This window comes from Ureibacillus chungkukjangi, from assembly GCF_003217295.1.
GTDB classification, from domain to species: Bacteria; Bacillota; Bacilli; order Bacillales_A; family Planococcaceae; genus Ureibacillus; species Ureibacillus chungkukjangi.
In genome coordinates this window covers 1-49,976 of record NZ_QJTJ01000025.1, presented here as the reverse complement: position 1 = coordinate 49,976, position 49,976 = coordinate 1, and the positions used below count along the sequence as shown (strand labels likewise).

The window sequence follows — 49,976 nt, the reverse complement described above, 5'->3', positions numbered from 1 at the left end:
ATTTAAAAAAGCTGCCGCCTGCAAAATACAGACAGCAGCTTCAACAAGTTGCCTAGGCTCTTTTTCAAAATGTCCTTTACAAAGGGTACACTTTACTTTAATAGTGTGCTAGGTTCTTTTCATTTGTAATATTTTGCTAGATTAAAAGAGTTATTTAGCTACTATTAACAAAAGTTTTTGAAAATTTACAAAATATTAAAATACCTATGTAATTTTTTTCACAATAAGTTATTAATATAGAGAAGGTAATTGAGTAGTAAAATATTCCAATAAAAAGGGGCTAAATTATGTCGAAGAAACGAAATAATAAATACTTTATAGCTACTCTAGCAGGTACTATAGTTGCGAGTTCAGTAGTTTCTACACCAAATCTTACAGAAGCTGCCGGAAAAACTTTTCCGGATGTAAAAGTAGATGATTATTTTGCTGATGCAGTAGCTGATCTAGTTGATCGTGGGTTAGTAAAGGGATTTCCTGATGGAAATTTTAAACCATATAATAGTTTGACACGTGGACAAGCTGCAGTTATTTTAGCTGGGGCACTTAAACTAGAAACGAAGAATGTAAAAAATCCAAACTTTAAAGATGTTTCAACAGCTCATCCATATTATGGTGCAATCGCAGCGTTAGCAAATGCAGGATATATAAACGGTTTTGAAGACGGCACTTATGGTTCGGGCAAGCCTATCACCAGGAATCATATGGCGATAATCCTTACCAAAGCCTTTGAATTAAAAGCATCCTCAGAAGCAGTTACTCCATTTACTGATATTTATCCAGACTACAAGCAATACATCACAGCATTATTTGAAAACGGAATTACAGTTGGTAATACAAAAACGACATTTGGCGGTTCTACTAATGTAACGCGTGGTCAATTTGCACAATTCTTATTGCGTGCTGAGAATGCATCTAAAGCCGTTTCGTTTACAATTGAAGATCTATCAAATTCTAGCCTTCAAACTACTGAAGGGAAGTTAACTTTTGATGCAGCATTAAAATCAATTTTCAGTACAAAAAATGCCGATGCATTAAAAGGGGCTGAAATGACTGCAACAGTTCAAAATGGCAAAATTACTGGCATTACAGCATTAACATTAAATGCTGAAGGAAAAGCTGGTGCATCTGTTGTATTTGATGGTGGAAATGCAACAATAGCAGGTGATGTGACAGTTAATGGAGATTATATTGCAGTAAATAACCTTAAAGTAAAAGGCGATTTAATTTTAACAAATAAAGTATCAAAAGACTTTTCATCTAATGTTTTAGTTACAGATGGCCAGTTAATTATTAGTGATGCAGCATCTAGCCCTGTAGCGGCATTATTCTCCTTTGTTGCCAACACGAATGAAGGACCAAAAGTTAACTTAACAAATTCATCAGTTAAAGGTGTTCAAGTTGAACGAAATAATGTTCAGCTGACATCTGATAAAAAAATACCAGAAGTAAAGGTTTCAGCAAAAGTTTCAGTGGTAGAAGTAAATGCAGATGTAGAAAAAGTAACTATTAATGTGACAGTAAAGCTTGAAATAAATGGTACTGGCTCAATTGACCAAGTCCAGGTTGAAAAAGCAGTAGAACTGGCATTGAAACTAGCAGGTAAGGTAAAGGAATTTGTCATTGCTAACAAGGATACAAAGGTCGAGGTTGGCGTAAATGTACAAATTGATAGATTAGTAGTTCCGAAAAACTCTAAAGTTGAGGATGTTGTATCAAACTATTCCTCTATTAAAGATAAGATTAAGGACATAAAAGACGAGACAGGTGCAACGGTTACTCCTCAGCCTCCAAGCTCAGGTGGTTCAACAGGTGGCAATAATTCAGCTCAAATAAAGCAAGCATTAATTAATACTGCAAATCAAAAAATTGCAGCAATCCCAGCAGTAGATGCTATCACTGGAGAGAATAAAGCTACTGTCAAAGCAGCTATTGAAGCTGCTCAGCTCGCAATCTCAGCTGCCAAGAATGCAGGAGCACGAGATACTGATTTTGTTGGATTAGTAAAAGTTCAGGCTGCACTTGATAAAATCCAAGAAATTGACTCAAAATACGAGCTTTCAATAATGCACACGAATGATACACATGGTCGTACGGATGTGGCGCCAAAACGTGCAACTGCAGTTAAGCAAGTAAGAGCAGAAAAACCAAACTCACTGCTTATCGATGCTGGAGACGTATTTAGCGGAACACTTTACTTTAACGAATTTAAAGGTGAAGCAGACTTAAAGCTAATGAATTATATCGGCTATGATGTAATGACTTTTGGTAACCATGAATTCGACCTGGGTTCAAGTCCAGAAGGGCATCAGGCATTGGCTGATTTCGTTAAAAGAGCGGAGTTCTCATTTGTATCGTCAAATGTTGATTTCACACCGGATGAGAAATTTACTGGCTTATTTAGTGATTTAATCTCAAGTGAACCGGAAAACGGTAAAATCTATAACGGAATTGTGAAAGAAATTAACGGTGAAAAAGTTGGGATATTTGGTCTAACAACTGAGGAGACGAAAGGGATTTCCTCGCCAGGCAGTATTGCCTTTAAAAATTATATCGCGGAAGCAGAAAAAGCTGTTAAAGCCTTCGAAGATATGGATGTAGATAAAATTATCGCTGTAACTCATATTGGTTACGATGATAATGCATCCATTGATAATGATTTAATTTTAGCACAATCAGTACCTGGTATTGATGTAATTGTTGGGGGACATAGCCATACTCAACTTGATGATGCTGTAGTAATTGATAAAAATTTAGCTGGGGAAGAAAAGGATCCAACAGTTATTGTACAAGCATTTCAATATAGTGATTTCCTAGGGACTTTGGATGTAACATTCGATGAGAACGGAATTGTAAAAGAGTATGAAAATGAGCTGTTAGAGGTTTCTAAATTTGAAGAAGATGCAGAAGCTGTAGAAATTTTAAAGCCTTATAAAGAAAAAGTTCAAGAACTAAATGAGACTGAAATTGGCGTTACGCTTACAGAACCACTGACAAATCCTCGCGCCGAAGCCTCAAATCCTGAGGGACTAAGTGTACGTAAAAATGAAACAATATTAGGTAATTTAATCACTGATGGGATGCTTTCTAAAGCGAAAGAATACGATGAAAATGTTGTAATGGCATTTACAAATGGTGGTGGAATTCGTTCAAGCATTAATGCAGGTCCAATTACAATTGGTGAAGTAATTTCAGTACTACCATTTGGTAATACTCTTGCATTAATGGATGTGACGGGAGCAGAACTAAAAGCTGCCTTTGAGTTAAGCATAAGCCAATATCCAAACGAACTTGGTGGATTCTTACATGTAGCTGGTGCAAAAATTGAATTTGATTCGTCCAAACCAGCAAGAACTACGAAGGATGGCGTTGTAACTGAAGAAGGCAAACGTATCATCTCAATTTCTTATAAGACTGCAGATGGCTCATATACAGAAATTAAAGATGGTGAAACATACACAGTTGCAACAAATGCCTTTACTGCCAAAGGTGGCGATAATTATGACATGCTTGGTGAGGCATACAAAGAAGGTCGTGTAACGGACTTAGGCTTATCTGACTGGGAGAACTTCAGAGACCACTTAAAATCTCTAGAAACAATTCCAACAGAAATTGAAGGAAGAATTGTTGATGTAAAAGAAACTGAACCAGTTCCAGAGCAAGAATCAGATTTAATTATTTCTCAATATATTGAGGGCGGAAGTTACAATAAAGCATTAGAGTTATATAACAATTCAAATGAGACACTTGATTTAACACAATACTCTTTAGAACTATATTCTGATGGGAAAGCAGATAATCCGAAATCACTCACTTTAACGGGTACTCTAGAAGCTGGTAAAACACTAATTTTATATCATAATCAAGCTAGTGATGAAATTAAGACTTTAGCAGGTGTAGGTGGTATAGGAAATTCAACAGTTATTAATCATAATGGTAACGATCCATTTGTTCTTAAGAAAAATGGAGAAATTATAGATTCTATAGGTCAAATTGGTTCATCGGCAGACTTTGCAAAAGATGTTACCCTCGTACGTAAAGAATCTATAATATCTGGAGATAAAAATCCTAATGATGCATTTTCATTTGAAACAGAATGGATAAACTTAGGTAAAGATGTTTTTGATAACTTAGGTGCACATCCGTATATTCCTGAACAATTAGAAACAATTTCAATGGCGGATGCTCGTGCATTAGGAACTGGTGAAGTGCAAATTCAAGGTGTTGTTACAGGGAAGTTGAAAAATACAATTCATATCCAAGATGAAACGGGAGCAATCGCATTATATGGCTTGGCTGAAAATGTTAATGTTGGTGATGAAATTGTTGTTAAGGGTAAATTGACTGAATATAACGGTTTGTTACAATTACAAAGTCCAGCATTAGTTGAGAGTGTTGGAAGTAAAGAAGTTGCACCAATAGAGTACACTGGTGCTGATTTAAAAGAGGAAAATGAATCAAAGTTAGCCATTGTTAAAAATGTGAAAATAATAAAAGATAATGGCTCAGGTAATTTTGCTGCAGAAGACGAAGCGGGTACTTCGTTTATCGTACGTGATGAAAATACTGTGCTTGGTCTTGAAGCAGGGAAAACCTATAATCTAATCACTGGTATTATCCAAGAATACAATGGAGCGTTCCAAATTATTCCACGTGGTGTAGAAGATGTAGTTGAGGATGCTTCAAAAGTAAGAAGTGTTGTGGCTTCTACAACATCTACTTCTATCCCAACTGGCACTGAAGTTAAGTTAACTACTTTAACTGAAGGGGCGAAAATATACTACACTACTGATGGCTCAGAACCAACTGTAGATAAAGGGACTGAATATACTGCACCAATTGTAATTGAAGAAAAAACGACTTTGAAAGCAATAGCGGTGAAGGATGGCTTCTCTAATAGTGATACTTTTACTATCACATATGATGTATATGATGGTAATCTCTCTATCAGCGATATCCAGGGTCTCGGTCATACTTCACCGATGAATGGTATGGCAGTTGAAGGTATTGAAGGAATCATTACTTCAATGTATGAACTAAATGGGCAACAATACTTCCATATGCAAACACCGGATTCAGAGGTAGATAACGACCCTAATACTTCAGAAGGTATTGTTGTTTTTGCTGGAAGTGCAGCTACCAGCTATCCGTTTAAGGTTGGTAATTTAGTCAGCATCACAGGTGTAGTAGATGAGTATCGCATTGATGGTTATGCTGATGCTTATACAGATTTAACTGTTACTGAATTAAATGCAACAAAGGGTTCAATTAAAATTATAGAAGAAAATGCAGAATTACCAAAACCAATCATTATTACTTCTGATGACATTCCTGCAGAAATTGATACTAATGGTTTTGATACCTATACTCCAGCAACAGATGCAATTGATTATTGGGAAAGCTTAGAGGGGATGCGTGTACAGATTGGCGCGGATACAGCATCGAAACTACGTGTGGTTTCTCCAGAAGAGTATGGTGAAATTATTACTGTATTTGATGAAGTAAAAGCCACAACATTAAACGGTGGTTTATTACTTGGTGAGAATGACGCGAATGCTGAACGTATCCAATTTAAACTGTTTAATGGTGAAAAAGAAGTTAGCAATGGTGGCAATATTAATACGGGAGATTCTGTAGATGCCCCTGTAATTGGTTTTGTAAACTATGGATATTCAAACTTTAAGGTTTACGTAGATCAATCTTCATTTAAAACGACAGCAGGTAATATTCAAAAAGAAACGACTTCTATAGTAGAAGCTGATGGTAAATTAACAATTGCATCTTATAATTTAGAAAACTTTTCTGCGAATTCAAATGCAACTAAAGTTAGGAATATTGCTGAAGCATTTGTAAATGGATTAAATTCACCGGATATTATTGGAGTAACAGAAATGCAAGATAATGATGGGGCAACTGCATCAGGATCTTCTGCTGCAGACGAAAGCTATCAAAAACTAATTGATGCCATTATAGCAGCTGGCGGTCCAACTTATAAATATGTGAATATTGATCCTGAATACAATCAAGATGGTGGGGCTCCAGGAGGAAATATCCGAGTTGGATTCTTATACAATCCAGAGAGAGTTTCATTACCAGCTAATGCGGTTTCTGGTACGGCTAATCAGTCAACAGCTTATGAAGATGGACAATTAACATTAAATCCAGGACGAATTGATCCTACTAGTTCTGCATTTAATAGTAGCCGCAAGCCACTTGCAGCAGAGTTCACTTTTAATGGTGAACAGGTCATTGTAATTGTAAACCACTGGAATTCAAAGGGTGGAGATTCACCGTTATTTGGTACGCAACAACCGGCGGTATTAGGAAGTGAAGCCCAGCGTAAAGATATTGCACAAGTTGTGCGTGGCTTCGTAGAAACAATTCAAACAGCGAATCCAAATGCTAATATTGTTGCTGTTGGTGATTTCAATGACTTCCAATGGACACCTGCACTGCAAATCTTTGAAGGCGAAAATGAATCAATGTTTAATATGATTAATACTTTGAATGAAAATGATCGTTATTCTTATACGTACCAAGGTAATTCACAGGCACTTGACCACATTTTTGTATCAGATAATTTAAGAGCGAAGTCAATTCTTGATATTTTACACGTCAATGCTGACTTTACTGAAGAAGCTGGCCGTGCAAGTGACCATGATCCACTAATGGTACAAATCGACTTTACTAAATAAATAACATTTTCAGCTGAAAAGAAGAATTCCATTGGGATTCTTCTTTTTATGTATTATGAGTGGGCAACTAATATTATTATGGATTGTCTTGTAGACGTTATTTTATATAAATGGTACTTTTCCTACATACTATCTCCATTTCTCGAACACTTTCCAATTCCATGTTAAAATAATCTAAAACCACTCTAGAAAGGGGCAGTCTACATGGATATCCAATTAAATTTAAAAACCATTAAAGATATGTGTGGTGCCTTCTCCTTTAAAAGAGGGGACTCTTTTTATCGTGCGGGAAAAGTTAAAATAAGCAACCATTCCTCGGAGGTTTGCGAGGCTACAGTCAAAGGAACAGAGGACTTTCATGTCAAGGTTGAAAAAGCCAGAAATGGTGGATTTCAAGCCTCTTGTAGTTGTCCAACCCTACCGAATTTTAGGCACAGCTGTCAGCATATTGCAGCAGTACTAATCTCTCTTTATGAAATGAAGAAACAAGGGATTGCTCCTAGTAATTTACATATAGACCGCTCAAAAGAACATGAGCTAACAGATGATTTCATGACACTTTTTACTCAGGAAAAGAGTCGGAAAAGTGGACATCAGCGTCATTTTGAGAAGCGAGAAATGATAGAAGCGCGTTTTAATATAAAGCCATTATTAATTCATAAAGAAGAGTATTTATTTGGAATTGAACTAGATATTGCTTCAGTAAAGGTCCAAGATATCCGACAGTTTTTAAGGGATGTTCGTAATGGGAAGAATAGTTATATCTCACCATCAGTGAAATATAATCCAGACTTACAATGCTTTGCAACTGAAGTAGATGCACTGATTCATCAGTTAATTCATGTTGCCCATGATGAAAGCGTCTATTTAGAGACAAAATCAGATGTGAGCGGGTTCACAGTGAGTCAAGAAATTTTACTGATCCCTCCATCTGCATGGACCAAGCTAAAGCCAATACTATTAAACGTACCATTTGTAACATTGGAGCAGGAGGACTTTTCTTATACCAGCCTAAAATTTCAGGATGATCCTCCTCCGATAAGCTTTTATTTGGTGGAGGATCAGCAAAATTTTCAGCTCCATATGAAGGGGTTTAATAAATTAATAATTATTGATGCTTATAATGTCGTCCTCAGTGAGGGCAAAATCTATCAATTAGACGGACAGGACTGTGATCGATTAGTTCAGCTAAAGAAGATGGTGGTAGCCCCATCAGCCAACGTCATACCGATAAATAAAGATCAAATTGATTTTTTTATGAAAAAAGTGGTGCCAGGCTTGAAAAAAGTCGGAAATGTACAGCTATCTAGAGGCGTAACAGAACGTTTTATGAAAACTCCTCTTGTTGTTAAGGTTTACCTGGACCGTTTAAAAAATAGACTACTTGCAGGTCTAGAATTCCATTATGAAAACATGATCATTCAGCCATTAGAAAGCCGTGAAACCCCTATTGGTCCACTGATAGTTCGCGATCTTGCTAAAGAAGATGAAATCTTAGAGCTAATGGTGGACAGTGGATTTACGATTACTGAAGGCGGCTATTATATGCAAAATGAGGAGTTGGAGTATGAATTTCTTTATCACACTGTTCCAAAGCTTCAAAAGCTTGCACAAGTTTATGCAACTACTGCTGTACGGGTTCGTATTGTTCGAGAAAATGCCTTTCCGAAAATAAGAGTGAAGGTTCCAAAAGATAGAACGGATTGGTTAGAGTTTAAGTTCGAGATGGACGGTATAGCAGATAAGCACATTAAGGAAATGCTTAAAGCCCTAAAAATCAAACAGAAATATTACCGTCTACCGAGTGGCTCATTGCTGTCGCTAGAATCCAAGGAAATGGAAGAGGTGCGCCGTTTTTTATCGGCAGTTCCAGCTCAGGAGGATGGTTTTGAGTCTAGTTTAGATATGCCGATTATAGAGGGACTGAAATTTTTTGATTTAATAGATCAAAGTGAAGTTTTCTCGCCTGAACAATCCTTCCGACAATTCGTTGATCAATTATTGCAGCCAGAAAGCTTGGATTTTGATGTCCCAGAAAGTTTAAATGCGATACTAAGGGATTATCAAAAGCAAGGATTTAAATGGATGAAGGCACTTGCAAGCTACGGTTTTGGAGGGATTCTAGCAGATGATATGGGGCTTGGAAAGACGGTGCAAAGCATTACGTTCATTGTCTCTGAGCTTGCTAATATCCGCGAACAAAAGCTTCCGGTACTTATCGTTTGTCCTTCGTCTTTAACCTATAACTGGCTCCATGAAATCGGTACATTTGCGCCAGAGCTTGAGGCCATAATTATAGATGGAAAAAAGACGGAGAGAGAAAAGCTATTGCAGGAAGTGGATGTGGTGGATGTCATCATTACATCCTATCCATTGCTGCGAAAAGATAGTAATTGGTATGAAAAGCAAGCGTTCCATACTGTGTTTTTTGATGAGGCTCAAAGCTTTAAAAATCCATATACTCAAACAGCTCGAACAGTGAAAAAAATAAAGGCCAAAAATAGATTTGGTTTAACAGGAACGCCAATTGAAAATTCACTTGAAGAGCTATGGTCACTCTATCATGTTGTATTCCCACAGCTTTTCCAGGGGCTTGAGGAATACAGTCATCTAGCAAGAAAATCGATTGCTCGCAGGGTACGACCATTCCTGCTTCGACGTGTTAAATCGGATGTATTACCAGAGCTACCAGAAAAGTATGAACAGCTTGATATCTCCGAGCTGCTTCCTGAGCAGAAAAAACTCTATACGGCTCTTTTAGCTAAGCTAAGAAATGATGCATTAAAGCATCTCGATAAAGAGACCTTCCAGAAGAATCGAATTCGAATCTTAGCTGGACTTACAAGACTGCGCCAAATTTGCTGTCATCCAGCTTTGTTTGTTGAAGGCTATAAGGGAGGATCTGCCAAGTTTGAACAGCTCCTACAAATTCTTGAGGAGTCTAGAGCATCTGGTAGAAGGGTTTTGATTTTTTCCCAATTTACTAAAATGCTAGAGCTTATTGGGAGAGAGCTCACGATTCGTGGGGAAACGTATTTCTATCTGGATGGACAAACCCCCTCTGAAGAACGAGTGGATTTATGTAATCGATTTAATGATGGGGAAGAAAATCTCTTTTTAATTTCCTTAAAAGCTGGTGGTACTGGTTTGAACCTCACTGGTGCAGATACCGTAATTTTGTATGATCTATGGTGGAATCCAGCTGTAGAAGATCAAGCAGCAGATCGTGCTTATCGAATGGGGCAGAAAAATGATGTTCAGGTTATTAAGATGGTAGCAAAAGGGACCATTGAAGAGAAGATGAATGTGCTCCAAGGAAAAAAGAGAGATCTTATTTCTGAGGTTGTTGAGACAGATGCGAAAGTCTCACCAACTCTAACAGAAGAGGATATAAGAGACATATTGATGATTTAAAAAGGTTCTACTATTTCAGAAATGAGATAGTAGAACCTTTTTTTATTGATAGTTTACACTTTATCCTGCCATATTGTTGTTTGGTTTCTTCCATTAGCTTTTGATTGGTACAAAGCTTTGTCAGCAAATAAAAACAAATCATCTAACGAATTGGTATGGGATGGAAACTCTGAAATTCCAATAGAGATAGTAATTGGTTTTCCCACTGGACTTATTGTATTAGAAGTTTAGTACGAAGCTCTTCCACAAGGTAATATGCCTCAGAGGTACTAGTATCTGGAAGAATTAGTAAAAACTCCTCTCCACCATAACGGAAAAATCTATCCTTCATTATATATATGGATTGTATGATTTTAACAAAAAACTTTAAAACCTCATCTCCTAATTGATGTCCATACGTATCGTTGATCTCTTTAAAATGATCAAGATCTATTAGAACTAAAGAAAACAATTGTCCATTATTTGCTAAATTCGTAATCACTTTATTTAGTTTCTTTCGATTAGGCAAACCGGTCAGAGTATCCGCCATAGACTGTTCTAATAGTAGACTATTATTGTTTTCAACCGCATGTATAGCGATAATTAGACTCTTAGTTAAAAGATCTGCTTCCCGATTCCAATGTGATTCGAAAGTGGGAGGCCGGATTTGCTTATCGTTACCAAATTGATTCACAACGTCTGCTAATTCAATAAATGGTTTAGCCAACTTTCTAGCAAAACCAAGCGAGATTATTAGTAATAGAGAAAAGGGAAAAAGAATTATTATAAGTAAATTTTGAATATGTTTTTTTAAAAGTGCATCGACATATGAAGCCGGTGTTTGTTGTATTACACCCCAATCAATCTCTGGTATATAACTATATGCAGCAAACATGGGTATGCCTTCTGAATTTTTCACGAACTGCATACCGCTTTGTCCCTGTAAAAGCTTCAAAATAATAGGGTTTTCTATTACACTTTCCCCAATACGTTTTATATCGGGATGAAATAGTAGCTTTCCTTCTGGTCCAACTACATAGTAAAAAGAACCGCTATTATCGATTATTGTATCATTGCCTAAAATTTCATTAAGAACATTTTGTTCTTGTAAATAAACAGAACCTCCAATTATGCCTCTGTAATTACCTTCATTATCATAAAATGGTTCACTCATTAAAACAATCATTCGACCAGTAGGTGCTTTAAATGGTGATGTTAGCATCGGTTTTCTTGCATTTACTACATCTTTTGTAACTTCTGATGAATAATCGCCTTTTACACCCTTTATCATAGGTGTAACATTACGAACAAGACCAGTTTCGTCTATCCATAATAAGGAATTGAAGTATTGGCTGGTATTCCTCACCAGCTCTAGATTCTTTTGGATTTCATCATCTGTCATCGATGGATCTAAAAATTCGCTAGTTTCTTGTAAACTCATTCGCATTAGTTTGAATAAGGAGTTTACCGAACTACTTAATTTTTCTGCCTTTGAGAAATTAAGGGATAAATATGAATCAGATAATGATTTCTTCTCAGATTGATAAGATGCGAATAATAATATAAAAGTAGTAAAAAGTACTGATAAACTAATTAGAGTCATTAATAATGTTGTAAGTTTAATTTTTTGTTTCGATTGAATTATTTTCATAAAATACCAATCCTATAGAAATTTATTAATCTTGGAAAACATACTAAGTTTATCATATAAAATTTAATTGTATTCGATTATATTAAAAAGATACTGCCCTTTATTTTCCTCTATTGGATTATTAAACTATCGTGTTGATTATCTATATAATATTGGGAAATATTTAATCTAGTATTTTTATATTAAATAACTTATATTTAGATTAAATGATGCGAACGGTGATTAAGTTCCTCATTTGTAAAAGGCAAATCTATTGAAAGATAGATACGCAAAGTCACAGATCTACGGGAAACTATGATGGCTGGACTACCAAATGAAGAATACGAATCATATAGGGTGATTCTAATTTCTTCCAAAAAATGGAGGGACTTTAATGTCTAATTTTAAATTGAAAAATATTTTCACTACAGGTGTTGTAGCGGCTACTTTAGTAATAGGATCTACACAGGCTTTTGCCGATGAGGAAGCTGTCGAGGAAGTACAAGAGGTTGTCCAACAGGAAGCAACAGAAGAGGTAACACCTGTTTCAACTGAAGAAGTAAATGAAGAAGTAGAAACAGATGCAACAGCTAATGAAGGGGAAACTTCTGAAACAGAAACGACAGGTGAAGAACCGGTAGAAGAAGAGACAGTTGTAGAGGAACCGTCTTTACTGCCAGGGGATTTCCTTTATTTCTTAAAAGAGTTTACTGAAAGCATTAAGCTAGCAATAACTTTTGATGAAGAAAAGGAAGCAGATATATTATTAGCTTTAACAGAGGAGCGTATTGCTGAAGCAAAGGCTTTATTTGAGGCTGGAGAAGAGGATTTAGCAAAGGAAGCTTTAGAAAAAGCCTTGGAACAACAGGAATCAGCGCTTGATTTATTAGAGGATGCAGAGACATCGGTTGAAGATTCTTCTTTAGAAGAGGGAGTAACTGAAGAGACACTTCAAGAAGAAACAACAGAGGAAACTGCTGGTAATGAAGAAGTCACAACAGAAGAAGACTCAGATCGTGTAGCTTTGATAGCAAAGTTTTCAGCGAATATTGTAGCACTACAAGCAGTACTTGAAAAAGTAAGCAACCCAAAAGCAAAAGAAGCCATTGCTAAAAATATCGAAAAAGCCCAAGAAAAGCTAGAAAAGAAGGTAACGAAAAAGCTAACTCAACAAGAGAAAAAGCAGCAAAAGGCACAAGTGGAGACAGCAGAAAACCCAACAAATACTGAAGCTGTAAATACTACAGAAGATGCTTCTAGCGAAAATCCTGAAGCAGAAGAATCAGTTAAAGCTAAAACATCAAAAGCACCAGCAGCTGTTGAGGCTAAATCTGTTGAGAAGGAAGAGAAATCTTCTTTATCAACTGTGAAAACAACAGAAGTAAAACAAGCTCAAACTCCAGTAGCTAAACCGGTTGAAAAAATGAATAAGAGTGAAGAGAAAAAGACAGAAACAGTCGAAAAGCAACAAGTGAAGTTAGAAGGAAAGCAAGCACAGGCGGAGCAAAAGCAAGCTGAAGCACAGGAACACCGTGTGGAAAAGCAACAGCAGCAGACTGAAAAACAAGCAGTAAAACAAGAGCAAAAAAATGAGGCTAATAAAGCGCAAAACGGTCAAAATAAATCGCAAGAAAAAGAAAACAAAGGCAAAGGGAACGACAAATAAGTTTCTTTGAACTTAATAGATTTCTACAGAAAGCTGAACCACTTCTCCAGATTTTTTGGAAGAAGTGGTTTTTATTTATAAGTTATAGGGAAATAGCATAAAAGTGAAAGCTAGTAATCTAATTGTAATGTACATTTAATTACGATTTCTAAAAGCATTTTTGTATAATAAAAGGATATGAATAAATTGGAAAAATAGAGATAGATAAAAGATATATTTGTATTACTAAGAGAGATTAAATGCTTTGAACCAAAAAAAACTGGAATAGGGGAAATAAAAGTGACAATTCTTCTAGTCGATGATAATAAAGTGAATTTATTTGTTATTGAAAAGATTCTAAATAATGTGGGCTATAATGACTGTGTTTCATTAACCTCTGCTCATGAGCTTTTTGACTATCTACAATTTGATGCACCTGCTTCATCTACTAAGCATGTAGATTTAATATTGCTCGATATTATGATGCCTGAAATCGATGGAATTGAAGCATGTAAAATGCTTAAAGCAAATGAGCGCTATAAGGATATTCCGATTATTTTTGTCACAGCATTAGACGATAAAAATAAATTAGCACAAGCCCTGGATTTAGGTGGTATCGATTATATAACTAAGCCTATTGATAAGGTTGAGCTACTTGCGCGTATTCGAGTGGCTTTGCGCTTGAAGGCAGAGTTAGACTGGCATACTCAGCATGAAAAGAAAATCCAATATGAACTAGACCTTGCAACAAATGTACAGAGGAGTCTACTAAGCCCACCTCTGAAAGAGAGTAAATTACAGGTGGAGGTATCCTATCTACCATCATTTAATTTAGCAGGTGACATGTACTATTGGTACAAGATTAATGATCATCGCTACGCTGTTATTCTTTTAGATATGATGGGGCATGGGATTTCAGCATCACTGCTATGCATGTTTATATCCTCTGTATTAAGAGAAGCTATCAAACAGATAGTTGACCCAGCAGAGGTAGTAAAAGAGCTTAATCGTTATATGGCACAATTACATAATGAAAAGGAATCCATTCCATATTACTTTACGGCAATCTATTTAGTTATAGATACTGAAGCTAAGTCTATTGAGTATGTTAACGCTGGACATCCTCATGGGTATGTCAATATTGATGACAATCGAATTATCCCACTAGATCAAGGAAGCTGCGCCATTGGTTTTTTTGATGATATAAAAGTGGAAAAACAAATCCTTCATTATGAAAAAGAGGCTCAGATTGTCTTATTTACTGATGGCTTACTAGAGGCGATAAATCCTGATGAGTTTGAAGCTGAGGATCGAGTTAAAAAGCTTACACAGCAAAAGTGGAGCGGATCTCAAATGCTATTAGACGAACTTTTGCCAAAGGAAAAACAAACTAACCAACCAGATGATATGTGTCTTGTTCTATTAAATATTCAATCTTAATAAAAAACGGATACCCCTTTAAAATGGAGTATCCGTTTTTTTAATATACTATTTTATTTTTTGGTAAATGCGTTCGGTGCCATTTACTTCTTTGTAATTAGACATGATATCTATAAAACGTAGGGTTTCCTTGTCGCCCAAACCAAGGAATCCATCAGCCATCAAGCTTTCATAAAATAAACTGTGAACTTGATTTTGCAGTAGCTGTGTAAAGTAGATAAGCACATTACGGCAAATGATAATATGAAATTCATTAAATGATTGATCGGTTACTAAATTATGCTGGGCAAAGCTGATATTCTTTAATAATGAATTATGAAAGTAAGCATTTTGTCTATCTGTTTTATAGTACTTGGAAAAAGATTCTTTCCCTCCTGCAAGCTGATAATTTTTTGTATAGGCCTGCATTTTGTGGATAGGAAAGACCCCGTTTTTTGCTTTTTCTAAGACATCCTCATTCATATCAGTTGCGTAAATCGTCGTTTTCTCCATTAACCCTTCTTCTTCCATTAAAATGGCCATGGAAAATACCTCTTCACCAGATGCACAGCCTGCATGCCATATACGAATTTCTGGATAGTCACGCAGCTTCGGAATCACTTCATTTCTAAAGGCTTTAAAGAAGGATGGATTCCGAAACATTTCCGTAACGTTTATCGAAAAATCATTTAAAATTTGTTCCAAATAGCTTGGGTCGTGGATAATTTTATTTGTTAGCTCAGTAACCGTAGAAAGGTTACTAACCCTCATTCGATTATGGATTCTGCGTGTAATGGAAGAACGATTGTATAATCGAAAATCATATCCGGATAACCTAAAGAGTGCTTTAAGCAATAAATCGACTTCAAGGTCTGTAAATTCAGTGTTTAGATTACTATGTGATTCAAAATCAGATAGATTACTCATCGTTCTTCATGCTCCCTTGTGAAACTAACCATACACGTAAAACTGAGAATAATTGTTCTAAGTTAATTGGCTTACTGATATAATCCGATGCGCCGGCCTCGATACATTTATCGCGGTCAGTCTTCATGGCTTTCGCAGTAATCGCTATAATTGGAAGCTCCGTTAGCTGTAAGTCCTGGCGAATACGGGTCATTGTTTCATAGCCGTCCATTATTGGCATCATAATATCCATTAATACTAAGTCGATATCATTATTGGATTTCATAATCTCCAAGCATTCTACGCCGTGTTTAGCTACTAAAATATTAATACCATTGTGTTCAAGAGCCGTTTTAAGCGCGTAAATATTACGGTTATCGTCATCCACAATTAGGACGTTTTTCCCTTCAAAAATATCAGTTTCCGTAACGAGTGAAGGGAAGTGTGGGATTGCTGCAGGCTCAAGGACTTCCTCTGGTTTTATGAGTTCACCCTCAATGGCGATATCTTCAATTACTTCTGCAGCAGCAACCTCGTCATGTGTCATTTTAGAGAGGTCTTTGTTAATCTCTTCTAAACACTCATTACTTAAACCATCTTGTAAGCTTGGTAGAACTAAAGTGAAGGTACTTCCTTTGCCTTCCTCACTTTGCAGGTCAATCCAGCCACCAAGAAGTTTTGAAAATTCCTTACTGATGGATAAGCCAAGCCCTGTACCACCATATTTACGAACAGTTGCACCATCTGCCTGCTGGAAGGATTCGAAAATAAGCTGATGCTTTTCTTTCGAGATCCCAATTCCAGTATCGACGATGGCTATTTCAAGCCATTCAGGACTTAATTGTTTCATATCGGTTGAAATCTGTTGTTCATTTAGCTTATTTATCGCTAATGTAACAGATCCTTGCTCTGTAAATTTAAATGCATTAGATAGTAGATTTTTCAATATTTGATTGAATCGTTTTTCATCTGTATGGAAAATATCATCCACATCTTCTGATTTGATAATATTAAACTCAAGATCTTTTTGTTTCGCAACAGGGGAGAAGGTTTGCTCCAATAAGTGTGGAAGCTCATCCATATTGACTTCTCCAAATAATATATCTAATTTACCAGCTTCAACCTTTGATAAATCTAAAATATCATTTATCAACGACAATAAATCTTGACCAGATGAGTTAATGACTTTAGCAAATTCTGCCTGTTCTTCTGTTAAGTTGTTATTTCCATTTTCACCAAGCATCTCAGAAAGAATAAGAATACTGTTCAGCGGTGTGCGTAATTCATGGGACATATTCGCAAGGAATTCTGATTTATAATTAGAGCTTAAAATAAGCTGTCCTGCAGTAGCTTCAAGCTCCTTCTTAGCTATTTCAAGTTCCTTCGATTTTGCTTCTGCATCTTTTGTTCTTTCTTCAAGCTGTTCGTTAATAATAGTTAACTCTTCTGTTTGCATTTGCAATTCTTCAGATTGAGATTGTAATTCTTCTGACTGTGTTTGCAATTCTTCTGATTGAGCTTGAAGTTCTTCTGTCATTGCTCTAGATTCGTTTAATAGACGAACAATTTCCATTCGATCAATAATACTATTAACAGTTAAGCCAAATGATTCTAGGATATTTTCAACCAGTTCAATTTCTAATGATTCAAAATCCTCTAAAGAAGCAAGTTCAATGACTGCAATGGTTTTATCCTCGAATTTAACTGGAACAATTAAGATGCTTTTCGGAGGTATTTCACCGATGCCCGTATTGATAAGGCGGTAATCCTTTGGCAGGCTATTCGAATGGAATACTTGCTGACGTACTGCAACCTGACCTATTAATCCCTCACCGAGCTTAAAGGATTCTCTTCCGATATCTTCACCTGTACCAGAAAATGATGCTGTTTTTATATATTCTGTGGAGTCCAGGTTTTTATTTGCTACATAAAAAGCTCCATAAAGTGCTCCGGTGATGTTCGTTATTTCTGATAAAAAGATTTCCGATAGTTTATTTATTGAAGAAACCCCTTGGTACTTGGTCAATAGAGCTGCGAGGTTCGTTTGTAACCATTCTCGATTTTCCATGTTATCAAGTAATTCGTTTGTAGCAATGGCTAGGTCTTTAATTTCATCATTTGTGGTTACTTGTATACGTTCTCCATAATCGCCCTTAGAATCAGTAATCCTATGTATTGAATCTTTTACATTTTGTACTGTCTTGATGATAGAGTTTGAAACAGTTGTCGCAATAGTAATCGCTGCTAGCGTAACAATGATAAGAAAGACAGTTAGTGCAATGCTAATTCTCGAATTTCGAGAATCTAATTCAGATGTAAGTGCAGTAATAGACTCGTTTTCAGCAATTCTAAATTCTTCAAATTGCTGTTCCATTAACTCGAGATCAGAGCTTCCTTCATCTTCAGTAAAATGCTGAGTAAGCTCTTCTGTTTGTCCATTACGCTTCATATCGATAACTGGATCTCCGGCAGTACTAATCCAGTGATTAATAGTCGCCTTGATAAGTGAAAGCTTTTCTAGCTGCTCAGGACTATTGTTTAATAAGGAATATAATGTTGTATAATCCTTCTCCCAATTTTCTCCTGCTTCATAATAGCTTTCGAGATAGCTATCATCACCTGTGATAATATATCCACGTTTTCCAGCCTGCATTTCTAATATATTTCTTTCAATGTTATTAGAAAGCTTTAATACCTGGGAGTCATACTGTATAACCTGGTTGCGTTCATTCTGTAATGAGCGCATCTGGGTATTCAAAAATAACGCAGACACTATTAAGGCAAGAACGATAATTACATATCCAAAGGTAATTTTCGAACGTATGCCTAAGTTTAATTTACTTTTCATTCCGTTTCCTACCTTTTCCAATGATTTCTTTAAGTTTATTATAAATACTGCATAAATTAAATAGATTACGTTTAAAAACTAGTATTTTATTATACATTTAGAACCAAAATACTAGCATCCCTGACTATTACCCGTATTTTTTAACTATAAACCTTTATTTTAAAACTTTTTTAATTTTTTTAAGGGCAAAATATATGGGAGCTCTAATTTACATATGATTGGCGAGTTTGGAGAGATAGTATTATAGTTTAACTAAATGAATAATAACTTGGGTAGGAGAAGGATTAATGAAAATTAGACCACAAAGATTATCAGTAGGTGATACAGTCGGAGTTGTAGCATTAAGTGGACCACTTGCGATGGAGTATTTACCTGAAAAAATAGCCTTACTAGAAGGACTCGGGTTGAGAGTTAAAATAGGTGAGTCTGTTGGACTTACAGGCAAATATTTAGCAGGTAAGGATGAGGAACGTTTAAATGACCTACATAAAATGATTCAAGACCCTGAAGTAAAGGGTATCTTCTGCTTAAAAGGGGGATATGGGGCAGCTCGGATTGCCGACCGAATTGACTACCAATCATTAACTGAAAATCCAAAAATCTTTTGGGGCTTTTCAGATGTTACCTATCTCCATACAGCTTTTCAGGAGTACTCCAATATCGTAACCTTTCATGGTCCAATGCTTTCATCTGGAGGCGCTAATGAATTTTCAGAGCTTTCGAAGAGAATGTTCCAGCAGTTATTTTCACCGTTTGAAATTCAATACGATGAAAATCTAACGCCATTACAAACACTAGTTCAAGGAAATGCGCGTGGGGAGTTAACTGGAGGAAATCTAAATCGTTTGGTGAGTACGTTAGGCACGAAATTTGAAATTGATACAAAAGGGAAAATCGTATTACTCGAGGATATCGGTGAGTCGATTGAAAATATTGATAGCATGCTAAATCAGCTTCGTCTTGCACGTAAACTAGAGGAAGCAGCTGGATTTGTTATTGGAAACTTTACTGCAATCCCTGACGGAATATTAGAGGATGTGTGGTCGCTTCTGGAGGAATATCTAAAACCACTTGCAAAACCTACAGTAGCAGGCTTTATGATAGGGCACTGTGAACCAAATATCGGAATCCCGCTAGGTGTTGAGGTAATTTTAGATGCTGATTTAAAAATGCTGAGAATTCTCCCTGGAGTTGAATAATTAATGTAGAAAAAGAAAAACCACGATTAAACGCTAAATTAGCCGTAATCGTGGTTTTCTAACGTAAGTACCGTCAATATAAGATTACACTGAGTTTTTGAGCCTTCACTATAGTTGGTTATTAGTTAACGGTCACAAAGTAACAGGTAACAGGTAATCGGTATGCAGACTATTTGAAAGTTGTTGACAGTACATACGCCTCGGGTTGGAGTCTCACCGCACCGAGTTAGATATAAGCAGAATCATCAAATTCAATTTCAACCTGATAGTTCTTAGCGTTGATGAGATTCGATAATCGGTGTGCTTCTTTTTCTATTTCTATTGAACGTTTTCGGTATTCTTCAGGGTCATACAATGCCACATTATAGAAAATAACTGATTCACTTGCAGTATAGAATTGTTCTTTTTCCGAGTGGCTAAGCTGCTTATATAGACCGGCTTCAGCTCGTAATTGGGAAGCAAGTTCAATCGCCTCTACAATAGGAAGCTCTTCGCCCTTAAAAGAAACCAGATTATCTACATTAGCTCGATATATAAGCTTATCTAGTAAACGAGAATCCTTGCGAACCTGTGCGAGCTCGGCTTCTACTTCTAGGATTGGTCGACCAGACGATTTTGGTTGTTGTCCCTTTTCGACAACGGCATGTGAAACCTGATGTATTTCATGTATCAGCTCTTGGATTTTTTTCGTTAAAATACTTTTTAGCTTAACGCCTTCTGCTAACGGTATCTTTTTCATAGCAATCACCCCTCTATTGATATATGTAGATTATTGTTATCTAGTAAGTAGCTCTTGAAGTCACCGCCATTTACTTGTGTGAACATTTTTCCAGCAGTGGCCAATAGTTGCTGGCACTCTGATTCATCTATGGATGGTCTTAGATAGAAAATTTGAATGGCTTCAGTAGTTTCTTCTGTAACCGCTGTTCTTTTTGAATCAACAAAAGGGCTACCAAAGGCTCCTACTTGATCTTTACTATATAGGATTTTATTTAATGAATTATAGCGACCGTTTAATCCCTCATATCCTGTTTCTTCATGACCTAAAGATATTTCAATATCGCCAACTAGCTTTTCCATATCATAGATACCAATCGGAATTTCATATAGAAGGGAGAAAAAGTTATTAAGATCAACTGCAGAGTGGAATGGCGTTAAATAGTTCTGTTTTGAAATTCGGCGCATTAAGCTCTCGGCAGAGTGTCGATAACGGTTCGGATCAGCTCCAAATGACTTCCAGACAGCACGCCATTCAGCAATTCCTTCTCGTTGTGTAACTGGATTTTCTTGCAGCTCCAAATACAGGTTTTCCTGGTAAAGCTGTGTGCGGCCTTTTATCATTTGAGGAGATTCTGACACGACAATTTTGGTATAATGGATAATGCCGATTTTAAATTGGTCGTTTGTTTGAAAAAGTGCTTTGTCTAATGAGATGTTCAAGCAAATCACCTACAATTTTTTAATTTCACCGTAATTAGCGGATATTATATATTTTACCAAATAAAGGAGATGAATGCGAAAATGAAAATCGACCAATTGCAAAAAGATTTAATAGATTACGCAAAGTCTATTGGTGTAGACAAAATCGGTTTTACGCATGCCTCTCCCTTTCATGAAATGAAAAATCGATTGAAGCGTCAGCAGCAGTTGGGCTATCAATCGGGTTTTGAAGAATCCGATATCGAAAAAAGAACAGAGCCCAAGCTTTTGTTAGAAAGTGCAGAAAGCATTATTGCCATTGCTCTTGCGTATCCCTCTAAAATGCAGGATGCTCCTACAGGTAAAAAGGGAGCACGTCGTGGTATTTTTGCAAGGGCTTCATGGGGAGTGGATTACCATGTTGCTGTAAGGGAGCGTTTGAACCTAATTGAAGAGTGGCTGAAAGAGCGTATTCCTAATGTTCAAACGAAATCGATGGTTGATACGGGGGAGCTTGTGGATCGAGCAGTTGCTGAACGTGCTGGCATTGGCTGGAGCGGCAAGAATTGCTCTATTATCACCCCGGAGTTCGGATCGTACGTATACTTAGGAGAAATGATTACCAATATTCCTTTTAAACCTGATATACCAATTGAGGATGAATGTGGCGATTGCCGACTTTGCCTAGATGTCTGTCCTACAGGTGCTTTGGTCGAAGGTGGTCAGCTAAATTCACAGCGTTGCGTAGCCTTCCTAACGCAAACGAAGGATTTTTTACCTGACGAGTTTCGGAAAGAGCTAGGAAATCGGATATATGGCTGCGATACATGCCAAACAGTTTGCCCGAAAAATAAAGGGAAAAGCAACTGGATTCATGAGGAATTCAAGCCGGACCCAGAGTTAGTAAAGCCCTTATTACAACCAATACTTCAAATGTCAAATAAAGAATTCAAATCTCGCTTTGGCTACATGTCAGGCTCCTGGAGAGGAAAGAAGCCAATTCAGCGTAACGCAATTATTGCCCTAGCACACTTTAAAGAAGAATCAGCGGTGCCGGATTTAATCGCCATTATGAATAAAGATGAGCGCCCAGTCATGCGAGGCACAGCCGCATGGGCAATCGGGAAAATTGGTGGTGCTGATGCAGAAGAAGCACTAAAGAAGGCGCTTGTTGTAGAGCAGGATGAGGAAGTTCTTAGTGAGATTGAGAAGGGGCTAAAGTTATTGGCTACTTGAGGGGAGTAATAATGCTTTCGCTGGAAATGGAAAGAAGCAACGTGGGTGCCGGATTACTTGTGTAATCAGAAACGGTTTTATGTGATCATAACCGGAGCTAAGTGATCACAACCAGTCAAGTGCTTATAAACGATTTTAAGTGATCAGAATAGGTTCCATGTGATCAAAAAGAAGTTTAAGTGACCACAAACCAAGCTTATCCGCGCACAAATTCGTTTAAATGATCATAAAAGTGCAGTAGAAATTTAGTTATAAAGGGAAGTGTCATGATTTGCCATTGCATATCGTCTTATATCAACCAGAAATCCCAGCCAATACGGGAAATATTGCCCGTACTTGTGCAGGAACAAATACATCCTTACATTTAATCCGCCCACTTGGCTTTTCAACGGATGACAAAATGCTGAAACGTGCCGGATTAGATTATTGGCATTCAGTCAATATTGTTTATCACAATAGTTTAGAAGACTTTATGGAGTATTCGAAAAGTGGTGAGGTATTCCTAATTGAAACTTACAGTGATGAACCATATTCGAACCACGACTTTAGCGATAAAGAAAAAGATATTTATTTCATGTTTGGGAAAGAGACAACAGGTCTGCCGAAGGATTTTGCCTATGAACGTCGCGATAAATGCTTGAGAATCCCGCAAAGTGATCATGTGCGCTCGTTAAATTTATCAAACACAGCAGCCATCATCATTTACGAAGCATTACGTCAGCAAAGTTTCCCAGGATTAAAATAGAGAAAAGCTCCATTAGTGTAATTCGGTTACACAATGGAGCTTTATTTTATATTCCGTTTGTATTCATCAGGACAATACGCCATCCATCGGGGTCTTCTATGGTAACCCCTTTTTCTTCCCAATATCCATTTTCAGGAGCGACCTCTGGATACCCCATATTCATTAGCCGCTTTGCAATTGCATCAATTGAATTTTGATTCGGCATATAAAATACAAGTAGATTATCTTTGCTCGGTGCAGGACAAGGGCTACCATCATCATGCTGTGTAAATTCCAGATGGTAACTTGAATCAGGCATACCTATTAATAAACCCCTATATCCTCGATGCCCAGTAAAGGAACCGATTTTCTCTAATCCAACTCCATCACAATAAAACTTTTCCAGCTCTTCAATTTGGTCTGTGGGCCTTGCAACACGTACCTGTACTACTGGCAATTCTGTTGGCCAATGAGTGCTCATAAAAACTCCCCCTTTTTTTCTATTTTAATTGGTACAAGGAAGAGAATATATTCGCCATTTGGCTGAATTGGAATAGCCTGTCACTGCATGAATAGGGGAAAGCGTTTGTTTAGGGGAAGAGAGTGTGCATGGCTCAGTGTCCGAAAGCCGAAGAAACGCTGGTTTAAGGGACAGAGAGTGCGGCTCGTTGTTCGAAAGCAGAAGATTCTCTTGTTTAGGGGAAGAGAGAGTGCAGATCATTGCTCGAAAACCGAAGAAACGCTGGTTTAGGGGAAGGGAGGAAGCAGATCATTGCCCGAAAGCCGAGGAAACACTGGTTTAGGGGAACAGAGAGAGCAGCTCATTGCTCGAAATCCGAAGAAACGCTGGTTTAGGGGAACAGAGAGAGCAGCTCATTGCTCGAAAGCCGAGGAAACGCTGGTTTAAGGGAACAGAGGAAGCAGCTCATTGCTCGAAATCCGAAGAAACGCTGGTTTAGGGGAACAGAGAGTGCGGCTCATTGCCCGAAAGCCGAGGAAACGCTGGTTTAAGGGAACAGAGGAAGCAGCTCATTGCCCGAAAGCCGAGGAAACGCTGGTTTAGGGGAACATAGAGAGTAGCTCAGTTCCCGAAAGCCAAGGAAACGCTGGTTTAAGGGAAACAGAGAGAGCAGCTCATTACCCGAAAGCCAAAGATTCCCGTGTTTAGGGGAAGAGAGAGCAACACACATTTCCCAAAAACAACAAAGCGCCACTACAAATAAAAAAAGGTAACCCAATCTAAAGACTTAACAATGAAAGTCTTTAATGAGTCACCTTTATGAATCAAGTTTCATCCAAAGTAAAAACAATACGTATCCCAGATGGATCAAGGGTTGAGAAGGCTTGAGCCCCGCCAAACTTTGACGCTCCTTCAAACGCTTCAACTCTAGCACCCAATGACTTCAAGTTTTCCTTGATTTTATCTGCTTCAGCTTCGTTACTGAGCACAATTGTGAATGATTTAAGTCCGACACTGTTTTCGGGAGCTGGAGAGCCGTTTAAGCTTTCCCATGTATTTAAACCGATGTGATGATGATATTTGCCAGTAGATAGGAATAATGCTTGGTTTCCGTAACGGGTTACAATATCGTAGCCTAAAGCCTGTGTGTAAAATTTTTCGCTATCGGTTAAGTTGGCTGCTGATAAATGGATGTGACCCATAACTGTACCTGCTGGCAGGCCATTCCATTTACCGTCTGCGTCACTTAGAACGGATTGAACATTAACCTGTTCAGTTGTCATGTAAACCATACCATCCTCATGCCATAACCAATCCTGCTCAGGTCTATCAGAATATACTTCAATACCATTGCCATCTGGATCGTTTAAGTAAAAGGCTTCACTTACATGATGATCACCAGCGCCAACACGCTCATTTTTCTGAATGATTTGCTGAATGAAGTTACCAAGATCCTTACGAGTAGGGAGTAATAGAGCAAAGTGATAAAGTCCTGTCACGCCACGGCGCAATGGAAGGGCAGCTGGTACTTCCTCTAAGGATAGTATGCTTGTCGTGCCGTCAAAGGTTAAAACAGCAGACATCTTTGTTTGCTCTAAAACATTAAATCCTATGATGTTTTTATAATAATCAAGTGAACGTTCTAGGTTTGATACCTTTAACTGAATATGAGAAACATACATATTAGGCTTTTTATGAAAATGAGTGGGCATAAATCATGTCTCCTTTAAATTACTTTATGTGACTTAGTGCTTGTAAATTTATCATGCCAATAGCTTATCCGAAATGAAAAACGATATAAAAAGAAGCCTGGATAACTCGAGTTACCCAGGCTTCTTAGATTGAGATTACTTGTTTGATGTGTAATCGCCTTCATAACCAGCTGTAAAGATAGCGATTAAGAATGCTACTGTGACACCAAGAATTAATACTAAACCCATGGAAGTATCCTCCTTGTGTATATAAAATCTCTCTATTTAGTATAGCTCAAATAAAAAAACTTTACTACTTTAATTTCTCATAATGAATAAGGTTCAATTCAATTTAATTGGGAACAATATAGAAAGGAGGCTGATAATTGTGGGACAAGAAAACGATAAATCAATTTTAAGTGGAACAATGGCAAATAATATGGAAGACTTAATTTTTCTTGGAAAACAGATGGAACGGATGCGTGATGGAGCACAATTAGAGGAAGATGAACGTTTCCCAGACCCTATACAATTTGATGAGCTCGACAACGATAATGATGAAAAAGAGAGTCTTACGCGAAAAAATTAAAAGTATTTAGGGGTGTCCCCAATAGGAGATACCCCTTTTTGTTAAGCGTTCACTTGATAATCTTTTAACTCATCTCTTAGCTTAGCTTTTAAGAATTTACCAACAGATGTTTTTGGAATTTCGCTCAAGAAAACAATATCATCTGGTAGCCACCATTTTGCGAATTGTCCATCGAGATAATTGATTAATTCTTCTTTAGTCACTTCTTTTCCTTCCTTCAAAACAACGCAGGCTAATGGGCGTTCTAGCCATTTTTCGTGAGGAATGGCAATAACAGCTGCTTCGAAAATTGCTTCATGTGTCATTAAAGCATTTTCTAATTCAACTGATGAAATCCATTCACCACCACTTTTGATAAGATCCTTCGTACGATCTGTAATTTTAATGTATCCTTCTGGAGTTACAACGGCAATATCACCAGTGTAAAGCCATCCGTCCTTAAATGCGTCAGCGGAACGTTCGTCTTTATAGTATTCATTTGCTATCCAAGGGCCGCGTATACGAAGCTCGCCCATTGTTTGCCCATCCCACGGCACTACACCACTCTCATTCACTATCTCAGTATCAAGTAAAGGTACCGTTAACCCCTGAGAAGCTCGAATATCTAATTTTTCCTCTGCCGTCCAGTCGTCCATAGCAGATGTGTAATTTGATAGTGAAACAATCGGAGAAGTTTCAGTCATTCCGTAGCCTACGATATATGGAACTTTAAATTGCTCTTCAAACGTTTTGATTAATCCTTTTGGTGAAGCAGAGCCTCCACAAACTACAGCTCGTAACGATGAAATATCTCGAGGATTTTTCTGTTGTTCGTGTGCTGTACCTAACCAAATCGTTGGGACACCTGCAGTTAAGGTCACCTTTTCTTGCTCGACTAAGTCAAGAATCAAGGCTGGTGTGAAGGCTGGACCTGGCAATACCTGAGTTGAACCATAAGCAACACCTGCAAATGGTAATCCCCAAGCATTCGCATGGAACATTGGAACAATTGGTAATAGCACATCCTGTTCACGAACGCCCATACTGTCAGCAAGCCCAAGTGCTAGAGTGTGGAGAACGATTCCTCTGTGAGAATAAACTACCCCCTTTGGCATCCCCGTAGTGGCACTTGTATAACACATTCCTGCGGGAGTATTTTCATCTAAATCCTTAGGGAAATCAAATGTATCTTCACTTTCAGCAAGTAATTTTTCATAGGAATGAATGTTAGGGAAGCTTGATGGTGGAATATCCATATTATCCTGCATTACGACAATATGCTTCACCGTTTTAAGATAAGGAATTGCTTTTTCAAATAAAGGGAGTAGATCACCATCGATTAATAAAATTTCATCCTCAGCATGATTAATCACATAAATAATGTGCTCAGGTGATAAACGGATATTAATCATATGCAAAATGGCGCCAGCACAAGGTACTGCAAAATAAGCTTCCAGATGGCGATGGTGATTCCATGCGAAAGAGCCGACCTTTGTTCCTTTTTTCATACCTAGCTTTGTTAAAGTGCTTGCAAGTTTTCGTGTGCGCTTCACATATTCCTTATAAGTAATGCGATGAGTGGTATCTGTACTAGTTCTTGAAATGATTAATTTCTCGGGATAATATTTTTCCACCCGTTCTAAAAAGCTTGTTAACAATAACGGTGTATCCATCATAAATATCAGCCTCCCTAAATTTACATAACAAACGGACGTAAGAATAAGAAAATAGTCCTTTATTATTTATATTTAAATAAATTAATAGTTAGAACGAGAAAATATACAAAAATACTAGAAAAATATAACGTTTATGAGAGTCAAGAATAGATAGTTTCTAGAAACGAATAATAATAGTGGCAAATATTAATGCGATTGTTTTAGTATGTTTGTAATTCATCATATAATGGTGATAGAAAAGATAGGAGTGAGTTAAAGTGACAGTAGTGATTCCATCAAAAACATTGGCTAATGGAGTAAATATGCCATATTTAGGCTTAGGCGTTTACAAAATGACGGACAAAGAAGAAGCAATTCAAGCAATGAGTAAAGCCCTTGTAATGGGATATCGTGCAATTGATACAGCTGCGCTTTATTACAATGAGGAAGAGGTTGGGGAAGCGATTAGCTCTTCTGGCATCCCGCGCGAGGATATTTTTGTTACAACGAAAGTATGGAATACCGATCAGGGCTATGATCAAACATTACGTGCCTTTGAAACATCACTGAAAAAACTAGGTCTTGAATATATAGATTTGTATTTAACGCATTGGCCAGTAGAAGGTAAATTTGTGGAGACTTATCGTGCAATTGAACGCCTGTACGAGGAAAAGTTAATTCGCGTGCCAGGTGTATCGAATCACCATATACATCATCTTCAAATGCTATTTGCAGAAGCTAATACAAAGCCAATGGTAAATCAAGTAGAATTACACCCGTATTTATCTCAGGAGCATTTAAGAGCTTTTTGTACTGAAAATAATATAGCGGTTACTGCTTGGTCGCCATTAGGTCGCGGTGGTATTCTTCAGGATGAAACTATTATGAAAATTGCGCGAGATGTAGGGAAGTCCACAGCACAGGTAATCCTGCGTTGGCATTATCAGCAGGATATCATTTCCATTCCAAAATCAGTAACACCGAGCCGTATCGAAGAAAATGCACAGGTTTTTGATTTTGAATTGTCTACTGAGCAAATGGCAGAGTTAGATAAATTGAACAGAAATCAACGTTTCGGCCAAAACCCAGACAGCTTTAAGTTTGATTTTTAATTCTAGAAAAATGGGCAGCCTGTTATTGAGCAGTGGTTGCTCTTTTGGAATGAGAAGAATGGAAGAACCGACTAAATAATATAGGAAAAGCGTGGAGCTGCATTTTGGAAAGCTGGAGGTAGCCATGCTAATTTCTATATTTAGATAAACGAACAAATCCTTAAGCGGAAAATTTTCGGTTAATGCATATAGTGAAGGCTTAATTAGCAGATATAAGCGAAGAAATTTCGGTTAACGGTCTTAAATTAGACAAAATACAAGGATTTGAGCAATATAGAAGGAAAATTTTCTTTTATTTAATGAAAAAAATTGCATATTTTTTGATTTAAGCGGAAATTTTTCCTTTATTTCAACACACTTTAACCCAACCAGTATAGGAGATCCTGAAACATAAATTCAACGATAAAAAATAGAGTGTAAAATCACAGTGATTTTACACTCTATTTCTTAATTTATTGATCCTTCACAACTATCCGCTTATTCAAGAACGGATGGTCAAATTCTAATTGGATGGCGTGTAATTCATAATCGCCAGAGGCCGTTTGTCGCGCGTCATACATCGTGTCCCCAACAATTGGATGGCCGATATGTGCCAAGTGAACACGAATCTGATGAGTACGCCCCGTTTCAAGCACTAAATTAACTAGACATGTACCCTTAAAGCGTTTTACCACTTCAAAATGGGTAATTGCTTGCTGACCAGTTGGTGAAACGACACGACGAGTTGCATGGTGACGGTCTTTTCCGATTGCTTCATTAATCGTCCCACTATCCTGACGAATGTTTCCTTGTACTTCCGCCTCGTAGGTTCTCACAATCGATTTTTCTTCAATCATACGGTCGAAAATAGATTTTGCAATTTGATGCTTGGCTACTAATAATAAACCTTTCGTTCCAAGGTCAAGTCGGTGAACATGCTCAGCATAATGGCCACCATTTTCTTGGATATGGGCAATTACGTGATTCATGCATGTATCTACATCCCACTCGTCATTTGGATGGGTTGCCATTCCTTTTGGCTTGGACACAATGAGGCAGTGCTCATCCTCGTATTGAATTGTCAGCTCACACTCATCTGTTGGTCTGTAATTTGAAGAGGGAACTTCAAATTTAAATTCCAGAATAGTTCCTGTTTTCAGAGGATCCTTCCATAATACAGGAGTTCCGTCGGATAACGTCACCGCTTTTGCCATACGTAGCTCATGCACAATTTTTTTCCCAAGGCGCCATTTCTCACGCAGTAATTCTTCTACAGTTAAACCATCTTGTACGATTTCATATTGGAACATATTTTTACCTCCAAAATAAGAATAATCGTGTCCAAAAATGAACACGATTATTCATCACTTCTCTTAAATTTTATCTTGCATTATGATTTAGTTTGCTCTAAAAAATCATAAATTACATCTGGATTTTTAGAATAGTCGCCAATAATACGATTTACTTCCTTACCATCTTTGAAGTAAATTAAAGTTGGTGTCGACTCAATGTTGTATTGGTTCCAGCCTTGATCATATTCTAAAAGATTATATTGATCAATGTGTACGTCAACTTCATCGGCGATTGGCATAAGAGCAGGAGTCATTGCCTGACAGTGAATACACGTTGGGCTGAACATATAAGCAACTACAGGTTCACCTGAGTCAATTTTTTCTTCTAGCTCTTCAGGTAAAATGATATTTTGATAATTTTCATTATCAAGTAAATCAATTGTTGCTTGATCTAAGCTATCGGTATCATAAGGATTGTCCTTTAACTTATCTTGATTTGCTAAGTTTGTTAGAATAATGATAGCTGCAAAAAGTACTACGACAACTGCGCCTAGAATTCCCAATTTTTTCATTGTTTTTCTCCCTTCATAACTTTTATCATATAGAAGCTAGTAATAGCGATTAAGATAAACGCAACGCCAGCTAAGAATGGTATGGTAATAAAGCCGAACATATTAATGTATTGTCCTGTACATGGAACTCGTCCACATGCGGGAGCTGATTCTGATAAGAAGTCGAGCTTTTGAATACCATAATGATAAAGAGAGATGGCACCACCAATGCATGAGAAGACTGCAGTTGTGACCGCAATCCGTGCATTTTTTTGTATGTAAGCTACGGTTGTCATAAGCAAAATTGGATACATAAGAATTCGTTGATACCAGCATAACTCACAAGGCTCGTAGCTGCGTATTTCAGAAAAATATAAGGAGCCGAGTGTTGCTACTAATGACGTTAGCCATATAAATAGCAAACTATTTTCTAGTTTTTTATTCATTTAGCATCTCCTGAAAATCATGTTCTATTGAAGATAAGTAAGTTTAAAGCCTTATTATCCACATAAGTACAACTAAGCCAAATCCTAAAAAGCAATTAGCCAAGTTTACTAACAGTTTTGATTATAATTTGTTCGCAAATAGAAGTAAATTATTTTGAATTAAAAATAAATACACATAGGAGTGAATTTGACAATAATATGAATCTGCTTTCATGGTTATTAAAAAATACTAGAGTAGCGTAGCATATATTTCAGGTCCATCTCTAGGTGTTTACGCATTAATTCGGAGGCTGATTCACCATTTTTTGAGGCGATTGCTTGATAGATTTCTTCATGCTCCTCATATAATAAGGGTCTTTTGTTTTTTATAAGTAAACGGCGATATAAATAGAAAACCGTATTCAATTTTTGAATTTCCTCTAGCATCACAGGATTATTACATTCTGCAAGTATTAGATCGTGGAATTTCTTGTTTGCGCTTACAATTTCATCGATACTACCATTTTTGGATTCCTTCAAGATTTGCTTTAATTGGCTTAATTTTTCTTTTGTCATGTTTTCGGCCGCTTTTTTGGCCGCGTGACTTTCGATTAATGTGATTAACTCTGATGAGTAGATTAAGTCTTCCTTTGTGGGTTTATAAACACGTTTGTTTTTGATTAAACCTTCTTGTTCGAGATGTCGAATTGCTTCTCTTATAGGTGTTCTACTAACCCCGATTTTTTCAGCTAACCGTTCCTCCACAAGCTTTATACCACCTATTAACTCACCGCTTAATATCAAATTTCGAATTGACTCATAGGCTAAACGATAGGCATTTGTGGTACTTGGATTTACTACCTGCATTCTAACTCCCCCTTGTTACACATAATACGTCTCTATTATACACCGAAAGTCACACAATATTAGTAAAATTCATAAATTTTAATAATGAAATTAGAGTGAGATTTATCAATTATTCTAAGGGGAAAATAGCAGCTTTTTCTCTATGTTGGACAAGTTATTTATCCAACCCAAAAAAATTCATCCAAAAGTATGAGGGCCATACAAATGCGGTAGGGTGTTATTCAATGATATGATTAGTTAATAAAAAACCTATGAAGGCTTGTTCGAAAAATAGATTACAAATGCGCACAGGGTGATATTGTGAGGTGTACAAAGCTTGTCTGTAAATGATCATTCCAATATAACGATTCTAAAAGAAATTGCAGAGTTACTAAATGAAGAAACTGATTTGATTCCGATGTTAAAGGGTGCTTTAAGCAAGTTTTTAAGAGGAACAAATTTTGAAACCGGCTGGATTTTCTTTATCAATGAAAAAGGGAAGAATGAGTTAATTGCTCATGAAAATTTACCCGAGGCACTAGAGTTTAATAATTGTCATCATTTACAAAAGGGTGGCTGCTGGTGTGTTTCTCGATATCGAAAAAATGAACTGAAAAAGGCTTCCAATATCATTGAGTGTCAACGAATCGAAGCGGCTATCGAATCAAAAACAGGGGATAATGCCGACATTACGCATCATGCGACAGTACCACTGCAATCAGGTGATGAGCGGTTTGGTATTTTAAATGTTGCTTCTCCTAAAACAAATAAGTTTTCAGAAGAGGAATTAGAGCTACTAGAATCTGTAGCCTTTCAAATGGGTTCAGCCATTAAACGTATCAATTTAACGAAGCAGGAGCAGGAAATTGCTTTAGTCCGAGAAAGAAATCGGTTGGCACGAGATCTACATGACTCTGTAAATCAATTACTGTTCTCCGTAACGCTAACAGCACGAGCAGGAATTGAAATGAGTGAAGCCACAGAAATCAAGGATACATTCAAAGAAATTCAACAGCTAACACAGTCAGCCTTAACTGAAATGAGGGCACTTATTTGGCAATTGCGTCCAAAGGGCTTAGAAAGTGGGCTACTAGAGGCGATCAAAGCTTACGCAGAAATGTTAAATATAAATTTGACAGTCAATGTCTCAGGGGTCATCCAATTTCCATCACGGGTGGAAGAAACATTATTTCGTATTACACAGGAAGCCTTAAATAATATACGTAAGCATGCAGGGGTACAAGAGGCAATCATTTATATTACCGTAACGCCAACGGATATATTGCTCGTCATTAAGGATGAGGGAAGAGGATTTGTGATTGATCCAGAAAAGAGTCTTCCTTCTATCGGTTTACAATCCATACAGGACCGTTCAGCAGCACTTGGAGGCTCCGCCGATTGGGTGAGCCAAATTGGGAAGGGAACGGAGCTATTAATCCGTTTACCATATTAGGGGGGATATAATGATTCGAGTTTTAATAGCAGATGACCATCATGTTGTACGACGTGGTTTACTATTTTTCTTAAAGACACAAAAGGATATTGAAGTAATTGGCGAAGCAAAAAATGGGGTAGAGGCTGTTGAGCTTGTTGAATCTCTGCAACCTGATATCGTATTAATGGATCTTGTCATGCCTGAAATGGATGGTATACAGGCAACAAAAAAGATCAAAGCCAAATGGCCACAGGTTCATATCCTAATGCTAACAAGCTTTTCCGATAAAGATCATGTTTTGCCTGCGATTCAAGCAGGAGCTGCTGGCTATCAATTAAAGGATATTGAACCAGATGAATTAGTGAACTCTATCCGGCAAATTATCCTGGGTGAGAATATTATTCATCCAGCTGCAACGACGCAATTGGAAGAAACTCTTCGTGAGGAAGAAAATTTACCTCATGTTAAAAATACGTTGACTCCAAGGGAACGAGACGTTTTAGCCGAGCTAACAAAAGGGAAAAGTAATCGCGAAATTGCCTCGTCTTTATTTGTTACAGAAAAAACAGTAAAGACGCATATTTCCAACATTTTTACAAAGCTAGATGTTCAAGACCGTACGCAAGCAGCGCTTTACGCCGTCAAGCATGGACTGACAGAGGGTAGCGAAATTCAATAGGTGACGTTATTTAAATGGCTTGATCTCTCTTTTAGGAGGAGATTGAGCTTTTTTTTGTTTTTTATAAAGTGGCTAGATTATCATTGAAAGTGGCTAGATTCCCCAAACCCTCAACCTCAACCTGATCCCCAACAAAAAAACAGCCTACAATACTGTAAGCTGCACACTTTAATATTAACTTAGAAATGATAATCCTCATCGGTGGCTGTTGGCAGCTCATGTGGCTCGATATGGACAAATACCATACAATAGGGATTAAACTTTTTCACTGTTGACTCAATTTTTTCAGTAATTTCATGGCTTTGCCGGACATCTAAATGGGGGTTTACAGTTACAGTAACATCTATAAAGCTGACATTTCCATGAGACCTACCTTTAACGTCGACTAGATCTATCACACCAGCAACATTATTTATTAATACTGATAATGTTTCGGCTTCCTCTATGTTGAAGCTGTCTGATAATGTTTGAACAGCCTCCCAGAAGATTTCAATAGCTGTTTTTATGATAATGATGGCCACGACTACTGCTGTTATTGTATCGATAATCGAAAATCCAATGATTGCCCCGAATATCCCGATGGCTGTACCGATACTTACCAGTGCATCGGATCGATTATCGTAGGCTGCTGCTTTTACTGCGGAGCTATTGATTCTTTTTGAAAGGGCCAAATTGTAACGATAAACACCATACATGACTATTGCACTCCCTAATGCTACATAGGCAGTTAAAGAGGAGGGTGTTTCCCGAATAGGGTTCCATAAATTCATGAGTGAACTAAGGAGAACCTGTAAACCTACCATCATCATGATAAAAGATGCAATTAAGGAAGCGATTGTTTCTGCACGTAGATGTCCATATGGGTGATTGGAATCCGGTGGTCGTTGAGAAATTCGTAAACCAATTAGGACGGCAATCGAAGCAATAATGTCTGTTGTATTATTTAGTCCGTCTGCTTTTAATGCGTCTGAGTGTCCAAAATATCCGATTGTTAGTTTTATGGAGCTCAGGATTAAATAGGTACCAATAGATAGCCAAGCACCTTTTTCCCCAGCTCGTAAATTTGTATATAGCTCCACAATGTTTCCTCCTGGCAAAACTTTAGAACAAGACAAAACAGAGCCGTCTCTTTTGAAATGAGACGGCTCCGTTTTTTGCAACCCAAGCTTTAGTTAGTTACAAAAATCAGTTCTCAATGCTTTCATAAAAAGTAATGTCCCAAAAGTTGAATGATTAAACTTTTGAGACATACTCATTATTTTGGCATTAATTATTCTTCTGATTCTTCTACTTGATCAGATTCTTCTGACTCAGGTAGTTTTGTTATTTCAATGTAAAGAATATGATGGCCGTCTGATTCTTTAATTTTGAATTCATAGCCTTCGAAATCGAAGCTATCGCCTTCGACAGCATCGAATCGTTTCGTTAAGAACCAACCACCAATGGTATCAACATCTTCATCATCAATCGTAATACCTAACATATCATTTACTTCGTCAACTAACAATTTAGCATCTAAGATGTAATGGTTATCACTAATTTCTTGTATTTCTGGTATTTCATCCTCGTCAAATTCATCTTGAATATCACCAACAATTTCTTCGATAATGTCTTCAATTGTAACTAGACCAGATGTTCCACCATATTCATCCATTAGGATCGCCATATGAATTCGTTCACTTTGTATTTTCAGTAATAAATCACTAATTGGAACTGTCTCAAACACACGGATGACTGGCTGCATATAATCAACTACAGGCTTGTTACCGTTTGCAGGATTTTTTATATAGGCAGTAAGTAAATGCTTAAGATTTACTAAGCCGATGACGTGGTCCTTGTCTCCATCAGTGATAGGGTAACGAGTATATTGTTCTACCCCCATTACTTCAAATACTTCTTTTACTGTTAAGTCTTTTTCAAGACTAACAATTTCAGTTCGAGGTACCATAATTTCCTTCGCTGTACGGTCAGAGAATTCGAAAATACTATTTACATATTCGTATTCAGAATGATTAATCTCTCCGCCTTTATAACTATCTGTTAGGATAATACGAAGTTCTTCTTCAGAATGAGCTACATCAGATTCAGATGCCAATTTAAGGCCAAATAGACCTGTTAATGCACGTGCAGAGCCATTTAGAGTACGGATAAATGGATACATTACCTTGTAAAATACCATTATTGGTCCTGCTAGGTTCAAGGTAAGCTCTTCTGATTTTACAATGGCAAACGTTTTTGGTGTTAACTCTCCTACGACAACGTGTAAATACGTAACAAACATAAACGCAATAATGAATGAAAGCAGTGAAGATAGCGTTGCGTCTAAATTCATCAGTTCAAATAAAGGATGTAAAATCAGCTCAAATGTAGGTTCACCTAACCAACCTAAACCTAGGGCTGTAATGGTAATACCTAACTGGCAGGCAGATAGATACTCATCTAAATTTGATACAACCTTTTTAGCTTTCATTGCTTTTTTGTTGCCCTCTGCAACTAATTGATCGATACGAGTAGTTCTTACTTTTACGATTGCAAACTCAGTTGCAACAAAAAATGCCGTAGCAGCAATTAACAAGAAAAATGCTGCCAACTTAATGGTTAACTCTACTATGTCTACGTCCAAATACTATCTTTGTTCCTCGCCCGAATGAGGGGTGCGAACAAAGAGTACACCTCCTATAATAAAAAATGATTGAATAATACAATGATAAAATATTTATGAGGAAAATACAAATAGTGACTACAAATTTGTCTTAAAGAATATTTTAATATTTTATGACATTTTTGCTTTACTAAAATCATAGAATAGACACGTTGATTGTAAAGCTATGTTAAAATATTTCTATTTTCTAAAAATTGTTGACTTTCAAAAAATGGATATGCTACGATTTATATGTAAATTATAAATATTAGAAAAGGAGGTTAGGATTATGAAAATTAAAAACATTTTGCCGCCAGCAATTAAATACGATAATCCAAGCCTACCTCAAGCTTTCTTATATTTATAAAGGACGCGCATAAAAGTAATGAGGGGATACAGGTATTGGATACTTGTATCCTTTTTCTATGAGCACCTATCTCACAGGAGGATAGGTGTATTTTTTTTGTGCGCGGCTAGAAAATTATGGAAAAGGAGAGAGTATTATGAAAAGTCGTTTCACTAGAAAGTTGTTAAAAAGAGAGTGTACAGATAGTGGATAGTGAAGTTGAATAGTAAATTAGGAGAAGGTGCTTAAATGTTTGAAGTAATGTTTAAATTAAAGTGGTTTTTTAAAGCTTATTGGAAAAGGTATTTGATCGCAGTTGTTTTATTAACAGTTGCTAATGTTATAGAAGTAGTACCGCCATGGATTATAGGGGTAGCGATTGATGATATTGCCCTTGGTACAATGACATCTGATTCTTTAAGTAATTATTTGCTATGGCTTGGGCTGATAATTGTATTCGGTTATATGATTAATTTTACATGGCAATATCAGTTGTTTGGTGGCGCATTATCGTTAGAAAGAATTTTAAGAAAGAAACTAATGTATCAATTTTTAAGGATGACACCGACCTTTTATGAGAAGAATCGTACGGGAGATTTAATGGCTCGTGCCACCAATGATTTAAATGCTGTTTCATTAACAGCAGGGTTCGGAATTATGACGTTATTCGATTCTACGATTTATATGGGTGCCATTATTTTAGCGATGGGATTCTTAATATCATGGAAGCTGACTATTTTCTCTATGCTTCCGATTCCGATTATGGCCGTACTTATGCAGTATTTTGGAAAAATCGTACATGAACGTTATATGAAGGCACAGGATTCTTTTGGTGATTTAAATGATAATGTACTGGAATCCGTTGCAGGTGTTCGAGTAATTCGTGCTTATGTACAAGAAAAGAAGGATGAAAAACGCTTTGCTGATATGAGTGAGGAAGTTTATCAGAAAAATATCCATGTTGCCAAAATCAATGCATTATTTGGTCCAATTACAAAAGTAGGTACCGGGGTTAGTTATGTTGTAGCTCTTGGGTATGGATCTTTCTTAGTATCAAATGGTGAAATGACAGTTGGGCAGCTAGTTACATTTAATGTTTATTTAGGCTTAGCGGTTTGGCCAATGATAGCAATTGGTGAATTGATAAATGTCATGCAGCAAGGGAATGCGTCGCTTGACCGTGTTCAAGCGACTTTAGATTATGAGCAGGATGTAAAAAATCCAAAAGAGCCTGGTAATGTTCAATATCCAACATCTCTTGGGTTTGATGATTTTACATTCCAATATCCTTTGTCTCAAATGAAAAACCTGCAGAATATTTCCTTGCATGTAAAACGAGGCCAAACACTTGGAATCGTAGGGAAGACCGGTGCTGGTAAAACAACCTTTGTAAAGCAATTACTAAAGGAATACCCACTAGCTGAAGGTCAATTTACTGTTGGAGATGTCGATATTGCAAAGCTAACAAAAGAACAGCTGCTTGAATGGATTGGCTATGTTCCTCAAGATCATGTGCTATTCTCAAGGACCATTCGAGAAAACATCTTATTCGGAAAAGAAGATGCGACAAGTGAAGAAATTGATGAGGCAGTTCGGCTTGCGTATTTTGAAAATGATTTAAAGAATCTACCATTGGGGCTGGAAACTTTAGTTGGAGAAAAGGGGATTTCTCTTTCTGGAGGGCAGAAGCAACGTGTGTCGATTGCTCGTGCCATGATTAAGAATCCAGAAATCCTTATTTTAGATGATTCATTATCTGCGGTAGATGCTAAAACTGAAGCGAAAATTATAGAGAATATCGGTCATGTGAGAAAAGGAAAAACTACTATTATTACGACCCATCGTTTGTCTGCTGTCCAGCATGCAGATCAAATTATCGTATTAGATGAGGGACAAATAATGGAAGAAGGAACCCATGAGGAGCTCCTTCAAAAACAAGGCTGGTACAAGGAACAGTATGATCGCCAACAGCTAGAGGAGGTGCCTAGCGAATGAGTACTAGTAAACGTTTATTCAACTATGCAATGTATTTCAAAAAGCCAATCTTTATAGGATTAGCATTATTAACACTTGCAGTTTTGACGGATTTAGCTGGACCGTTCATTGCGAAGCATATTATTGATAATTATATGACGCCAGGGTCAATTGACTTGCAGCCGATAGTAAATCTACTAATTGTGTTTTTCGTGTTATCAATTGCAACGGCAATACTACGTTATTTTATGTTTATCTATTTACAAATCGGAGCGAACCGCATTATTCAAAAGCTTCGTAAAGATGTCTTTGGTCATATCCAAACAATGTCCATCGATTACTTTGATAATTTACCTGCTGGGAAAATTGTTGCTCGTGTAACAAATGACACCGAAGCAATTCATAATTTATATGTTCAGGTGCTATCTCAATTTGTGACGAGCTTCATCTCGATTCTGGGAGTTTATGTAGCGCTCTTTATCTTGAATGTTAAGATGGCACTTGTCGCCTTAATCGTTGTGCCAGTGATTTATATCTGGATGGTAGCTTATCGAAAATATGCTTCTCAGTATAATCATGTTGTGCGTACGAAAATTGCAGATATTAACGCAATGATCAACGAATCGATTCAAGGAATGACAATTATTCAAGCGTTCAAGCGTGAGAAGCAAATGAAAGATGAGTTTGCTGAGATGAATAATGAGCATTATGAATATCAAAGAAAGCTATTATTCTTAGATTCTGCAACATCATTCAACCTAGTGCATGTTTTAAGATTATTGTTCTTTGTCGTGTTTATTTACTATTTTGGTACACAGTCAATGACAACAACAGAAGTAATTACAGCAGGGACTCTTTACGCCTTCGTGGATTATATAACGCGATTATTTGGTCCGATTGTAAATATCGTCAATCAATTTTCACAATTGGAACGTTCTTTAGTAGCGGGTTCTCGTGTGTTTGAGCTACTTGATCGCAAAGGAGAGCCTGTGAGTGAGGAATCCATTCCGCGCTATGAAGGAAATGTAGAGTTCGAAAATGTATCCTTTGCCTATAAGGACGATGAATATGTATTGAAGAATATCAACTTCTCAGCCAAAAAAGGTGAAACGATTGCCCTTGTTGGTCATACCGGTTCAGGGAAAAGCTCGATAATGAACCTATTGTTCCGCTTTTATGATCCTCAAAAGGGAAAAATCATCATTGATGGCAAAAATATTTTATCGATTTCGCGACAATCCTTCCGAGAGCATATGGGAATCGTTCTACAGGATCCGTATTTATTTACAGGGACGATTGAAACAAATGTGAGTTTAAAAGACCCGCGTATTTCAAGAGAAACTGTTGAAAAAGCTCTTGAAGCAGTTGGGGGAGACCGTGTACTAAAGAATCTTGAAAAGGGATTAGATGAGCCTGTAATTGAGAAGGGAAGTACACTTTCCTCTGGTCAGCGTCAGTTAATATCATTTGCACGGGCATTGGCTTTTGACCCAGCAATTTTAATATTGGATGAAGCAACTTCCAATATTGATACTGAGACTGAGGAAATTATCCAGCATGCAATGGAAGTGTTAAAAAAAGGAAGAACGACCTTTATTATCGCTCACCGTTTATCTACTATTAAGAATGCCGATCAAATTCTTGTATTAGACAAAGGGAAAATTGTTGAGCGCGGTACACATGAAGAATTAGTTGCTTTAGGTGGAAGGTACGAAACAATGTATCGTCTGCAAGCGGGAGCATTGAGTTAAATAAATCTTAGAAAAAGGGAGTTGGTCCAGATTACTTGGGCCAGCTTTTTTCTGTCATGAAGATGTTAGAAATTTTTAAATATATCGAAATTACTATTGCCTATCTATAACGCAACCCGTATATTTAGGGTGACGAAATAAAGTGCGGGAAGTGGTGATTGTGCCATGTATAAAAGACTCAGAGATTGGCTCTCTAATATTATGTCCTTTAATAGGAACATAAAATTATTTATGCTTGGCAATATACTCATTCAAATTGGGATGGGTGTATTTGGTGTAATGTACAATCTTTACATACGTGAGTTAGGTTATTCAGAGGCAGTTAATGGTAGTGTCATTTCAATCACTTCATTAGCTACTGCTTTGATGTTAGTGCCTGCAGGGATTATAAGTGATCGTATCGGGCGGAAATCCATTTTACTAGTCGGTACATTTGTTTCTGCCATTATGCTCTTTGGGAGGAGTATTGTTTCGGTTGAACAGCCGATTTTGATATTTGCCTTTTTGACAGGGATTGTATGGGCATTTGTTCAGGTTTCTGGTGTTCCATTTTTAGCGGAGAATTCAAAACCAACTGAAAGAATGAATTTGTTCAGCATCCATTTTGCAATCGTCACGGTTGCAAATGTAATCGGGAACTTACTTGGCGGGCTTGTATCTGATGGATTTCAGCATATTTTCAATATCGGAGCAGTTGAGAGTATCAGAAGCTCCTTGCTTTTAGGAGCGGTAATTTTCGCCTTCGGTTTGCTGCCTCTATTATCCCTTAGTACTACTAAGTCAGAAAACGAATCACAGGGTAGATTACTAAAGTCTCCTAAAGAGATGGAGGACTCGGAGGATAGTAGCTTTAAAAAGAACTTTGGCATGATTGTCTTATTCGGAATTGCCAACTTACTAATCGGTACCGGGTCAGGGCTAGTTATCCCATATTTGAACCTATATTTTGCGAATCGCTTTGATGCGTCAAATTCCTATGTCGGGTTAATTATTGCTTTAGGATCAGCCATGACAGCAGTTGCAATGCTGATTGGTCCCTTGCTTGTAAAAAGGGTAGGAAAGGTTCGTGCATTAGTTATTTTTCAATTACTATCGATTCCGTTCCTGTTTTTAACGGCTTTTACAAATTCGTTGCTTATTGCTTCAATTGGGTTTTTAATGCGACAGGCGCTGATGAATGCAGGGAACCCAATTCAAAGTGCCATCGCAATGGATGTGGTTCACAACAAATATAAGGGCCTTGCCAATTCAGTTAGTCAAATGGTGTTCAATATTGGATGGGCAACGATGGGGCTTCCAGCTGCATGGCTTGTTACAACCTATGGGAACTATTGGGGTTACGCATACACGTTCTCAATAACAGGCTGTATCTATTTAGTAGCTTCAACTTATTTCTATTTAGTATTTAGTAGGAAGTATAAGGTGAAGGAAGAATCATAACGGGTATAGAAAAAAGCGAGTTCACTAAGTCGAACTCGCTTTTTTGTATTTAGGAAAGTATAGTTTTTATCATCAATCATAGACATGGAAAAGCATAAGCTCGTGAATCATTTTTTCGACGGTAGCCAGGTCGTTGTCTAAAGGCTTTTCTCCAATCCAAACGATTTTCCCATCTTTTTTATATTCAGCTTTATATAATTGCTGTTTATAGTAAAACGAAATTGCCCACCCCGGCAGTAAATTATTTTCGAACAAAGGCTTAAAGTTAAAATGCTGAATCATACATATCCCCTTCCTGAAACTTTCAACATAAGTTAATCGTACTAAAAGTTAGGAGGAATGGCTAACATTTCTTTATAGGACCTGACTCTGATATAATAGGTACGAGTTTGAAAGAAATGAGAGGATTTAAATGGAAAATGCAGTGATTACCATAATCTTTATGGCAATTGTCGGTGCAATTATTGGTGGCTTTACAAACTTTTTAGCCATTAAAATGCTATTCCGACCTTACAATGCAATCTATCTTAAAAAGTGGCGTTTGCCATTCACTCCTGGCCTCATTCCAAAAAGACGTCAGGAATTATCAAAGCAAATTGGTATAACAGTAAGGAATTATTTACTCACTCCTGAGGTGTTTCGTAAAAAGCTTTTTAATGAGGATATTAAATCCACAGTTTTGGAATTTGCCGGAAAGAAAATTGAAGGTACGCTCTTTACAGATGAAAAGACAATTTATGATTGGCTCAAACAGGGCGGATTTGAGCAATTACCTGACACAATTGAGCAAAGAGTAGATGTGATTATTGAAAAGCAATTCCATTCAATGAGAAATACTTTATCAACAAAATCAATCGATGCTTTACTGCCAAGTAATGTTCATGAGGTAATTGATAGAAAAATCCCTGAGGTTGTGACTTATATTTTAGAAAAAGGGGAAGAGTATTTCCTTTCTCCAAAAGGCGAAGCAACTATTAAAAACATGATGGATGATTTCTTGGGCTCTAAAGGCTCCTTCGGTGGAATGATTCAAATGTTTTTAGGTGACTCAGCATCAATAGTTACGAAAATTCAACGAGAGCTAATCAATTTCCTAAAAGCACCTGGAACAAAGCATTTATTAGTTAATATCATCTCCCAGGAATGGGATAAGTTAAAGCAGCAGCCAATTATGAATTACTTGGAGGAAGTAGATTTTGATTCAATCCTAAGTAATATCAAGGGTTACGCGAAAAAAGAGCTGAACATTCGTGAGCATTTAAATCAGCCGATTCGCCACTATTGGCCACAAGGTAATGACTATGTAAAGCATGATTTACTACCAAAATTAGTAGAGAAAGGCTTTAAAGAAGCTAAAAACAAGCTTGAAGATGTAGTAAATCGTTTAAATTTAGATGAGGTAGTTCGTGAACAAGTGGATTCCTTCCCATTGGAGAAATTGGAGGAGCTAGTACTAAGCATCGCTTCAAAGGAATTAAAAATGATTACCATTTTAGGAGCAGTTTTAGGTGGATTAATAGGTATTGTACAGGGTTTAATTGTCTTCCTATTAAATTAATAGCTCTGTTATAGATGAATGTTGATTTTTTGTGGGATGTGGGTATGTTGGTGTGTGAAATAAAAGGAAAAATTCCGGTTAAATTGGAGAATACCTTGATTTTCTTGAAAATAAAGGAAGTTTTTTCGGTTATTGTAGCTAAATCCCTAGATTTTGACTCATTTGAAGCAGTTAACAGGAAATTTTCCCTTTATATTGCTTCTAAAGTGCTCTAAATACACAATAACCGAAATTTCTTCGCTTATCAGACATCTCCTACCTAAACAAAAATCAAGAATGCATCATATACAAGAGCGAAAATAAAAATGAGAGTGGGTAAAATTTTGATCAACATTTACAATGACATTAACAAATTAGAAGCAACTATGCGTCAAACAGACGAATTCAAAGTTTTAAAGGATTCTGTTGAAGCAGTTCGTGCAGACGAAGAGGCAAGAGTGCTATTTGCTAACTTCCGTGACGTACAAATGAAGCTGCAACAAAAACAAATGAACGGTGAACAGTTACTTGAAGACGAGCTGCTACACGCACAAAAAACAGCTCAGCTAGCCCAATCAAGCCCAACGATCCTAGCAATGCTAGAAGCAGAAATGGCACTAAGCAAAGTAATCGAAGAAGTAAACCGCATCCTAGTCCAACCAATCCAATCTCTATACGACGGACTATAACAACCTTAAAATCCCAAGAGCTAAAATTTAGCTTTTGGGATTTTTTTGAACATTTTAGTAGTGGAGTTCAGGAATGGGAAAATGAGAAACAATTCTATTACCATAATATCCAGAAAGATATCTAATTTAGAATACGCAGCCTACCACGTAAGCTGCGTAATATATCCAGAAAACTTAGAAGTAGTTTCAATGTGAGCTAGACCTTCACAAAAGCAGCTGCCAAAATCGCAACATCGTGTTGCATTGGCAGCATGACCAACGTCGTGTTGGCCCCAAAGACAAGTCGTAGAGACAACAAGTTGGCTCTGCGGCTTGTGTGGGGTGCGAGAACGTCGCGTCCTTGCGACATCGCTCCCATGACCAACATCGTGTTGGCCTCTTGGATAGCGCACCAACCAACACTATATTAAAATTTTTATTAGTAATGTTTTAATTTGTGACAATAAAAATCAAAATTATTATCCTTCCTCTACATCATTTGTTATATTAAAGAGACGTGTTATAATTAACGTTTGAAATTCAGTGCAATTACTCGCTCTAGAGTAATTTCTCCTTTGTTGTTAACAGGATTGTGAAATTAATAGGGAAGAGAGACACAAGTGATGAAAAAAATTGAAATAAATGAAGTGTTTAAAGAGGATTGGAATCGCGTTTTAAATCATATTGCGAATTTGTTTTATGAAGACTCTAAGATTGTTGTGTCAGCAGAGGATGCTGAGCTATCTTTCCGTTTCCAGCACTCTATTGACGAAGATTATACAATCCATACTGCCTGTAACTTAACAGTAGATGGTCAAAAATATACAAGCAATTATTCTATTCATTATGAAACAGAAGGCACGGAAAAGGAACAAGGAATTCGCATGAAGCGTGCTCTTTCTCACGTCATGCTAGATGTACTTGAACAGTTTACAGGTATGATACAGCAATGGGGCATTTTAACTGGTGTGCGTCCAACAAAGCTTTACCATAATTACCGTAAACAAGGTAAGAGTGATGAAGAAATTTATGCAATCTTAAAGAAAGACTTCCGAATTTCCGATTCCAAAATTGCGCTAATGAGTGAAATTGTGAAACGTCAGCTGATTACAATTCCAGACCTAGACGAATTAGGAAAAGAGATTTCTGTATATATTGGTGTCCCATTCTGTCCGACTAAATGCGCTTATTGTACTTTCCCGGCTTATGCAATTCAAAGTAATCGTAAAGCAGGACGTGTGGAATCGTTTATCGATGGATTGCATATCGAAATTCGAGCAATGGGGAAATGGTTAAAAGACAACAATATGAATATTACTTCTGTCTATTGGGGTGGAGGTACTCCGACATCAATTGAAGCCGATGAAATGGATGCCTTATATAAAACAATGTTCGAAGCATTCCCAAATCCAGAGAAGATTCGTGAAATCACTGTTGAAGCTGGTAGACCTGACACAATTACGCCAGAGAAGATTGAAGTATTGAAAAAATGGGGAATCGACAGAATCTCAGTGAATCCACAAAGCTATACTGATGAAACCTTAAAAGCAATCGGTCGTCACCACACAGTTCAGGAAACAATCGAAAAGTTCTGGTTATCGAGAGAGTCGGGAATGAATAATATCAATATGGACTTAATCATTGGACTTCCGAACGAAGGGATTGAAGAATTCCAGCATTCTTTAGACGAAAGTGCTAAAATGCAGCCAGAATCACTAACTGTTCATACATTGTCATTTAAACGTGCATCTGAAATGACGCATAATAAAGATAAATATAAAGTCGCTGATCGCGATACAGTAACGAAAATGATGGATATGGCTAGTAGCTGGACGAAAGAAAATGGCTATGTTCCTTATTACTTATATCGCCAGAAAAACATTTTAGGTAACTTAGAGAACGTTGGGTATTGTAAACCAAGTGAAGAAAGTATCTATAATATTGTTATTATGGAGGAGGTTCAAACGATTTTAGGAATTGGTTGTGGTGCTTCCACTAAATTTGTAAATCCTACATCAGGGAAAATCACGCAGTTCCACAATCCAAAGGACCCAGCTGCATATATTATGACTTTTGAAGAAGCAATAGAGAAAAAAGTAGAAATGTTAAATGAATTATATAACACACAAGTAAAACAATAGATTTAAGGCAGAGGAACAAAAAAACCTCTGCCTTTTTATATTGCATAAAAAAGGGACCGGACATGAATTTTTTCCGGTCCTTTTGCAGCTTTATTAAGCAGATACTTGAATAAAGCTTACCTGTCTTAGGTTCACTGAAATCCTTCTTGTAGCTCTTTCATATGAATCAGTGGATTCAGTTAAGGTTAAGATGTTACCACTAATTGATAACAGTGTTCCTGTAAATAGAGTTTCGCCAACAGCAACTCTGATAGGTTGATTTATTAGAGTACGTAACTGAAGAGATAGTAAACTTGCGAACAATTTAAACACCTCCTATTTTAATTTGCAAAACTTAGAATACTTACTAGTGGGATATAAAATAGATCAGAACTTGATCTTAAAACAATATAAGTTGGTTTGACTTCAACTAATACTCCAGTGACACTAGAGTATTCTGTTAAGATCTCAACATCTGAGCCTTCTAACGCTTTAAGAGCTAAACCAATTTGCAACATTGTTAATCTCCTTTCTTAGTCAATCTGTAAGAAGTATATGTTTAATAGAGTTGAAATGTTTGGGTTAATGGCTTATTTTATCTATCTTTTCTCTAAAATTTTATAGAATTGAGTATTTCGCACAGATAATTTGATAGAAATTTCATAGTTTAACAAAGGAGGTGATATAGGTGAAAAAAAGAAAAGAAGGGTTAATTAGCGTTGTAGTACCAATTTATAATGCATCTCTATATATTGAAGAGTGCTTAAACGGCCTATTATCTCAAACCTATAAAAATATGGAAGTAATTTTAGTAAACGATGCATCTACTGATAATACAAAAAGCGTAGTGGAAAAGTGGATAAAAACATCAAATCCTTCTTTCCCCATTATTATATGTAACCTTCCAGTAAATACAGGGTTTGCTGGTGCCCTTACTATCGGATATTTTATGAGCTCTGGTGAATATATTGCAGTTAACGATGCAGATGATATTTCACATCCTTCTCGCTTTGAGAAACAAATAGACTTTATGTTGAAGAATACGGATTATGATTTAATAGGTACGAATTATCAATTGATTAGTGAAAATAAAGAGGATAATGGCAAAGAAGCTAACTGGCTGCATTATGGCTATGATTCTATCCGAAAAGTTTATGCTGCTGGTAAGCACTGTATCTGTCATGGAACAATTCTTTTTAGGGGAAAGATTTTTGATATAGTTGGGGGACCAACTCGGAGAATCACTGGGGCAGAGGATTATGAATTTATCGTAAAATTCTTAAATGCCAATCTTAAGATAGATAACTTAAAAGAAGCATTGTATTTCTATCGCACCCATGATAAACAACGGTCTAAACAATTCTATGGAAGTGAAAAACGTGGATAATGAAAGGGTCTTACTTGTCGTTGATGCTTTATATGTAGGGGGTACAGAAACTCACATATTGTCATTAGCAAAGGAGCTAATAAAAAAAAATGTCTATGTTTCAATTGCGGCAAGAAAAGAAGGAAGCTTGATTAGTTCCTTTGAAGCTTTGAACTGCCCGATTCATCATATTGATTTTCCACGCACCCTAACTCTCGAAAAGAGCGATGAAGCAAAATTACTGAGGAAAATAGAAGATATAATTGAATCTGAAAAAATTTCTGTAGCTCACTTTCATCAAACTCCTTCAGGCTACTTAACGGGGAAGGCTGCGAAGAATAAGAGGATTGCAACAGTTTTTACAGTACATGGAACCTATTATCCCGAACAGGAAATTCGCATGCTACTGAAATATTCGGATACTATTATTTGTGTTAGCCCACCTTTATGCGAGTATATAAAGTCATTTGGAGCAAAAAATATTAAGCTGGTACCGAATGGTATTGATATAGAGGCATATTCGGTGAATCGATCAACGGAAGAGCTAAAAAAAGTTTTGAAAATACCTAAAGAATCTGTAGTTGTTTTATATGCAAGCAGGATAGCGTGGGCTAAAGCGAATGTTTGTTCAATGCTGCTAAGAGCCTGCAAGGATTTGAAATTAAATCCTATTCCCAATCTTCATCTCGTTGTTGTCGGTGATGGCAATAAGTTAAATGATATAAGAGTATTGGCACATTATATTGAAAAACTGTGCAAGGTGTCATTCATTCATATCGTAGGGGAACAGAGGGATATGCATGCTTATTATTCAATGGCAGATTGTGTGGTTGGAACAGGACGTGTAGCTTTAGAGGCAATGGCTTCAGCAAAAACGGTTATAACAGCTGGTAATCATGGTTACTTTGGCGCTGTCACAAAGGACAATTTTGATGAGGCGTGGGAGTATTATTTTGGAGACCATGATTCGAAATCTCCTTGCAGTAGACATGTATTGAGAGATAATCTAAAGCGAGTTTTACAGGATAAAGAATATTTAAAGAAAAACGGTCTCGAAACTCATGAAATAGTAGAAGAAAAATTTAATATTAAAAAAGTAGCTATTGATATAGTGAAAATTTACTCCGAAACGGTGAAAGGAGGGAATGGAAGTTGAAAAATCTCCTGTATATTGGCTGGATTGGCTTCAATAATTTAGGTGATGAATTATTGTGGAACATTTTTAAAGAGAAATGCGGAGAGTTTTTAGATGTAAAGGAGTTTGAAATTACCCCCTCTGTACCGGGAGTCGATCTTAAAAGTCTTGAAAAATATGATATGGTCATATTAGGAGGCGGCTCTCTCTTACTACCGGGGTATCTTCAAATTCTTCAAAAAGCATTGCATCAGGGAAAACCAGTAGCGATATGGGGTTCAGGAATCGACTGGATTGAAAAGAAAAATCTTGATTTATTAGAAAATAATCAGTTAAAATCTATGGAGCAAAACTTCAAGCAAAAGGATGTAGAGGTACTAGAAGAAGTAATCGAAAAAGCATCGTTTGTAGGAGTTCGAGGTCCATTAACAAAAAAAGCTATTGAAATTATGCTAGGTACTGAAAAAGCGAAAAAAGTAAAAATTATTGGTGATCCAGGATTATTATTGAAAAAACCGAACCTGACAAATAAAAAAGAAAAAATAATTGGCATCAACTGGGGAACTACATTCAATCGTTTATATGGTGGAAATGAAGCAAAAGTAGAGGATCAGTTAGTGATGGCAGCTAAAGAACTGATCAAATCAGGATATAAAATTATGATATATACCGTGTGGGGCAATGATATTCCACATTGTGAAAGATTATACAAAAAAATAAATGATTCCCAAAATGTAATTCTTGATAAGAATCTTTATAAAGAGAAAAAGCTTATGGAGAAATTATCACAGTGCATGGGAACTATTAACTTTAAACTACATGCAAATTACTTATCCTTTACAGCAAATGTCCCAGCAATTGCATTGGGCTATCGCTTTAAAGTATTTGATAATGCGGCATCACTTGGATTACAGCATTTAGTCGTGTCGACCGATTCCCAACAGCTAACTAAAGAAATATTGGAACGGGTAGCAATCATAGAGAAAGATGAAGCAAAGATTATAGAACAATATACAGCTACTAAAAAGGAATACAGCCCACTTTTAGAGTCACTGTTCACGAATGGTTACCTATAAAAATTAAGGAGGCTTCCGATATTTAAAGTGTACCCTTTGTAAAGGACATTTTGAAAAAGAGCCTAGGCAACTTGTTGAAGCTGCTGTCTGTATTTTGCAGGCGGCAGCTTTTTTAAAT

At 36.9% G+C, this 49,976-nt stretch carries 38 protein-coding genes and 1 riboswitch; of the genes, 20 read left to right on the top strand and 18 right to left on the bottom strand.

What is annotated here, in order from left to right:
• The first annotated feature begins 287 nt into the window (after positions 1-287).
• On the top strand, positions 288-6,692 hold the full coding sequence (locus BJ095_RS19295; RefSeq protein ID WP_235867675.1) for a 5'-nucleotidase C-terminal domain-containing protein: 6,405 nt from the start codon (positions 288-290) through the stop codon (positions 6,690-6,692).
• A gap of 204 nt (positions 6,693-6,896) precedes the next feature.
• On the top strand, positions 6,897-10,106 hold the full coding sequence (locus tag BJ095_RS14755; protein ID WP_107936556.1) for a DEAD/DEAH box helicase: 3,210 nt from the start codon (positions 6,897-6,899) through the stop codon (positions 10,104-10,106).
• A gap of 53 nt (positions 10,107-10,159) precedes the next feature.
• On the opposite strand, the gene BJ095_RS19520 is transcribed toward BJ095_RS14755, so the two are convergent.
• Positions 10,160-10,312 (bottom strand): diguanylate cyclase domain-containing protein, encoded by a 153-nt coding sequence (locus BJ095_RS19520; RefSeq protein WP_181418084.1) that lies wholly within the window; start codon positions 10,310-10,312, stop codon positions 10,160-10,162.
• 5 nt (positions 10,313-10,317) lie between these two features.
• Entirely contained in the window at positions 10,318-11,736 is a 1,419-nt protein-coding gene (locus tag BJ095_RS14745; RefSeq protein ID WP_107936560.1) for a sensor domain-containing diguanylate cyclase, read from the bottom strand.
• A 233-nt stretch (positions 11,737-11,969) separates the two neighbouring features.
• A riboswitch (cyclic di-GMP riboswitch) is annotated at positions 11,970-12,050 on the top strand.
• 59 nt (positions 12,051-12,109) lie between these two features.
• On the opposite strand from BJ095_RS14745, the gene BJ095_RS14740 reads away from it, so the two are divergent.
• Positions 12,110-13,381 (top strand): DUF5667 domain-containing protein, encoded by a 1,272-nt coding sequence (locus BJ095_RS14740; RefSeq protein WP_107936562.1) that lies wholly within the window; start codon positions 12,110-12,112, stop codon positions 13,379-13,381.
• 279 nt (positions 13,382-13,660) lie between these two features.
• Entirely contained in the window at positions 13,661-14,800 is a 1,140-nt protein-coding gene (locus BJ095_RS14735; protein ID WP_107936564.1) for a SpoIIE family protein phosphatase, read from the top strand.
• A 48-nt stretch (positions 14,801-14,848) separates the two neighbouring features.
• On the opposite strand, the gene BJ095_RS14730 is transcribed toward BJ095_RS14735, so the two are convergent.
• Both BJ095_RS14730 and BJ095_RS14725 read right to left on the bottom strand, forming a co-directional pair.
• On the bottom strand, positions 14,849-15,706 hold the full coding sequence (locus tag BJ095_RS14730) for a CheR family methyltransferase (RefSeq protein WP_107936566.1): 858 nt from the start codon (positions 15,704-15,706) through the stop codon (positions 14,849-14,851).
• The gene (locus tag BJ095_RS14725) at positions 15,699-18,533 is read right to left on the bottom strand and encodes a response regulator (RefSeq protein ID WP_107936568.1); all 2,835 of its coding nucleotides are present in this window, start codon (positions 18,531-18,533) and stop codon (positions 15,699-15,701) included. The genes BJ095_RS14730 and BJ095_RS14725 overlap by 8 nt, the downstream gene beginning before the upstream one ends.
• 287 nt (positions 18,534-18,820) lie before the next feature.
• Here BJ095_RS14725 and BJ095_RS14720 point away from each other — a divergent pair, with 287 nt between their 5' ends.
• Entirely contained in the window at positions 18,821-19,732 is a 912-nt protein-coding gene (locus BJ095_RS14720) for a S66 peptidase family protein (RefSeq protein ID WP_107936570.1), read from the top strand.
• Positions 19,733-19,958: 226 nt separating this feature from the next.
• Here BJ095_RS14720 and BJ095_RS14715 read toward each other — a convergent pair whose 3' ends face one another.
• Complete coding sequence (locus tag BJ095_RS14715; RefSeq protein ID WP_107936572.1) at positions 19,959-20,471, bottom strand: DIP1984 family protein; 513 nt, start codon at positions 20,469-20,471, stop codon at positions 19,959-19,961.
• Between the two features lie 5 nt (positions 20,472-20,476).
• Positions 20,477-21,172, bottom strand: a complete 696-nt coding sequence (locus BJ095_RS14710; protein ID WP_107936574.1) for a B3/B4 domain-containing protein — start codon at positions 21,170-21,172, stop codon at positions 20,477-20,479.
• 81 nt (positions 21,173-21,253) lie between these two features.
• On the opposite strand from BJ095_RS14710, the gene queG reads away from it, so the two are divergent.
• Together queG and trmL are read left to right on the top strand one after the other, a co-directional pair.
• The gene (queG, locus tag BJ095_RS14705) at positions 21,254-22,387 is read left to right on the top strand and encodes a tRNA epoxyqueuosine(34) reductase QueG (RefSeq protein WP_107936576.1); all 1,134 of its coding nucleotides are present in this window, start codon (positions 21,254-21,256) and stop codon (positions 22,385-22,387) included.
• A gap of 271 nt (positions 22,388-22,658) precedes the next feature.
• Positions 22,659-23,132, top strand: a complete 474-nt coding sequence (trmL, locus tag BJ095_RS14700) for a tRNA (uridine(34)/cytosine(34)/5-carboxymethylaminomethyluridine(34)-2'-O)-methyltransferase TrmL (RefSeq protein WP_107936578.1) — start codon at positions 22,659-22,661, stop codon at positions 23,130-23,132.
• A gap of 46 nt (positions 23,133-23,178) precedes the next feature.
• On the opposite strand, the gene BJ095_RS14695 is transcribed toward trmL, so the two are convergent.
• Positions 23,179-23,592 (bottom strand): VOC family protein, encoded by a 414-nt coding sequence (locus BJ095_RS14695; protein ID WP_107936580.1) that lies wholly within the window; start codon positions 23,590-23,592, stop codon positions 23,179-23,181.
• An 803-nt stretch (positions 23,593-24,395) separates the two neighbouring features.
• Positions 24,396-25,283, bottom strand: a complete 888-nt coding sequence (locus BJ095_RS14690; RefSeq protein WP_107936581.1) for a VOC family protein — start codon at positions 25,281-25,283, stop codon at positions 24,396-24,398.
• Positions 25,284-25,650: 367 nt separating this feature from the next.
• On the opposite strand from BJ095_RS14690, the gene BJ095_RS14685 reads away from it, so the two are divergent.
• On the top strand, positions 25,651-25,851 hold the full coding sequence (locus BJ095_RS14685) for a hypothetical protein (protein ID WP_235867674.1): 201 nt from the start codon (positions 25,651-25,653) through the stop codon (positions 25,849-25,851).
• Between the two features lie 41 nt (positions 25,852-25,892).
• Here the strand turns inward: BJ095_RS14685 and BJ095_RS14680 are convergent, their stop codons facing one another.
• Complete coding sequence (locus BJ095_RS14680; protein WP_107936583.1) at positions 25,893-27,506, bottom strand: long-chain fatty acid--CoA ligase; 1,614 nt, start codon at positions 27,504-27,506, stop codon at positions 25,893-25,895.
• Positions 27,507-27,808: 302 nt separating this feature from the next.
• On the opposite strand from BJ095_RS14680, the gene BJ095_RS14675 reads away from it, so the two are divergent.
• Positions 27,809-28,597, top strand: coding sequence for an aldo/keto reductase (locus BJ095_RS14675; RefSeq protein WP_107936625.1), 789 nt, complete (start codon positions 27,809-27,811; stop codon positions 28,595-28,597).
• Positions 28,598-29,049: 452 nt separating this feature from the next.
• Here the strand turns inward: BJ095_RS14675 and BJ095_RS14670 are convergent, their stop codons facing one another.
• The 4 genes from BJ095_RS14670 to BJ095_RS14655 all read right to left on the bottom strand — a co-directional run bounded on the left by BJ095_RS14670 (position 29,050) and on the right by BJ095_RS14655 (position 31,711).
• Complete coding sequence (locus BJ095_RS14670; RefSeq protein ID WP_107936585.1) at positions 29,050-29,886, bottom strand: RluA family pseudouridine synthase; 837 nt, start codon at positions 29,884-29,886, stop codon at positions 29,050-29,052.
• 80 nt (positions 29,887-29,966) lie between these two features.
• Positions 29,967-30,440 carry a thioredoxin family protein gene (locus BJ095_RS14665; RefSeq protein WP_107936586.1) on the bottom strand — a complete coding sequence of 158 codons (474 nt, stop codon included), beginning with the start codon at positions 30,438-30,440 and terminating at the stop codon, positions 29,967-29,969.
• Entirely contained in the window at positions 30,437-30,865 is a 429-nt protein-coding gene (locus BJ095_RS14660) for a disulfide oxidoreductase (RefSeq protein ID WP_107936588.1), read from the bottom strand. Before BJ095_RS14660 ends, BJ095_RS14665 begins: the two co-directional genes overlap by 4 nt.
• Before the next feature lie 219 nt (positions 30,866-31,084).
• The gene (locus BJ095_RS14655; protein WP_107936590.1) at positions 31,085-31,711 is read right to left on the bottom strand and encodes a GntR family transcriptional regulator; all 627 of its coding nucleotides are present in this window, start codon (positions 31,709-31,711) and stop codon (positions 31,085-31,087) included.
• Between the two features lie 316 nt (positions 31,712-32,027).
• On the opposite strand from BJ095_RS14655, the gene BJ095_RS14650 reads away from it, so the two are divergent.
• Positions 32,028-33,143 (top strand): GAF domain-containing sensor histidine kinase, encoded by a 1,116-nt coding sequence (locus BJ095_RS14650; RefSeq protein ID WP_107936592.1) that lies wholly within the window; start codon positions 32,028-32,030, stop codon positions 33,141-33,143.
• 10 nt (positions 33,144-33,153) lie between these two features.
• Complete coding sequence (locus BJ095_RS14645) at positions 33,154-33,804, top strand: response regulator (protein WP_107936594.1); 651 nt, start codon at positions 33,154-33,156, stop codon at positions 33,802-33,804.
• A gap of 179 nt (positions 33,805-33,983) precedes the next feature.
• Here BJ095_RS14645 and BJ095_RS14640 read toward each other — a convergent pair whose 3' ends face one another.
• Together BJ095_RS14640 and BJ095_RS14635 are read right to left on the bottom strand one after the other, a co-directional pair.
• Positions 33,984-34,883 carry a cation diffusion facilitator family transporter gene (locus tag BJ095_RS14640; RefSeq protein ID WP_107936595.1) on the bottom strand — a complete coding sequence of 300 codons (900 nt, stop codon included), beginning with the start codon at positions 34,881-34,883 and terminating at the stop codon, positions 33,984-33,986.
• A gap of 191 nt (positions 34,884-35,074) precedes the next feature.
• The gene (locus BJ095_RS14635; protein ID WP_181418085.1) at positions 35,075-36,394 is read right to left on the bottom strand and encodes a hemolysin family protein; all 1,320 of its coding nucleotides are present in this window, start codon (positions 36,392-36,394) and stop codon (positions 35,075-35,077) included.
• A gap of 646 nt (positions 36,395-37,040) precedes the next feature.
• Between BJ095_RS14635 and BJ095_RS14630 the strand changes: the two genes are divergently transcribed.
• The 3 genes from BJ095_RS14630 (at position 37,041) to BJ095_RS14620 (ending at position 41,956) form a co-directional block, all read left to right on the top strand.
• Positions 37,041-38,786 (top strand): ABC transporter ATP-binding protein, encoded by a 1,746-nt coding sequence (locus tag BJ095_RS14630; RefSeq protein ID WP_107936599.1) that lies wholly within the window; start codon positions 37,041-37,043, stop codon positions 38,784-38,786.
• Complete coding sequence (locus BJ095_RS14625) at positions 38,783-40,516, top strand: ABC transporter ATP-binding protein (protein WP_107936601.1); 1,734 nt, start codon at positions 38,783-38,785, stop codon at positions 40,514-40,516. The genes BJ095_RS14630 and BJ095_RS14625 overlap by 4 nt, the downstream gene beginning before the upstream one ends.
• Positions 40,517-40,717: 201 nt before the next feature.
• The gene (locus tag BJ095_RS14620) at positions 40,718-41,956 is read left to right on the top strand and encodes an MFS transporter (RefSeq protein WP_235867672.1); all 1,239 of its coding nucleotides are present in this window, start codon (positions 40,718-40,720) and stop codon (positions 41,954-41,956) included.
• A gap of 72 nt (positions 41,957-42,028) precedes the next feature.
• Here the strand turns inward: BJ095_RS14620 and BJ095_RS14615 are convergent, their stop codons facing one another.
• The gene (locus BJ095_RS14615; RefSeq protein WP_107936605.1) at positions 42,029-42,238 is read right to left on the bottom strand and encodes a YheE family protein; all 210 of its coding nucleotides are present in this window, start codon (positions 42,236-42,238) and stop codon (positions 42,029-42,031) included.
• A gap of 130 nt (positions 42,239-42,368) precedes the next feature.
• On the opposite strand from BJ095_RS14615, the gene BJ095_RS14610 reads away from it, so the two are divergent.
• From BJ095_RS14610 to BJ095_RS14600, 3 genes are all read left to right on the top strand, one after another.
• Positions 42,369-43,514: a DUF445 domain-containing protein gene (locus BJ095_RS14610; RefSeq protein WP_107936607.1), complete on the top strand. Its 1,146-nt coding sequence runs from the start codon at positions 42,369-42,371 to the stop codon at positions 43,512-43,514.
• A gap of 323 nt (positions 43,515-43,837) precedes the next feature.
• Positions 43,838-44,182 (top strand): YlbF family regulator, encoded by a 345-nt coding sequence (locus tag BJ095_RS14605; protein ID WP_107936627.1) that lies wholly within the window; start codon positions 43,838-43,840, stop codon positions 44,180-44,182.
• Positions 44,183-44,784: 602 nt separating this feature from the next.
• Positions 44,785-46,302, top strand: coding sequence for a coproporphyrinogen III oxidase (locus BJ095_RS14600; protein ID WP_107936609.1), 1,518 nt, complete (start codon positions 44,785-44,787; stop codon positions 46,300-46,302).
• Between the two features lie 93 nt (positions 46,303-46,395).
• On the opposite strand, the gene BJ095_RS14595 is transcribed toward BJ095_RS14600, so the two are convergent.
• Both BJ095_RS14595 and BJ095_RS14590 read right to left on the bottom strand, forming a co-directional pair.
• Positions 46,396-46,605, bottom strand: a complete 210-nt coding sequence (locus BJ095_RS14595; RefSeq protein WP_107936611.1) for a hypothetical protein — start codon at positions 46,603-46,605, stop codon at positions 46,396-46,398.
• A gap of 17 nt (positions 46,606-46,622) precedes the next feature.
• Positions 46,623-46,799 carry a DUF2642 domain-containing protein gene (locus BJ095_RS14590; protein ID WP_107936613.1) on the bottom strand — a complete coding sequence of 59 codons (177 nt, stop codon included), beginning with the start codon at positions 46,797-46,799 and terminating at the stop codon, positions 46,623-46,625.
• A 170-nt stretch (positions 46,800-46,969) separates the two neighbouring features.
• Between BJ095_RS14590 and BJ095_RS14585 the strand changes: the two genes are divergently transcribed.
• Genes BJ095_RS14585 through BJ095_RS14575 form a run of 3 tightly spaced genes read left to right on the top strand, consistent with a single transcriptional unit; the run spans position 46,970 to position 49,858 of the window.
• Positions 46,970-47,668, top strand: coding sequence for a glycosyltransferase family 2 protein (locus BJ095_RS14585; protein ID WP_107936615.1), 699 nt, complete (start codon positions 46,970-46,972; stop codon positions 47,666-47,668).
• On the top strand, positions 47,661-48,803 hold the full coding sequence (locus BJ095_RS14580) for a glycosyltransferase family 4 protein (protein WP_181418083.1): 1,143 nt from the start codon (positions 47,661-47,663) through the stop codon (positions 48,801-48,803). Before BJ095_RS14585 ends, BJ095_RS14580 begins: the two co-directional genes overlap by 8 nt.
• Positions 48,800-49,858 carry a polysaccharide pyruvyl transferase family protein gene (locus BJ095_RS14575; RefSeq protein WP_107936619.1) on the top strand — a complete coding sequence of 353 codons (1,059 nt, stop codon included), beginning with the start codon at positions 48,800-48,802 and terminating at the stop codon, positions 49,856-49,858. The genes BJ095_RS14580 and BJ095_RS14575 overlap by 4 nt, the downstream gene beginning before the upstream one ends.
• Positions 49,859-49,976: the final 118 nt, after the last annotated feature.

Excerpts from the sequence above, each read along its gene's own strand:
- BJ095_RS19295 (WP_235867675.1), top strand. The coding sequence starts at position 288 with ATGTCGAAGAAACGAAATAATAAATACTTTATAGCTACTCTAGCAGGT.
- BJ095_RS14755 (WP_107936556.1), top strand. The coding sequence starts at position 6,897 with ATGGATATCCAATTAAATTTAAAAACCATTAAAGATATGTGTGGTGCC.
- BJ095_RS14745 (WP_107936560.1), bottom strand. The coding sequence starts at position 11,736 with ATGAAAATAATTCAATCGAAACAAAAAATTAAACTTACAACATTATTA.
- BJ095_RS14740 (WP_107936562.1), top strand. The coding sequence starts at position 12,110 with ATGTCTAATTTTAAATTGAAAAATATTTTCACTACAGGTGTTGTAGCG.
- BJ095_RS14730 (WP_107936566.1), bottom strand. The coding sequence starts at position 15,706 with ATGAGTAATCTATCTGATTTTGAATCACATAGTAATCTAAACACTGAA.
- BJ095_RS14725 (WP_107936568.1), bottom strand. The coding sequence starts at position 18,533 with ATGAAAAGTAAATTAAACTTAGGCATACGTTCGAAAATTACCTTTGGA.
- BJ095_RS14720 (WP_107936570.1), top strand. The coding sequence starts at position 18,821 with ATGAAAATTAGACCACAAAGATTATCAGTAGGTGATACAGTCGGAGTT.
- BJ095_RS14715 (WP_107936572.1), bottom strand. The coding sequence starts at position 20,471 with ATGAAAAAGATACCGTTAGCAGAAGGCGTTAAGCTAAAAAGTATTTTA.
- queG (WP_107936576.1), top strand. The coding sequence starts at position 21,254 with ATGAAAATCGACCAATTGCAAAAAGATTTAATAGATTACGCAAAGTCT.
- BJ095_RS14695 (WP_107936580.1), bottom strand. The coding sequence starts at position 23,592 with ATGAGCACTCATTGGCCAACAGAATTGCCAGTAGTACAGGTACGTGTT.
- BJ095_RS14690 (WP_107936581.1), bottom strand. The coding sequence starts at position 25,283 with ATGCCCACTCATTTTCATAAAAAGCCTAATATGTATGTTTCTCATATT.
- BJ095_RS14680 (WP_107936583.1), bottom strand. The coding sequence starts at position 27,506 with ATGATGGATACACCGTTATTGTTAACAAGCTTTTTAGAACGGGTGGAA.
- BJ095_RS14675 (WP_107936625.1), top strand. The coding sequence starts at position 27,809 with ATGCCATATTTAGGCTTAGGCGTTTACAAAATGACGGACAAAGAAGAA.
- BJ095_RS14670 (WP_107936585.1), bottom strand. The coding sequence starts at position 29,886 with ATGTTCCAATATGAAATCGTACAAGATGGTTTAACTGTAGAAGAATTA.
- BJ095_RS14665 (WP_107936586.1), bottom strand. The coding sequence starts at position 30,440 with ATGAAAAAATTGGGAATTCTAGGCGCAGTTGTCGTAGTACTTTTTGCA.
- BJ095_RS14660 (WP_107936588.1), bottom strand. The coding sequence starts at position 30,865 with ATGAATAAAAAACTAGAAAATAGTTTGCTATTTATATGGCTAACGTCA.
- BJ095_RS14655 (WP_107936590.1), bottom strand. The coding sequence starts at position 31,711 with ATGCAGGTAGTAAATCCAAGTACCACAAATGCCTATCGTTTAGCCTAT.
- BJ095_RS14645 (WP_107936594.1), top strand. The coding sequence starts at position 33,154 with ATGATTCGAGTTTTAATAGCAGATGACCATCATGTTGTACGACGTGGT.
- BJ095_RS14630 (WP_107936599.1), top strand. The coding sequence starts at position 37,041 with ATGTTTGAAGTAATGTTTAAATTAAAGTGGTTTTTTAAAGCTTATTGG.
- BJ095_RS14625 (WP_107936601.1), top strand. The coding sequence starts at position 38,783 with ATGAGTACTAGTAAACGTTTATTCAACTATGCAATGTATTTCAAAAAG.
- BJ095_RS14620 (WP_235867672.1), top strand. The coding sequence starts at position 40,718 with ATGTCCTTTAATAGGAACATAAAATTATTTATGCTTGGCAATATACTC.
- BJ095_RS14615 (WP_107936605.1), bottom strand. The coding sequence starts at position 42,238 with ATGATTCAGCATTTTAACTTTAAGCCTTTGTTCGAAAATAATTTACTG.
- BJ095_RS14610 (WP_107936607.1), top strand. The coding sequence starts at position 42,369 with ATGGAAAATGCAGTGATTACCATAATCTTTATGGCAATTGTCGGTGCA.
- BJ095_RS14600 (WP_107936609.1), top strand. The coding sequence starts at position 44,785 with ATGAAAAAAATTGAAATAAATGAAGTGTTTAAAGAGGATTGGAATCGC.
- BJ095_RS14590 (WP_107936613.1), bottom strand. The coding sequence starts at position 46,799 with ATGTTGCAAATTGGTTTAGCTCTTAAAGCGTTAGAAGGCTCAGATGTT.